Below are 57,671 nucleotides of genomic sequence, written 5' to 3'. Positions count from 1 at the left end.
ACAACAGCATCATCTACACGGATCATCCGAAGACGATGGTTATCGGCGTCAGCGATCTGATCGTCGTCTCGACCGACGACGGGCTGCTCGTCTGTCACAAATCGGAGGAGCAGCGCATCAAATCCGCGCTGAAAGCCCTCGAACAACAAGAAGGAGGAACTTAACGGATGAAAGCTCTTGTAACGGGGATTTCCGGTTTTGTCGGAAGCCACATGGCGGAATTTTTGCTTCAGCGTAATGTGGAGGTCACCGGAACGATCCGGCAGCGAAGCCGCATGGACCATATCAAGCATCTTTCGGATATCCGCCTCGTGGAGTGCGAGCTGAGGGATCCGTTTTCTGTGGAGCATCTGATCAAGGAAATCAAGCCCGATCTCATTTTTCACTTGGCTGCCCAAAGCTTCGTCCCGACATCCTGGAATTCGCCGATCGATACGATCCACAACAACGTGGCCGGCCAAGTCAACATTATGGAGGCGCTTCGCCGGTTCGATCTGTCGTGCAAAATGCAAGTGGCCTGCTCCAGCGAGGAATACGGGCATGTGGAGCCTCACGAGACGCCCATCCGGGAAACGAATCCGCTTCGGCCGTTAAGCCCTTATGCGGTCAGCAAAGTCGCGCAGGACTATTTGGGTTACCAGTATTACAAGAGCTACGGACTGCCGATTATCGTCACCCGTACGTTCAACCATACGGGACCGAGACGCGGCGAGAACTTCGTTACTTCCAACTTCGCCAAACAGATTGCCCAGATCGAGAAAGGCAAAATACCGCCCGTGCTCCATGTCGGCAATTTGTCGGCCAAGCGGGATTTCACCGACGTACGCGACGTCGTCCGGGCGTATTGGCTGGCGCTCGAGAAAGGGAAGCCCGGCGAGACGTACAACATCGCGTCCGGCAAATGCTGCACGATTCGCGAAATGCTTGATTTGCTGCTGTCCTACAGCAACGCCACGATCTCGATCGAGGAAGATCCGGCCCGCCTGAGACCTTCCGACGTGGAAATCCTGCTTGGCGACTATCAGAAGTTTCACGAGGAAACCGGCTGGAAACCGGAAATTCCGTTCGAGAAGACGATGAAGGACCTGCTTCAATACTGGAGAGACCTACTCTAAGCACCCCCAAAAGTGAAGAAGGCCTCCGGAGCTTATTCCGATTACTTTTGGGGGAGCCCCCTAAGTAACCCCCAAAAGTGAGGCGAACCTTCGGAGCTTATTCCTGGTACTTTTGGGGGAGCCCCCTAAGTAACCCCCAAAAGTGAAGCGAGGTTCATAGCGGAACTATAGTTCGCTAAGCTGGTCGTTTTCCAATTTTTCTTGATAATTACGGAACTCGCGTACGTTATTGGCCTATTTTGCTTGCATCCGGGTCGCTTTACACCGATTTAGCGGAATGTAGTTCCGCTATTAGTCCGGATTGTCCCGTATATAGGCCAATAGCGGAACGAAAGTGCGTTATTCGCCCCGTTGTCCCCGCTTGTACAAAGTCGTAAGACGGTCTGACTTTGTACTCGGCGGCTATCTCAAATGGAAAGGGTGGATATTAATGCGGAGTACCGGTCATCACCGGCAAAACAGACGAGCGTCTACGGCCGTAAAATCGGCGAGGCGGAAAAAGCGGAAGCCGCCGCTGCGCGGCGGGAAGGCGCGGCTGAAAAAGAAGCGCGCTCCCGCACGGAAGCTTTCCAAACGATGGAAGAGACGGAGATGGCTGCTATCCAAGGGCAAGAAGCGGTTTCGCAGAGGACGGCTGCATGCGAGGAGACGGCGGCGGAAGCGCCACTTTGCGAAGGACTCCCTGCCCGTCATCGAGCCGGTTATCGAACGGGAAGCCGAGCCGGAGCCGGGTTACGCCAAAGGGGCCAATATCGTCGGGTTTATCCGGGCCGAGATGGGAATCGGCGAATCGAGCCGTCTGGCCGCCAGGGCGATTTCGGCGGCGGACATCCCGTTCGGCATATTGAACTTCCCGGTTACATCGATCCGGATGGAAGACTTCACTTGGAGGCATAAAGAAATACAGGACCCGCAGTATAAAGTGAACATTATTCACACGAATGCCGATACGCTGAGATCGGTGCACCACCATTTCGGAGCATCGCTTTTCGACAAACGGTTCAACATCGGATACTGGCATTGGGAGCTGCCCGACTTTCCGGATGAATTTTGCGACGGCTTCCATTTCGTCAGCGAGGTTTGGGCGCCTTCCAACTTCGTCGTCGAATCGATCGCCAAAAAATCTTCCGTTCCCGTCATCCGCATTCCGCACGGCATAGAGGTCAATCCGCCCCCTGATATCGGCCGGGCCACCTTCGGTTTGCCGGAAGACAAGTTTTTGTTCTTCTCGATGTACGACACGCACAGCTACCAGAGACGGAAAAACCCGCAAGGCGCGATCTTGGCGTTCAAGCAGGCGTTCGATCCGAAGGATACGTCCGTCGGCCTTGTCGTTAAGCTGAATCATTCGAAGGCGAATCCGTCGGACATTGATGAAATCAACCAATTGGTCAAAGGGTATTCCAATATTTATATTATCGACCGGATTTTGAGCCGAAGCGAAACCGACGGGCTGCTGAATTGCACCGATTGCTTCGTTTCGCTGCACCGCTCGGAAGGATTCGGACTCGGACTCGCCGAGGCGATGTACTTGGGCAAGCCGGTCATAGGGACCTATTGGTCCGGCAACACCGATTTCATGAACGCGACCAACTCTTGCATCGTCGATTACAGTATTGTCGGAGTCGGCGGAGACTGGGGGCCTTACAAAGGTTATCAAACCTGGGCGGAGCCCGATCTCGGCCATGCGGCCCACTATATGCGGGAAATCAAGTACAACCCGGACTTCCGCAACTCCATCGCCTTCAACGGCATGCAGCACATCCGAACCTACTTCTCGCCGCAAGTCGTAGGTCAAATGATCAAGGACCGGCTGGTGCATCTCGGTTTGCTGTAGCTTGCAGCAGCTTGCCGAAGCTTGCGGCCGACCGTTTATCCGGTATTGCGGTCATAAGGAGGTAAACCGTTATGGGCCATTACAGGTCGATATCCGTCACTTCCGAAATCGTCGGAGGCAAAAAAAAGCTGAAAGTCCATAATCCGTCCGACTACCCGATGGTCGGCATCGGAGCTCAAGGCGCCGTCTTCCGGCTGTCCTCCGACCGCTGCGTCAAAGTATACGACGATCCGCGCACCGCCTACTGGGAGAGCAAAGCGCTCAAGATGGCGGAAGGAGTGCCTTATTTTCCGAAGCTGTACGAGACCGGCGATCAATATGTGGTGATGGAATATTTGACTGGACCGAATTTGCAGGATTATTTGGCGGAGAAGCCGGGCTTGACGGAGTCCTTTGCCGAACAATTACTCGGAATCGTCAAGGAGATGAGAAGACTGAAGTTTGCCCGCATCGATACGCGAACCGGACATATTATCGTGACCGAAGGCGGCAAGCTGAAGGTCATCGATCACAGCGGCGCGTACCGGACGGTCCGGAGAGCCCCGTTCATGCTCTTCAAAAGTTTGGAGCGCGACGGTTGTCTGGACGATTTTCTGAAACACGTCGCCGAACGCGACCCCAAGCTGTACGCCAAATGGCGCAGGAAAAGAATAGAAGGCGCAGATCTTGCGGACGTTCCCCATTTGCCGAGTCCCGACAAGCTGCTGAAGAAGGCGACTTGATTGTCGTCTTTTTCTTTGTTCGGGAAACCAAAAAAAGAGGCCATCTCCTAGGAGAGGCCCAAAGCTCGATTCCGATCGTCCGCCGCCGTCCGCTATTCGTCCGGCTCCCGGGCTTTCGCCTTCAACCATGCCAGCCGAAGCGCGAATTTGTCCTTGTCTTTCTTCTGAACGGCATGCAGCATCGAGCTGAATCGCAAAATGTGCGCGTAAAATCCGGTTACCCTGCGGAAAAACGTCCGGTCCGAAGGGCCGTCGTAGCAATCAAACACGGTGTGCGTGAACGATTCCCCGTACGTGAGACACAGATCGTGATAATCATAGGCCGGATCGCCGATCTTGAGCTGTCCGAAATCGATGATGCCGGTAAGCTTGCCGATCTTCGGATCGTGGAAAATATGATCGTTCTTGAAGTCGCCGTGAATGAGACAAGGCTTGAATCTGAAATGATCGGACGGATACAGATACTCGTAGAACACGTGCATGATCCACAACCGTTCCTCTTTATCGAGGAGCGGAAAAACAAGCTGCTCCAAGGCGCGGTAATAGCCGGACCAATTTTTTCTCCAATCCGAACGGAACCGCTCGGTGTCGACGCGCTCCGTCATATCGTCGGCAACCGTATGCAAGGCGGCCAGAAATTCCGCGATTTGCTTCGCAGCGGCTAGCCTCTGCCGTTCGTCCATCTTCTCAAGCCGTTCCGCTTCCAGCGGCTCTCCCGGAATGATCGGATACCCGACGTAACGGATTTTGTCCTTTCGGCCGGACGCGTATGTGAATTGCGGCACCGGCAGCGGCAGCCGCTTCCCGAGCTTGGGCAGCAGGCGCTGCTCGAGTCGCAGCGATGTCGTGTCGGATGTAAGCGGAAACCGGAACACGAGACGATTCCCCACCACGATGACCAGGTTTTGATGGCCGGAAGAAATGACGCGGTAATGTTCTCCGGCAAGCTCCGGGTGCCGCTTGCACAAATGCGCGAACAGCGCTTCCGATTTCTTCGTATCCATCTGAACCGCCTCCGTTCGTTGTGGCTTTGCACCGCTATCAGTTATAAAAGCTGACGATCAATTGATCCAGTACGCGTCTCGCGAACGGGTATTTGTCGAGCACGAGCAGCGATTCGAATTCGTTTGATGAGACGAACCGTTTGAACACGGCCGACCTCGGAGTCCCCCGGTTCAGCGAATCGACGTATCCCGCATAGGCGGGCTGATCCGGTTCGCGGCACAGCACTTCCCGGTAAAGGCTGTGCACGAACGGCTCATGCTTCATGGCGAATATGCGCCGGACCGCGTTGCAGACATTGTCGTTTTTGGTGCCTTGCCGCGGGGGGGCGGACTGCGCGAACAAGCCGAGCGCCTCGTCGGTTTGCAGCAGCGCGATCAAGATTCGGTGCTTGGACGCACCTTTGCGGAGCTGCCTCAGGTGGTGCGCCATTCCTTCCTCGTCCGCCTCCCGGTCCAGAATGCGGCGGTACGCCTCCGTGACGAAAGCCTCATCTTCCAATTGCGCGATTTTGTGCAGCTTGCCGGCTATATTCAAGACAATCCCTCCGATTGGGCAATAGTTCGTCAACCCTAACATTCTCCTTAATCCATCTTATGTCGCGGCGTTCGGATGCGAAACCGTCAAAGGCGGAACACATACGGTTCGGGCTGCCGATAGATGTGCGAATATAGCAGTTCTCTCAGCCGGTTAGAAATATCGGGCATGCATGTTTATACCAATTTTGATCCTAGTAGGCCTCTGTTGATTGTTAACCGATATGATATCCATTACCATTGCGATGAGCAAGAAAACTAGTAGTAGCCGAGCGCCATTTGGCGCGGGGCAAAGCGGATTCCGGACTCCGCGGCGGCTAGAGTTTTCGTCACATGAACAGGAGGGCGCGCATGAAAACCCAATCGCATAAAATGACGGTCTCGGTCGATGAGCATACGTCGCATTTGGAGAAACTGAAATCTTTTTACAGCCAGCTGGACGATGAAGGAGTAACGATTGAGAAGCTGCCGCGCGAAAGACGCGAACAATACCAGTTGAAAGCTATCAACTTGACGCTGCGGCACGTGTGGGAGCATAACGAGTATTACCGTTCCAAAATGGAAGAGGCCGGATTCGAGCAGCCGGAAATCGCCAGCTTGGATCAGCTGCCTTCCGTGCCGCTCTTGAAAAAAGACGTCATCCGCGGAGATAAGGAGAAGCTGCTGTGCGTCAAGCCGAAGGAGATCGGCCAAGTCCACCTGACTAGCGGCACTTCCGGGAAACCGATCTATACGTCTTACACGCTGGCCGATCAATACGTGTACGATTTGCTGCCCAAATATTTGGAGCTGTTCAAGGAGTCGGACAGCGATATCGCCGCCATCGCGCTTCCATACGAATTCGCCCTTCCCGGCCTCGGCTTTCAGAGACTGTTTCAATTTGCGTTCGGAACCGCCATTCTTTCGCTCGGCAAAGGCGGGTATATGGCTCCCATAGACAAGTCGCTGGAGCTGATGAAGGAGTTTCAAGCGACCGTGCTCGTCACTACGCCTTCTTACGCAGCGCTGCTGGCGGAAGAAAGCGAGCGGTTCGGCATCCGGCCGGGGGTTGATATACGTCTGCGCCGAATCGTGCTGACCGGGGAAGGCTGCTCCTATACGTTCCGCGAACGGCTGGAGAAATGGTGGAACTGCGAAGTGACGTTCTTCTACGGTTCGACCGAATGCGGCGTCGTAGCGGTAGAATGCAAGGAGCATAAAGGCTATCACATCATGGAAGGCCACGTCAAAACGGAAATCGTCGATCCCGCCACGGGCGCCCCGCTCGGGTACGGCAAAACCGGCGAGATCGTCGTCACTACGCTGCTGCGCGAAGGCATGCCGATGGTTCGCTACCGCAGCGGGGACATCGGCTATTTGCAAAAATCGAGATGCGCTTGCGGCATTACGATGGATGTCCTGCATCTGAGAGGCAGAATGGAAACGATGCTGAATTTGGACGGGACCGACTACCCTCCGTTCCTGCTGGAAAACTTTCTGCTGGAAATTCCGGAGGTGGGCATGTGGTATCATTTCATTCTCGAGCAAGGCCGCCTGACGATCGAGGCCGAACCGTTCCGCACCGAAATGAGCGACGAGCAGTTGGCTTCGAAAGTTCGCGCCCATATGCAGGAGCGCGTAGGGATCGAATGCAGCGTAGAAATCAAGCGCGGCTTACCGCGGACATTCGGTAAAGCGACTCGGGTTTTTATCAAATGAAGAACGTATCAATTTGAAGGGGAGCGTTCTTAATGTTCAACGACATGAGCGAGCGGGAGCGTAAATGGAGCGATTTGTCGGCCCGTTTAACGAAATCGCCATTGTATAAACAAAAGCTGTCGGATTACGACTGGAACGATATCGGGCCAGACCGTATCTCTCTACTGCCGCTCACCACGAAAGCGGATTTGCGGAAGGCCGGCGCCTTCGGCTATCTTGCCGTCGAAATGAAACAAGTAGCGCAATACCATGAATCATTCGGGACGACCGGCGAGCCTGCCGCCTCCTGGTTTACGATGGACGACCTGGAAACCGGCGGAAGGCAGATGGGTGCTTGCGGTGCCCGGCTAACTTCGGAAGATTTCGTTCTGATCCGTTTTCCGTACGCGATGTCGGTCCCCGCGTTTCTGATGCAGCATGCTTGCCGGCAAGCGGGAGCGGGCGTCGTCCCGGCGAGCGGGCGCAATACGGTTACGCCATACCCCAGGGTGCTGGAGCTTATGAAACGTCTTGGCGTCACGATCATCGCCGGACTTCCGCGGGAAATGGAGCTGCTCGCCGAGACGGCACGTTTGCTCGGTATGGATACGAAGAACGATTTCCCGGCTTTGCGGGCGATTTGTTCGGCGGGGGAATTGCTTGGCGAGCGCAGGAAGGAGCATATCGAGCGGCTTTGGGGCGTTCCGGTATTCAATCTGTACGGCTCCACCGAGACGGCTAATATTGCCGCTATGTGCGAGTATGGCGCGATGCACATCGCAGAGCAAGACTTTGTCGTCGAAGTGCTGAAGGAAGACGGCTCGGGTTATGCTACGCCTGGCGAGAGAGGGTTAGCCGCGATTACGACGCTGTCTCATCAAGCTTCGCCGCTGCTGCGGTATTTCAACGAAGACGTCATCTCCGTAGAGCGGGTATGCTGCGCGTGCGGTCGAACCGGAAGCAAACTGGTTCATTATGGCCGGCTCAAGGACCGGACAAAATTCGGTATGGTCATGCTGGACGCCAAGGACGTTCAGGACGCCGTATACTCGCTCACTCCCGCACCCGATGCATGGAAAGCGATCCAGCAGGAGAATGGATTTCACTTCATTCTCGAATCGCATCGCCGTGCCGAATGGTCGGAGGAGGGAATTCAGACGAAGCTGTCCGAACTGCTGAAGCTGCCGGTCACCGTGGAGATCGCCCCCATCGGAAAGCTGCTTAACCGGGAGGAGCTTACGCAAAACACTCCTTCGCGAAAGCCGGTCTATATCCAGAAGCGTGAAGGCGGCACGGTTGACGCGGCAAACAAATAAAAGGGCAATAGCGAGGAACAAGTGACGATAAAGGGGAGAACGTGCGTGAATGAGCATGTGAACCAGCTGCGAAATCAATTGGACGGCGTCGATCGGCAATTGCTCGTACTCCTCAGCGAACGGGCGCGTATTGCAGGGGCTATCGGAAAAGCGATGGAATCTCTCGGCTTACCCAAATATGATCCGGCGGAGGAGAAGCAGGCACTAAGCGAGATGACCAAGCACAATCCGGGGCCTATCGATCAAGCGGCACTGGAACGATTGTTTAAGGAAATCTATGCGCTCTCGCGGGACCGGCCGCAGACCGGAGGCGGGCGCAAACTGCTCGTAAGCCGCCAAACGAAAAGCGAGGATACGATGATCCGTGTGAAAAATGCCGTATTCGGCGGCGGATCGAATGTCTTGATTGCCGGCCCCTGTTCCGTAGAGTCCCGGGAACAGCTGCGGGCTATGGCGGCGGCTATGAAAAGCGTAGGCGTGGGCATTCTGCGCGGGGGCGCGTTCAAGCCGAGAACGTCGCCGTACGACTTTCAGGGTTTGGGCCCGGAGGGATTGAAAATTTTGAAAGAAGTGGCGGACGAATATGATATGGTTACGATCAGCGAAATCATGACTCCGTCCCAATTGGAGTCTGCAGCCGATTATATCGATATTATCCAGATCGGCGCCCGAAACATGCAAAACTACGATTTGCTGAAAGCAGTCGGGCAGATGAACATGCCCGTGCTGCTCAAGCGCGGCATAGCCGCCACTCTGGATGAGTTCGTTCTGGCGGCTGAATATATTATGGCCGGAGGAAACGGGCAAGTGATGCTGATCGAACGCGGTATTCGCACTTACGAGAAATGGACCCGAAATACGCTTGATATATCCGCAGTTCCGCTCTTAAAGCAGGAAACCCATCTGCCCGTACTCGTCGATGTGAGCCACTCGACCGGGCGCAAAGACATTTTGCTTCCTTGCGCGAAAGCGGCGCTTGCCGCCGGCGCGGACGGCATTATGGTCGAAACGCATCCGAATCCGCAGGCAGCGCTGTCCGATGCCGCTCAGCAAATTAATATCGACGAGTTTTATGCGTTCTGTAACGGCCTTCGCGGGTCCGGCTTGTACGGAGGCAAGATGTAGAGAGGGATCAAGCTGCTTCCCGACGGATAATGGAGGGGTGTTCATGACGGAGGCGAAGTTTGAGGGCATGGATGCGCGCCATGAGAGAGCCGTATTCGATTTTTTGGAGAAGCTGATGTTCGAAATATTGCTCAGGACAGACGGACGTACAACGGATATACTTGAAACGATTTTGGACGATAAAATGACGGTCCGCGTCCTTTCACAGGAGCAGATCGAGGCGGGGGATTTCGAGGAATCGGGCGAAATCTCCGGAGCGCCTTACTACAGAAGAGAATCGATCTTGATCAGCGAGAAGAGCAACTTCGTCGTTTCCCACAATATTGCGCTCGTCTGTTCGAAATACGTGCCGGCTCCCCTGTTTGAGGCGCTGACAGCCAGGCAAGAGGGGATCGGCAAGGCGATCAGCAGGCTTGGCTTGCAAACTTCGCGCAGGCTGGCCGATTCCGGCTGGAGAAGCGGGGCGGAGCCGACCGGTTTGTTTCAGAAGCCGTTCAAGCCGTACTTCTCCCCGGTAAACGCACACTCGCCCTATAAAAAGTACTGCATTTATTTTGATACGGTTCCAGGCATACACATGATTGAATATTTCAATCCGCAAATGATCCGTCACCGGCTGAACCGGTTCATGAATGAACAGCATGGATGATGGTTGCGAAAAGACCCCAAGTCTTGACGACTTAGGGTCTTTTATATTTCGGGGTCCCCGCATATCTATCCTATTTTTTTCTTTCGAGTTTGGCGAGACGCTGCAGAACGGATTTCGCTTCGTCCGGTTTTCCTGTATTTTGATAGGCTGTGGCCAGATTTCGCAATATTTCTATGACTTGCTTTTTGGAAAGATAATTGGAGTCTTCTTTATAACGGTCCAGCAGGAAAGTGAAATCCTCGATTGCCGGTTTCATGCTTTGAAAATAAGCTTCCGGCAGCCTCACACATACGTTCGCGCGCAACAATCGGATTCTGCTATGGTTGGGATCCATCGTAATGGCCTTATCCAAAGCGTCCAGACCTTGTTGCGCGATCTCCGCTTTTTCCAAAGGTTGAACGGCATCCCGTGCGAGCAGAGCCAGAGTGCTGCCGTAATAGGCTTCGATAAGCGCATTGTCCGTTTCCTTGACACGAAGCTTGGCAAACTTTTCGTACGCCCCTTTCACCGCTCTTTTATCTCCGTCAACCCCTTTTTGATGGAGTTTGATAGCTTCCTTGAACAGTTTCTTAGGGTCCGTGTCTTTCCCCATATGTTTATCCACCTCCTCATGCAAAATGGCATATGTAACAATTTATGCTGAACAAGCATGCCCCGTGTTAGGTATATGTATTGGCAAGCATTCGGGTGCATATAAAATGGTCGACTTATCCTGCTGCATTTGTCCGAGTCAAATTTCGTATTTTTGCATCTCATATAGAGAAATCGTAAAGGAGGGAATAGCATGGCTGAAGAGAATGCGATTGAAAAAGACGTTATGGAAGGCGCTGCCGCCGACGAAGTGAACGCGGCTAATGCGAACGCGGATAAAAAAGTCGTAGAGAAAAAAGCGAAGATAGTGGAACAAGCTCAAAAGAAACTGGTAAAAGCGCAAGAGAAAGCAGGAAAAGATGAGGGGAAATATGCGAAGAAAAAAGCAAAGATAGAGGAAAAGATGCAAAAGAAACTGATGAAAGTACAAGCTAAAGCAGGACAAGGAGAGTAAAAGAGCGGAGAAGGCGCAAAATAAACCCCGCGGCCACGTATTGCACCCCTTGAAGCAGACATACATTGGAGAGCTACTTGGGTAATAACCGATGAACTTTAGGGGGTGCCGTTGTGTCGCGATCCGGCTCCATCCCCCCGTGCAAGGAGGGCTTATTTGACGTTCTCTCCATTCTGCATACGCCGATGTCTCTTGTTGACTTACAGGGAGGGGATTCGAAAAATGAAAGATTATCACGTCTTAACGCCAGAGGAAGCGGTCGAGTACGTACGCGGCATCAAGGATGTATTCCCGGATGGTGCGCAGCTGAAGTCAAGGGAGATCGGCGACGGTAATCTTAATCATGTGTTTCATATATCGGATCCGGCATCAGGGCGAAGCTTAATTGTAAAGCAAGCGCTGCCTTACGCCAAGGTAATCGGCGAAGCGGTTCCCTTGACGCTGGATAGGGTGCGCATTGAGAGCGAAGCTCTGAGCATTCAAGGCAAGCTTCGTCCTGATCTGACGCCAAAGGTATACGCGTACGAGCCGGATTTGGCGTTAATGGTCATGGAAGATTTAAGCGATCATACTCCCATGCGCCGCGGACTGATGGAGCGTGGCCGGTATCCGTTGTTCGCCGGGCATATCGGATCATTCTTGGCGCAGACGTCGTTCTTCACCTCGGATCTGGCCATGGACCAACAGGAGAAAAAACTGCTGGTGAAAGCGTTCATTAATCCGGAGCTTTGCAGTATCACCGAGGATCTCATCTTTTACGCTCCTTATACGAAGTCCCGAATGAATCGGTTCGAGCCTCAAATCCGCGATGCCGTTGAACGCATATGGGCGGATACGGATCTGCATCTTGAAGTCATGCTGCTGAGGGAGAAAATAATGACGAAAGCAGAGGCTCTGCTGCATGGCGATTTGCATACGGATAATATATTCGTCAAGCCGGATTCGACAAAGGTCATTGATCCCGAATTTGCTTATTACGGCCCGATGGGCTTCGATATCGGGACGGTTCTTGCTAATCTGCTGCTGAACTATTCGGGCCAAGAGGGCTGGAGCGCGAACGAGACGGAGCGCACCGATTACCGCCGCTACCTGCTGGATACGGTGCGCGATTTATGGACACAATTCGAGCTTCAGTTCCGCGAGCTTTGGAACGGGCATGCGGCCGACCGGATGGCGAGGACGCGAGGATATCAAGATTTGTATATGGCAAGACTGCTGCAGGACACAATCGGCTTTGCCGGGGTGTTAATGGTGTGCCGCGTCTACGGTTTTATCCATGTCGCGGACATCGACCGCATTGATGATGCGGCTGCCCGTGAACGCGCGCAGCGGATCGCGCTGGAGATTGGCGCGGCGTTAATCAAAGGGAACCGCTCCGCCCGCTCCATCGAGGACTTGTTGGATATCGCCTTGGAAGCCGCAAACCGCGGAAACGGCGATTGCCTTGGACGGCAATAAATTACAGAAAAAAGACGACTGCTCATTCTAACTGAAACAGAGTCGTCTTTTTGTTTCGTCGTTGCCGATCACTCTATGAAACGATGCATTCCATAGAGCGCGGATAAAAGGAAAAGGCCCTCAGCCGATTGACGGCCGGAGCCCTTCTGTGCAGAACCATAGTTTTATTTCTCACCCTTCGATCGTTGCGTCCGCGCAGATTTCTTTGACGCTTTCGATTTCTTGTCCTCCGGGGAGAGTGACTTCACGCGCTCTATTCCTACCGACATTAAGTCTTGGCCGGTCGCCATGACACTGCTCTTCAAAGCTCCGGTGAGCGTTCCCAATTTGAGACCGGCCGTTTGATTTTCGTCGCTCGTCACATTCATTAGCTGGCTGCTGATGTTGGAAGCCCCGCTCTTCAAAGCAGCTCCGGCGAGAAATACGATTTCATTTTTTAATCCTTTGAAGACTCCTTTTATCAAATCTGACATATGCCTCACCTCCTTTCGAGGTCCCGTTTGACTCGGCATAGGGGATGATTCGCGCTCTAGTGCCGCTTTTTCTTCTTGCGGCGTTTGCGCTCCCGGCGTTCTTCTTTTTTCTTATTTTCTTTCACCCAGTTGAGGATTACAGTACCTGCGGCTCGCGCGGTTCTTTTCATCAAGAGCGAGGTGAGACTGTCGTTGGATTGGATGTGCTCGACCGCAGGTCTGCCTTCCAAGGATTGCAGCTTTTGCCTGAGAAGCTGCTTGAATTCCGGATCTTGCGTTTGCTGCTCCAGCTTGGTCCAGCATCTGGCCGCATCCCCGTTCCGACCGATTCTGCGATGCGCCTCGCCGAGCTCGTAGGTTAGTTTCGTATAGTCGATGCTTCCGAGCTTGACCTGGTGATTGATCACGAAATTATAATCATCGATCACCATCTGCGTCCGTTGGAAATGCTTCTCCGGCAGCCTGTATGCGGACTTGCCGCGAAGATATCGGATTCTGTTGTCGTTCGGAGCGGCTGCTACCGCTTTATCGAGAAGCTTTAAGCCGTTTTTCGCCCATTTCAATCTTTCGAGCGGCTTTGTTCTATCCTTGGCGATTAATAGCATGATGCTGCCATGGTAAGCGTCCGCAAGAGGGTTGTCCGGATAGTCCTGCCGCAGCCTTTCCAGCAGCTGGTTCGCTTCTTGGACGGCGTTTGCATTGCCTTTCGTGCCCTCTTTATACAGCGATTTAATCCTGTCGAGTCTCTCATCGAATGTCAATGGTCTACTCCCTCTCTTTTCTTATGATTTTTTGTTCCGCTCCAATGAAGCGAGACGCTGCAAAACTGCCTTGGCTTCGTCGGGTTTTCCCGCATTTCGGTAAGCGGCGCTTAAGTTTTGCGTGATCTCGCGCACTTGATTCGGAGTAAGGTAGCCGGAATTCTCTTTATAACGGTCTAGCAGGAAGGTGAAGTCCTCGATTGCCGTTTCCGAACAATGGAAAAAGGACTCCGGCAGCCTTACACAAATGTTCCCGCGCAGCAGCCGAATTTCTTTGTGATTGGAGTCTAAAGAAACGGCTTCATTCAATACGTCCAATCCCTCTTGCGCCCTATCCGCTCTTTCCAAAATTTTTACGGCGTCCCGGCCCAATAGAACGAGAGTACTCCCGTAGTAGGCTTCGATTAGTGCGTTTTTTGGCTCGGCCTCACGAAGCTTCAAGAGCATCTCGTTTGCTTTGATCACCGCTTTTTTGTCTCCATCCACCCCTTTATTATGGAGTGTTTTGGCTTCCTCGAATTGTTTTGTGTGGGCGCTCTGAACGGCCATTCCTATCGACCTCCCAATGATATATCCGGCGGAATGACGCTAATAGGGCATACTTTTTGCGCCGGAGAAACACAAAACGAGAAATGATAACCGTATGATACGATATGTGCGATCCCCTTATAGCGGTTGGATGAAACACTCGGTTTCTTATAAATGTATGTATGTCCAAGTCTAGCATCCGACATAGAAAAGTTCGGAGTTGTAATGCGAGGCTATTGGCGTTGAATGCAGGTGACTCTGCGGGCATGATTCCTTGCGATCGGACGATAGCTCGTAAACTCATATCGTCAGCGCCTATTAGCCTATCATGCCCGCCAATCCAGGGTGCGTTATTGTTTTTTCGCTTTTTGTTTCATCCGCTCGACTTGGTCCACTCCGGACTTTATCATTTGTTCACCGGCATGCTGCACACCGCTCTTAACGGCCGATATAAATTTTCCTAAAGAAATATCGGATGGCTGAACCGAATCCGATTTTGATAAATCCTCGATGATGTTCTTGCCGGTTACATTCGCGCCGTCACTAACAGCTTTTGCATAGCTGTCGGCGAAACGGAAAAATTCCTTCTTGATTTCCCCCAAAATCCTCGAGAAATTTTGACTGCCCTTTTGCATTTGCTTCACCCCCTTATGAAAGCTAAAGGTCCGGACTTAACGGGATGCAAGGGTGACGCGAGGCTTGCGGATCGTCTTCATTTAGCAGACTTGCCCTTGCCTCGGCCATTTTGCTCCGACGGAGCAGGGATCAACTCCGCCTCGGGTTTGTTATCCAGCATGGGGGCGGACATAGTTCCCATAGCATGCATTTTCTCCTCCATATATAATTTGATGACTGCAATAATTACCCCCACCACAAGAACAAAGGTAATTACCCCGCTTAATGTCAGGCCGAGTATAAATAGCGCCTTGTCCGCAAATCCCATGTTCTTGGTATTCAATATCGTTCTCGCTCCCTCTGTTTGATTATGCTTATCTGCATCGATGCTTTCGGTCGTAATATGCCCTGGAAGGGGCAAATTCCAGCCTGTTACAATCAACTAGTTTGAGTTCAGTATATGTACATCTATCTGCGATTTTTATAGGTACCCGCACAATGTTCGGATGTTTCCGCTTCAGTCTATTTCGCATGCGCAGAGCGGTTCATAACTTATGAGGGACAAAGCCGATAGAGCGGTCGTACCGCTCATGGATTGTCCAGGATCGGAGCGTTGTCGCCCAACTTTATAATGGGAGGAGTTTTCAATGAAAGCTACCGAAAATGACCTCGAGTGGAGGCAGTTCGTCCGCAAGGAGCTCGAGAGCATGCAGAACCCGGGAAAGACCGAGCAGGACCGAGCGTCTAATAAGGCCGAATCGCAGACGGGTGGGCTTCCTTCGCTGGATCAAGCCGCATCTCTCATCATTGAAAAGGTGCCCTTTGAACGTTTGCTCGAATCAACAATGAAGTTTTTTATGAAAAAATCGAAGAAAAAGAAACGCCGAAGAAAATAAGAAAAGCCAGTGGGCACCCCTACTTGCGCTCTGGACTTATCGGACGGGCTATCCCGCCGAAGGATAGGGACGCAATGATTTAAGCCGAATGGATGCGAGGCATCGAAATCGCGATCGAATCGGACAGGCAAACGGTATGTGAATCTACAGCGCGAATCGGGGCTGTACGGTTTCGCTTAGCGGTAAGGGTACAAAGAAGCCGGTGAAATCCCCAATCGGATTTCGCCGGCTTCTTCATGATGGGTCAAACGCCAATTTATGCGCCGTAGGGTTAACGGTCCAAGTACAGTTTCTTCGGGCGCATATGATGGGATATATGTCGGAAAGCCGCGCTATAAGCGGCGTTTCCAGCCGATTAAGGTGGTGAATTTATGAATATCGCTTTCTGCATACCCCGTCTTCCGAGCCGTTTCGGCGCTCTCGCGAAGGGGCGGTATGTCAGCCAATTCATCGAAGCGTTGGCGCAATTCGGTCCGGAGCATTCGATTGTCCGCTACGATCCGGATGCGGAAGCGGAGCATGCCGAGTGTCGTCGGGACCGTCTCGGCCGTTTTATGACGGAGCATGCGATCGATCTGTTTGTCGTAACCGATCCGTTCATGAGCGTGGAGCAGGGCTTGCGCAAGGAATGGTTCGGTACTGCGAAGGTGGCGGCTCTGCTGCTCGAGTGGAGTCCGCCGGACATGAAGGACGCCGTTCCGCCGGACGGACGGAACGGCGAAACGAGCGAGAGCGCGCTCGATTTTCTCCGAAGCTGCGACCTGGTGCTGACCCCGACGGAGTATATGAAGCAAACGGTATCCGAGTCGGCCGGCATCCCGGTGGAGAAGATCGAGATCATCGCGGGAGGAATCGACCGGCGGTTCGAGCGCGCCTCGGCGGAGAAGCGGGATTTGTCCCGATTCGGAATACCCGGCCGGTACGTGCTGTGCGCCGGAACCGGGCTTGTGAGGCGGCAGGGGAAAGCTTTGATCACCGCTTTCGGCATGGCGAACCGGGAGCTTACCGAAAGCTATTATCTCGTAATCGCGGACGATGCGGACGATCAGGAGCGGCGTAAGCTGCTGGACATGGCCGAAGAGGCCGGGATACGGGACCGTGTCCGGTGGACGGGGCCCGTCGACGGCGACGAATTGGCCCTTTTGTACGGCGGTGCGGAGCTGTTCGCGTACCTCGGGGCAGAGGGAAGCCTCGGCTTTCCGATGCTCGAAGCGATGGCATGCGGCACGCCGGTTATGGCGGCGGATCGGGCGGAGTGGAACGAGCTCGGGGAGAACGCGGTGTACCGGGTCAAGCCGCACGATGTCGAACAAGTCCGAATAGGCTTGAAGCTGCTGCTGAACGAAGGATCGTCCCGAAGCTTTCTAATCGCGAAAGGGAACATCCAGGCTCGGAAATATCAATGGAGGGCAAGCGCGGAGAAGGCGCTGCGGGCGTTTCGCGAAGCATGCCGGGAGCAGCTCGCGATATTCGTCTCCCGGCACTCCGCCCGGGCGGGCGTTCCGGACGGCATTCAGCTTCTGCTGCCCGCATTGACCGAAAGGTACGACTGCGATTTATACATCGGCAACGGTCCGGGTCCGTCTCCGGACATGATGCGCAACCGGAGGGTCCGTCTGTATCGCCAGGAGACGTTTCCCGGGAAAGCCGCGGGATACAAAGCCGTCCTGTATCAGTTGGATCCCGCGGATGCCGATAGCATCGTGCCGGACTATATGCGGCAATATCCAGGTATCGTGCTGGTGGAGGACGCCGAGCCGGACTGCATCGCTCGGCTGCTGACCGCCGGGGTGAATAACGGATCCGGAGAAGAAGGCGGGGAGCGCGGGCAAGAGGGCCCCTTGGAGCATGAAGGAACGTTCATCGTCCATCAGGCGGAGACGGCCCGTTTGTTGGAAGACAACGGCTGCAAGAACGTATTGCTTGTTCCGAAGCCTGTCAGGCTGCCCGTCATGGTATCCGCGATCATGGACCGCGACTTCACGTTCTCGAGCTTCGGGAAAATCGAGCCCGGCGACGGATTGGAGTCCGTGCTCACGGGGTTAGGCAAGCTCGTCGAAAGGGGGCATGGCGATGTGCGGCTGTGTGCGGCCGGCGAATGCGACCCGGCTTACCGGGACCTGCTGCTGGCGAAGGCGGAGTCGCTCGGCTTGAAGGGCTGCGTCGAGTTTCTCGGCCCGCTGGGGGAACACGAATACGGCAGTCGAATAAGCCGGTCCGACGTCTGCTTATATTTGCATCATCCGCGTTCCGACGAGCTGTCCGGCGATCTGCTCGACGTGATGTCCTACGGCAAGCCGACAGTCGTGCTCGGAACCGGGGTTCATCTGGGACTGCCGGACGATGTCGTATACAAGACGGTTCCCGGCATGGGCGAGGAGGATCGATTGTTCGACTCCATGCTGCAGTTGTATGAAGACAAGGAGCTTCGCAAGAAGATGCGCAAGCAGGCGAGAGCTTTCGTCGCCGCCAACCATTCCGTCCCCCGGTACGCGAACCGCGTTCTTCACTTGATCGAAGGCGGCGATGAACGCGAATGTGCGGACCAGATCGGGCCGGACCCGGACGGCGAGCCCTACGTTCAAGATTTGGAAGAGGTCTACGATACTCCGCATATCACCGAGGCGGACGATGGGGCGCATCATGTTGTGGAAGTAGCGGCCGCTCCTCCCGCGCATGCTCCGGCTTCCGGGCAGGTGTTCCAGATCGGGCCCGACCGCTTCCGCCGTATTCGCAAAGGCAAGGCGGTCCGATGCTACTTTTCGTTCGATCTGGCCGCGCTGCCTCCCGGCGTCACGATCAAATCGGCAGTCATGCACATACCGGTGAGGGGGAGGCTGGTACGGGTCCATCGGATCAGCAGCGACTGGAACGCGAAAACCGTATTACGGCGCAAGCCGCGCGTTCGCCCGAAGCCGATGTGCAGCAAAGTTCGCAGGCGGGCGATGTGGACGTCCGTCTTCCGGTGGGATTGTACACAGCTGGCCCGCTTGTGGCAGTCGGGGGCCGTGAGCAACTATGGCGTCTATGCGCCGGCCGTTTCGTCGGTGCGTAGGCCGTGGCTTGCGGTCGAGTACGGGGGTGAAGGAGAAGAGACATGAGAAGGGTGAAAAAAGCGATTATACCGGCCGCGGGCCTCGGTACACGATTTCTGCCCGCGACGAAGGCCATGCCTAAGGAAATGCTTCCCGTCGTAGACAAACCGACCATCCAGTACATCGTCGAGGAAGCCGTCGCTTCCGGAATCGAGGATATTATTATCGTAACCGGAAGGAGCAAGCGGTCCATCGAGGACCATTTCGACATCAATTACGAGCTGGAAGCGAACTTGAGGGATCAGCGGAAAGAGCATTTGCTCAAAATGGTCGAGGATATTGCGAAATTGGCCGACATCCACTACGTCAGGCAGAAGCAGGCGCTCGGTTTGGGCCACGCCGTCTGGTGCGCCCGCAAGTTTATCGGCCGGGAGCCGTTCGCCGTGCTGCTCGGCGATATGATCATCGACAGCGACGTTCCTTGCCTGAAGCAGCTGCTCGACATCTACGAGCGGAAGCAGGCGCCGGTCATCGCCGTCGATTCGGTTGAATGGTCGCAGGTAAGCAAATACGGCGTCATCGACGGCGAGCCAGAGGGCGAGCGGCTGTTCAAGGTCAATCGATTGGTGGAGAAGCCGGCAACCGATCCGCCCTCCAATATGGCGATCATCGGACGGTACGTCTTGGAGCCGTACATTTTCCAAATATTAAGCCGTCTTCCCGCGGGGATCGGCGGAGAAATTCAGTTGACGGACGCATTGCAGCAGTGGACGTCGCGGCATCCGATGTATGCCGGGCTTATTCAAGGCAAGCTTTACGACGTCGGGGACAAGATGGGCTTTTTGAAAGCGACGGTCGAGCTCGCCTGTAAGGACGAGACGCTGCGGGAGCCGTTCCGTTCGTTTTTGCGCCAAGCTGCTGCGGAAGGGGGAGAGACGACATGAGCAAGACGTTGGTTACCGGGGCGGCCGGCTTTCTCGGCTCCCATATGGTTGCGCGGCTGCGGGCGGAAGGACGGGAAGTCGTCGGCATCGACAATCTGAGTACGGGTAAGCCGGACAATTTGAGGTCGTTTCCGGACGGCGGGGGCTTCGTCTTTATCGGCTGCGACGTGACGAATCCGCAGCTATTGTCGATGCGCGAGCTTACGGACGTGACGGAAATATATCATCTCGCGTCTCCCGCCTCGCCGAAATTTTATCAAGCGCATCCGTTTGAAACGATCGAGGTGAATACGACCGGCACGAAGCTCATGCTGGAGCTGGCGCGGCGGAACGGAGCCAAGCTCGTCTATTCCAGCACGAGCGAAGCGTACGGAGATCCGCTCGTCCATCCGCAGGACGAATCCTACCGGGGGAATGTCAACACTTGGGGGCCCCGCGCCTGCTATGACGAAGCGAAGCGGCTCGGTGAAGTGTATTGCTACGAATATTTCCGCCGTTACGGGGTTCGGGTGAAGGTGGCGCGCATTTTCAATACGTACTCCGCCGGTCTGCGCAACGACGACGGGCGGGTCATCTCCAACTTCGTGACCCAGGCGATCGAAGGGGCCGATTTGACGGTGTACGGGGATGGCAGCCAAACTCGTTCGTTCTGCTACGTGGACGATACGATCCGCGGTCTGCGCCTTCTGATGGAGAAGAGCGTGGCCGACGGGGAAATCGTCAACATCGGCAATCCGGTCGAGCATACGATCCTGCATGTCGCCCATACGGTAATCCGTCTGTCCGGAACGTCCGGCGGCATTCGCTACTTGCCGCTTCCCGAAGACGACCCGAAGGTGCGCCGTCCGGTCATAACGAAAGCCGAAACGCTGCTCGGGTGGCGGCCGGAAGTTACGCTCGAGGAAGGACTTGGCCGGACGATACGCGCTTACAGGGAACGCATGGGAGGAGGGACACGCTCATGAACATAGCGGTCATAGGAGCCGGTTATGTCGGCAGCGTGACCGGCGCGGCTTTTGCGGCGTTGGGACGGCGGGTTACGGTCATCGATTCGGATGCGGGCAGGGTGGAACGGATCAACGGGGGCCAAAGTCCGATCTACGAGCCCGGGCTCGATGCCCTTATCGCTTCCATGGTCGGCCGGGGGCTGCTGTCGGCGTCGCAGAGGTACGACTCCGTGTTCGACGCGGATGCCGTCTTCATTGCCGTCGGCACTCCGTCCCGGCCTGACGGAACGGCCGATTTAAAGTATGTGAAAGCGGCCGCGGACAGTATCGGCGCCTCGCTGAACCCGGAGAGGTTCACGGTTGTGGTCGACAAGTCCACCGTTCCGGTCGGAACGGCCGGCCTGGTCGCCTCGCGGATCGAGCAGCGGTCCGGCTTGAAGCGGGGCGAGGCGTTCGCGGTGGCGAGCAACCCCGAATTTTTGCGGGAAGGCTATGCGCTGGAGGACGTCTTCTTCCCGGACCGGATCGTAATCGGGACCGATCATCCGGAGGCGAGACGCGTCCTGAGGATGCTGTACAGGCCGCTGCTTGCGCGCACGGACTACAGCGGCTTGGCGCACTTGATTCCGCAGCCGTCCGCTCCCGGTCCGGAGCCGGTTTATTTCGAGACCGACGAGAAGAGCGCGGAAATGATCAAATACGTGTCCAACGCCTTTCTCGCCGTGAAAATCAGCTACATTAACGAAGTGGCCCGACTGTGCGAAGCGATCGGGGCCGACGTGACGGATGTGGCCGCCGGAGTCGGGCTCGATTCGCGGATCGGCGGAAAATTTCTGCAAGTATCGAGCGGCTGGAGCGGCAGCTGTTTCCCGAAAGATACCGCGGAGCTGCTGTCCGCGAGCCGCAAATACGGCAGCGAGCTGACGGTAGTCAAAGCGGCGGTCGACTCCAACCGGAGCATGCACGACTATTGCGTCGAGAAAGTGCGGCGGCGGCTGAAGACGCTGATCGGGAAACGGATCGGAGTATTGGGATTGACGTTCAAGCCGAATACCGACGATGCCAGGCAGACACAGGCGTCCGTCATTATCGGAAGCCTGCTCGAATTGGGAGCGACCGTGGCGGCGCACGATCCGCAAGGAACGGCGATGTTCAAGTCGCTGAATCCGGACATGGAGATCCGTTACTGCGGCGCGGGCGAAGAGGTTGCTGACGGCGCGGATGCCGTCCTGCTGCTGACGCATTGGGACGAATATGCGGTTTTGGATTGGAAGGCGGTGCGCGTACGCATGCGAACGCCCTATGTGCTCGATACGCGCAATTTCCTGCGCAAGTCGCCTTGGGGCGAATGGGGATACGAGTATGAAGGAATGGGCATCGGGACGGACCGATAAGCGACCAGAAGTCAATTGGGGGTGAACGGCCGGAATGGCAAAGCTCCAAGACGAGGATTTCGAGAAAGTTACAGCGGCTTTTATTGCACTTCACGGTCTGACTGTAGTGCGCGGCCCCTTCAAAGGTATGCGCTACGTAAACGACCCGTCGATCAATGTGCTGACCACGAAGCTGCTCGGCATATACGAGTGCGAACTGTACCACACGATCGAGGAGCAGCTGATTCCGGAGCGGTACGGGCGGATCATCAATGTCGGATGCGGCGACGGGTATTATGCGGTCGGTCTGGCGCTCCGGATGAAGAGGGCGCGCGTAATCGCCTATGATATCAAAGCGGCGGCGCGGCGGAGGTGCAAGCAAATGGCCGTGTTGAACGGAACGATCGGCCGGCTGACGCTCGAATCGTTTTGCGACACCGCGGCTCTTCAAGAGAAGGTGAGGCGCAGCAACGAGCGGAAAACGCTGCTGTTCTGCGATGCCGAAGGGTATGAGCTGAAGCTGCTCGATCCCGAGCTCGTCCCTTCGCTGCGCTATTGCGATATGCTGGTGGAGCTGCACGACTTTATCAATAACGCCATCAAGCCGACGATATTGGCCCGTTTCGAGAAGACGCATAGCGCCACGATTATAAAAAGCACTTGCCGCGAGCGCAATCCGGACGATTATCCGGAATTGCAATCATTGAGCGAGCAGGATCGGCCGTTATGCGTATCCGAACGGCGGCCGGCGGGGATGGAATGGGTGGTTCTGAAGAGCAACCATCGTTAGGGAGAGTTTCATTCGTCGCGGGTATTCGCGACAGCTCAAGGACCGGAGGCGCCGCCTCCGGTCCTTTTTTCCGCTAAAGTTATTGTAACGTCGGAAGGCTCATCGCTGAAGGTGGCTGCGAATATAGTCGATGAATTGGCCGACCCGGATTTCCGTCGAATGGTGCTCTGCGACCAGCCGATGCCCTTTCAGGGCGATTTCGATCCTTTTGTCCTCCTTGTGCAAGTAATGCATCGCCTTATCGTAAAAGTCGGCCTCGGTAACGGCTACGAAATTTTGCTTGTCTATGAATCCCAGATCCGTCAATTCGCGCGCTCCGCTTGCGAGAAGCAGCGTGTTGCACGCCGGGACTTCGAAGTATTTGGCGACAGGATAGTTGTACATCGAACCGTCGGTCAGAAAGATGCGGGCCCGGTTAATTTCCTTCGCGTAGTTTTGTTTAATCGGCAGATGCTGCTGCTCCTCCTTCGAGAACAGCCGGTAGCCGGGATGCTCGTGATGGACGAAGCCGGGGACGTCCCGCATATCTCGGGCGATCTTGTTGCGCAGCGGATAAATGGGGCTGAGCGAGCCCATCAGGAGGAAATCGATCGTCTTCGGCAAGGCGTAATCTTTGAACATCGGCGTATACGCGTGATGAGGGAGCCATCTGAACTTTTTGGCGAATTCCGGATATTCGTTCAGAAACCCGTCGCGATAATAACTGAACACCAGATCGATCTTGTTGCTGCGGACAAACGTTTTGAACAAGCTCGTTTTCCGGAACGGGTCGGTATGCATAATCCCTTTCGGGATCGTTGTCTTATTCAGGTCTGTCAGCGTTTTTCTGAAACGGTCGACAAAGGCGTCGATATATATAAAGTCCGGGGTAAACGGAAGCCGGTCCAGCAGCGGGCCGATATCGCCGCCGCTTTCTTCGAAGTGAACCCGCACGTCGGGCCGGCCGGCCAGCGTCTGCTTGAAATATTCGCGGTTTTGGAAGGTGAAGTCGGACAAGTTCATCGTAAAGTACAGGATGCGGATCGGGGTCATTGGCCTCCCGCCCGCGCAAGGCCCAGCATCGTTCTTACTTCGGAGGCCGAAGCGGCCGTCCGACCGTAAGCCGCGGCCAGATCGGCGACCTGCCTGACGAGCTCGGCATTGGTGGCAGGATGCCGCCGCCCCGGATCAAGCCAAATATTGTCCTCCAGCCCGACGCGAACGCCGTCCGCAGCGATTACTCCCAGCGCGTTCATCGGCTTCTGGTGATCTCCGATGCCTGCCAGGGCATAGTACGAGTCCGGGGGCAGCTCGGAAACGATTAACGCGGCGTGCATAAGCGTCGCTTGGGCGGTTGCCGCGTTGCCGAGCAAAATGTTGAAATAGTACGGGGGCTCGAGCAGCCCTTTGCGGATTAAATATTTGGCGTAATTGACCATGCCGAGATCGAATACTTCCAGCTCCGGCTTGATTCCTTTTTGCTTCATCAGGCCGGCCAGCGCCGCGATCATCTCCGGGCTGTTTACACTGGCCGTTCTCGGAAAGTTCATCGAGCCGAGCGTCAAGCTCGCCATATCGGGCTTCAGCCCGCCCTGCAAATGGAGCACGTCCGAACGCTTGTCGAACTCGGAAACGTTCCTGCCGCTGGTCGAGACGACGACGATCAGCTCCGGATGATCGCGGCGTATGGCTGCGATAATTTCCGCATATTTCTCTTTCTTGTACGTAGGACTTCCTTCCGCGTCTCTTGCATGCAGATGGACCATCGATACCCCGAGCGGCACGCAGGCGGCAACGTCGGCGGCGATTTCTTGCGGATCGACGGGGACATGCGGCGTCATCGCTTTCGTAGGAATCATGCCGGTAGGTGCAAAGTTAATGATCAGCTTCTTCATTCCGCGCCTCCTCCTTCAACGGCTTGACGAGCGGCTTGGCGGGTACACCCGCGACTGTGGCGTAATCCGGGACCGTTCGCGTGACTACCGCTCCCGCGCCGACGACAGCCCCTTCTCCGATAGTCGTATTCGGCAATACCGAGGCGCCCAGCCCGATAAATGCCCGTTCCATGACGCGGCCGTAGCCTCCGATGCTTACTCCGTGGGCAATTTGCGAGAAATCGGATAGAAGCGTATGATGCCCGATCGAAACCGATTTGTTAATGATGACGTGGCTGCCGATCCGCACGGCCGGATCGATAACGGTCCCCGGCAAGATGATCGTACCGGTCCCGATCTCGGCGAACGGCGAAACGACGGCCCGGTGATGAATGGCGTTTCGATAGAGGAGATGCTTGTGCTTGACGGACAGGCTGCGCCTGACGGTATTGTCGGCGATCGCGAGTATAAACCGGCTCGTCGCGAGCGGCAAATCGTTCCGATGCAGGATGCCGTCGATCGGACCGAATATCGGGAACCCATACCGGGTTTGGCCCGTCAGGCTGACATCGTCGTCGATTAACGCTATCGGGGCCGGATCCCGGTTCGCGGCCAAAATATCCAAGGTCATGATGCCTAACGCCCCGGCTCCGATAATAAACGTCTTTTCGGCATTCCGGTGGGCTTCAAGCCATTGTGCGGCGAAATCCATGTCGATTCGTCCTTTCGGCTATAATTAGGGACGGCTCCGGCCGGGCATGCCGGGCAGAAGCAGCCGGATCAGGCCTCGGATTTGTTCGGACGAGGTCCATTGGTTTTGCTCGGACAGAAGCTCTTCCAGCCGGCCCAGAACAGCCGACAGGCTCTGCTCGGACATGGCGTGCGGACTGCATATCCAGATCCGGTCATGTCTCGTCGCTTGGATGCCTTCCTCTTCGGTTAACAGCTCTTCGACGATTTTCTCTCCGGGACGGATGCCGGTATATACGATCGGAATATCCCGGTCCGGTTCGAAGCCCGACATCCGGATCAGCTTGCGGGCCAATTCGGCGATTTTGACCGGTTGTCCCATATCGAGCACGAACAGTTCTCCGCCCTGCGTAAAGGCTCCCGCCTGAATAACCAGCTGGACGGCTTCGCGAATCGTCATGAAATAACGCACCATATCCGGATGGGTGACGGTAACCGGCCCGCCCTCCCGGATCTGCTGCTGGAAAAGCGGAAGAACGCTGCCGCGGCTCCCGATTACGTTGCCGAACCGGACGATGATGAAATTGGTGGGGCTGGCCGCATTGGCCGACTGGACGACCATTTCCGCAATTCGCTTCGTCGCTCCCATCATGCTGGACGGTTTGACGGTTTTGTCGGTCGAAATGAATACGAAGCGCTCCACTGCGAAATTGCTGGCGCATTCGATCATAATCCGCGTGCCGAATATATTCGTTTTGACCGCTTCCGCTTCGTTCGTTTCCATCAACGGAACGTGCTTGTGAGCCGCCGCATGGAACACGATGGAGGGGCGGAAGAAGGAGAACAGATCCTCCATCCGTTTCCGGTCCCGGATATCCGCCATAATCGTCTCGTGTCCGGCCTGCGGCAGCGTCCGTTCCAATTCGATTTGCAGGGCGTGCAGGCTGTTCTCGTCGTGGTCGACCATCAGCAGCTTGTTCGGGCGGAACGGAAGGATTTGACGGCACAGCTCCGATCCGATCGAACCGCCCGCCCCCGTAACCATTATGACTTTGCCGGTCACGTACCCCGCTATGGCCGTCAGGTCGATTTTCACCGGCTCCCGGGACAACAATTCCTCTGCATTGACTTCGCGAACAGGCGGGATACCGTCTTTTCCGCGACGCTTGTTAATACGGTTCATTCTAATACCCCCAAGATCGGTTCCAGGCAATCTTATTCCCGTGCGCCGGACAGCGTGTTCCGGATGCAATCGATCACTCGTTGTTGTTCGTCTTCCGTTAAACTGGAGCCGGAAGGCAGGCAAAGCCCGGTCGCAAACAGACGGTCGGAAACACTGTCTCCGGGGCCGTGGGGAACATACTCGCAGCGTCCGTATAAGGGCTGAAGGTGCATCGGCTTCCATACGGGACGCGCCTCGATGTTATGGTCTGCCGATGCCCGGATGATCCGGGCGGACGAGACGCCCGTAACGCCGGCATCGACGGTCAGTGCGGTCAGCCATCGGGTCGACCGGCCATATGGGGCTTCGGGTGCGAAACGGATACCGTCGATGCCGGACAGCGCGCTTCTATACCGTTCGAACACGGTGCGGCGCGCCTGGATTCTCGACTCCAGCACCTGCAGCTGCCCCCGCCCGATTCCCGCCAGCACGTTGCTGAGCCGGTAATTGAATCCGAGCTCGCTGTGCTCGTAGTGCGGGGCGGGGTCCCGGGCTTGCGCGGCAAGAAATCGGGCTTTCTCCACGAGCGCGAGGTCGGCGGACACGAGCATGCCGCCCCCGGAGGTCGTAATGATTTTGTTGCCGTTAAAGGAGTAGACGCCCATCAGGCCGATCGTTCCGCTCGCCCTCCCTTTATAGTCGGCGCCAAGCGATTCCGCCGCATCTTCGATTACAGGCACGCCGTAATGATGGCACAGGTCCATAATCGGCTCCATATCGGCACATTGGCCGTAAAGATGGACGACGACGACCGCTTTCGGCACGTTCCCCTCTTTTTTCGCCATGTGCAGCGCCCTCTCCAGCGCGGCGGGCGACATGTTCCATGAATCCGGCTCGGAGTCTATGAACACCGGCTCGGCTCCCGCATAACGGATCGGGTTGGCGCTCGCCGCGAAAGTCAGCGTCGAGCACAAGACGCGATCCCCCGGACCCGCGCCTGTCAGCTTGATCGCCAAGTGCAGGGCGGCCGTGCCCGAGTTCAGGGCAGCCGCGCCCGGGCTCCCGACATACGCGGAAATTTCCCGCTCGAATTGATCCACATGCGGACCTACCGGAGCGATCCAATTGGTCGTCAGCGCCTCCTCGATCATTTGCCTTTCCTTATCGCCGAGGTGCGGGGGAGACAAATAAATGTAGCTTGGTGTTACGGTCACGGGGGTCGTTCCACTCCTTTCCGGTTCGGCTTTCCCGCGTCAGCGGATGCCGGCTATATCGAGAATGCGCTTCAGTTTGTCGATATCCACCTTGATATCGGCACTCCGGTCATGCGTATCTTTGTATTCCGGCGGCCTGGGGCCTTCTCCGACCAAATAATAATGACACAGGCCGAGCTGCCCGCTCAGCATCGGGTAGCATGTATGCACGAGCCGCGGAGAGAACATCTCGATTACCCTGGTGCCGGGGTTGCAGAACACGGTATTCGTGAAACCGGCGCCATGCGGACCCGCTACGGCTTCCGCGGAAGCGAACAGCCGGACTTGATCGAGAAACGGCATGTCTTCCAGGTACACTTTCCGGAAGCCGAGCCCGCCGAGAACATCCATGACGGCCTCCTCGTTCAGCAGCTTCCGCTTCTTCGCCTTCTCCCGGCTAATATAGATGCGTTCCTTGCCGGGCGACGGCATGATGCCGTTCGCGGTCATCAGCTCGCGGCGCAGAAAGTCGATCGACCACCTGGAGCGGAATTTCCCGACGCACCGCGGAATGACGAGCAGGCGGCTTTGCAAATGAAGCGACGGACCGCTCTCCACGATCTGTTCCCGGGGGATGCCGAGAGCTTCCAGCGTCCTGTACTGAAATTGCGCCGACGATTTGCCATTGATGACGTACGTACGAGGTGCGACGCCGCATTCCCTGAGCAGGTGCAGCAGCGGCAAAACGTCCATCATCCAGTGGTAGTAGATGCCGCTGTCCTTGAGGGCGAGTACGGCAACCGGATACGGAGACTTCTGCAGCGGGGGCATGACGCTTATTTTCGATATGTTCCGCTCGGACGGGCTATGCTTCCGGTCCAATGTACAGTCGCCGATCAGCATGTTGTCCGGAGTTACGATATCGCAGGCGAGACCGCATACTTTGCCGCCCGGGATGATAGCCACCGTCCCGTGGCGTTCCCTGATCGTCGTTGAGAACGAATGGCGGAACGCCCAATGCGGAGGCTCCTCCAGACCGACCGGAGGCGGAATTTTGACGTAGCGGCCATTGCGCATCGTCATGCTGTAGGAAGGGGTGTCCTTCGTGACCGATGCTTCGATCCAATCGTCGATCGTCCTGTAATAACCGGAAGGAGGAATACATTCATCCTGAATGTTCACGCCGTTCGCCTTCTTTCTCGGGCGTGTCGAGCCGGGCAGTTCCTTGCTCAGACGCGCAGTATGTTTTGCACAAACGCAGCATATTTTTCGCGCATTTCATCGATCGGTTTAGGCTTGCTGCAGTAATGATAAATGACCGGATTGTCGGCGCGGTCGGAGTAGCGGCTGTTCCATTCGCGGTCGATGAAACGGACATACGGAGTGTATCGCGTTTCCACGGGCGACGTATTCGAATCCGGCGAGTGCCCGATCAATTCCATAAGCGCCGCCTGCTCCCACCATCTGTGATTCACGAATTGGGTGCTGGTCCATATATGATGCAGCATTTCGAACGTCTTCGGCATGCTCCGGCAAATCCATACGCCGGTGTTCGGAATCAGCCTTCGCCCGATCCGGTGAGCCACCATATGCATCGGTATTCCGGGATCGAGCACGGAGCGGATATCCTTCTCCGGATTGCAAATAATCGCGTCCGCATCGATCCATATGACCGTTTCATACTGCTTCAGCATATGGTGGATCAACACGACTTTGTCCCAGGCGGGCGGACGCGAGGCATCCAGCCGTTTGCCGGGCAGCGGCAGCAGTAAACAGTCCATCCGGTGCATTTGGGCGTAATAGGCGGCGGTAGGCGCCATTAGCTGGAGCATTTCCAGATGGTCTTTGCCCGAAGCCAGGCTGCATATCAGCATGCGTTCCTTGCGATTCCACTTAAGCGGCAATACGGGGATGCTTGTCGGTTTCTTCACGGTGCTCCCTCCCAACATATAGGCTTCATAACTTCACGACGTTTTGGATGAACGTGTTGTACTTCCGCTCCATATCGTCAAGCGGTTTATCCGGACCCGAATAATGCAGAATGTAAGTTTCGGGGGAAGGGGCGGCGTAGCGGCTGTTCCATTTGCCGTCCAAAAAACGGACGTATGGGGTAAACCGGGTCGGTGCGCGGAACTTGCATACGCGTCCCCTCGGCTCGTAGCCGATCAAATCCATGAGAGCCGCCTGCTCCCACCAGCCGTCGCGGATGAACTCCGTCTTATTCCATATTGCTTCCAGCAGCTCGAACGTACGCGGAGACCGGCGGCATATCCAGACGCCGGTATTCGGAATCGTCTTGCTGCCCAATCGATGGGCGACCATATGCATCGGAACGTTAGGATCGAGTTCTTTGCGGATATCGACATACGGGTTTACGAATATCGTGTCGGCGTCCAGCCACATGACCGTTTCATACGATTTCAGCATATGGTTCAGCAGAATGACCTTGCTCCAAGCGGACGGACGCGACGGGTCCAGCCGCCTATCGAACAGCGGGAGAAGCAGGTGATCCATCTGGTGAAGCATCGCGTAATAACGGACGGTCGGCGCCATCCACCGCATGTACTCGACGTGCGATTCGCCGACGGCCAAGCTGCAGACGAGCATTCGGCTGCGCGGGGGCCAAACGATTTTTAGAGCCGGTATGGTCGATTTCACGGGCATACGACGCCTCCTAACCGCATATTAGGATAGACCTGCGAGCTTTAGAATCGCAGCAAAACTTTTTCGATCGATCGTGATATCGTCCGCATGGATGCGCGGATTGACATATTCCGGCGGGCGCTTGCCGACTCCGACCAGATAGTAATGCTCGAGTCCCATATGGCTGCTGATGACCGGATAGCAAGTATGCATATGATTGGGCGAGAACAGCTCGATCACCTTCGTGCCCGGCTTGCAGAAGATCAGATTGGTCAAACCCGCTCCGTGCGGACCGACGATCATTTCCGCCGACGCGAACAGCCGGATTTGTTCGGCCACCGGCATCGTTTCCAGCTCGACGCTGCGGAATCCGTACCGGCTTAATTCGTTCATCAGCTCCGCCTCATTAATAAGCTTGCGTTTCTTCGCTCTCGCCCGGCTTATGAACAGCCGCTCCTTCCCGCCTTGCGGCCGGATGCCCGGCTTCTCCATCAATTCGTAGCGCACGTATTGAAGCGCCCATTTCGGCACGATGCCGATATCGGAGCCCGGAACGAGCAGCAGCTTCGCTCTCAGATGCATGTTGTCGTCGCTGAACGACAGCCGCTCCCGGGGGACGCCGAGCGTATCCATCGTTTCGAATTGAAACGGCGCGAGCCACGCTCCATTCAACAAATAACGGTCTACGGGAATACCCAGCTTCTGAAGCAGATGGAAGCGCGGCAGCACATCTACGAGCCAATGATAGTAAATTCCGCTTTCCCGCATGCCCAGAAGCGCGACGGTCTCGGCTGCGTCGCGTATCGGCGGAAGCCGGGTAAGATTTCGGAGCTCGGGGTCGTTCGGGGCGCGCAGCCCAAGCCAGGACAAGTCCCACATTTCCTTATGATCCGGAGCGACGATCGTGCATCGCGAGCGGCACACTCTCCCGCCGGGCATCATCGCGACATACCCTTTGCGCTGCCTCCATTTCTTGATGGAAAACGTACGGTATATCCAGTGAACCGGTTTTTCCAGCCCCTCCGGTTGCTTCAAGTAGATCGGATTGGATTTGTAGAACCATTTGCAAAACCGGCTTTCCGCAAGCCCCGAGGAATGAATCCATTCAGTCGGGGAACGGTAATGGCTCGTTGGCGGCCGCAGCTCCTTCGGAACGTTCAAGCTCATTCATCCCTTCCTTCATTTCGACAACAATTACCGTTATTGGTATATGTCCAGACATACCGGACGGACCCGGCGCATGGTACGGGTAGCAATCGTTTATTGCCGGATTCATGGTCCAGATGCACATTTTCATGTGGACAACGGTTGAAGTATGACGGGCTGTAGCACTCCGTCATAAGATGGGAGCAAGTTCATACGAGCTCATCACCATTCTCTGGAGGGATATTCATGTCTTTGGAAGAGCAACAAGCCGGCGAAAGGATCGAAAGCATCCAGGAGATGGTTTCATCCGTGCCGGGATGGCTGGAACTAAACGAAGGAGCGACGTTATACGAGTTGGCCCGTTTTCTCGCTCCCGTTCCGACGATCGTCGAGCTCGGCTCTTGGAAAGGAAAGTCGACGTGCGTGCTGGCGTCTGCAATCAAAGACCGCGGAGAAGGCAAGGTGCATGCCGTCGATCTGTGGAACTGGAAGCCGGGCAAGCGGCAAACTCATACGGACGAAGTGTTCGACGAGTTCAAACTCAATCTCGAGAAGCACGGCCTCACCGAATATGTGGAGACGATCCGGATGAGGACGGTGGATGCTTCGCGGAAATGGCGGATTTCGAATCCGATCGGTCTGCTGTTTATCGACGCCTCGCACCGGTACGCGGCCGTCCGGGCGGATTTCGAATATTGGAGCCCGATGGTCGCGGTTGGCGGCTATATCGCCTTCCATGATGTCGACACATGGCCCGGGCCGACCCGGCTCGTCGCGGAGCTGCCGAAATGGTTCGTCAAAGTCGAGACCGAAGGTTTATGGGTTTGCCGAAAAGTAATGGAGGGGACGTAAACGTAAAGACGCGCTCCGATTCGGCATGCCGAAGAGACGGGAGGCAAGGTCATGAACATATTGCTTGAGGGGGCGTTCTACAGCGGGCATGGCTTGGCTGAAGGAAACCGCATCTTGCTGCGGATTTTGGATCAATCCGGACATACCGTGCGAATCAATCCCGTCGATAAATCGTGGGTGACGCATCCGGTATTGCCCCCTGAAGAAACGGCATACTTGTCGTCATTCGAACAAACCCGGCTGACGTCCCGCGATCTGTTTCTGTGCAACTGGATCGGCTACCAAGTCCGCTATAATTCCGACTACCGGGTGAACATCGTACGCACTACGTTCGAGACGGACCGAATTCCAGAATCGTGGGTGCCGGAATTGAACAAATTCGACGAGGTTTGGGTACAGTGCTCCTTCAATCAATCTACGTTCGCGGCCTCCGGAGTGAAGGCGCCGATACGGTTGATCCCCAATTTTTTCGATGAAAAGCAGTTTTCTCCCGCGGGGGAACCGTTTCCGCTGAATGTGAAGCAATCCTACTTGTTTTTATCCGTATTCGATTTGAAGGAAAGGAAAGGGTACGATGTGCTGCTGCGCGCATTTTTGAACGAGTTTTCAAGCCGGGATGACGTCGCTCTCGTCATCAAGGTGCGGAGCGGCAAGCATTTGTCGAGCGTATACGACGTCATCAAAGCCCACCCCAAGCCGTTCCGGGATCGTCCATGCGTGCACGTGATCGACCGGATGCTGAGTCCGGCCGATTTGATCCGGCTGTACCGCTCCTGTGACGCTTTCGTTCTTCCGACGCGGGGAGAAGGGTGGGGCAGACCTTTCTTTGAAGCGATGCTGATGGAAATGCCCGTCATCGGAACGAACTGGAGCGGGCAAACGGACTTCATGAACGAGAGCAACTCGTTTCTGGTAGGTGTCGAGCGGCTTGTGCCGGTGTCGATGAAGGAGCTGGCCGGCCATTATTGGGCGGAGCCGTCCGTCTCCGATTTGCAGCAGAACATGCGGTTTGTCGTAAACAACCGGGAAGCCGCCATAGCGAGAGGGAAAAAGGCGCGTAAAGACCTGTTGTCCGATTATTCGATGGAGAAGACGGCGCGAAAGGTAATTGCGGAGCTGGATAAATTCCGGTGACCGTACGACTGAATATAGCCCTGGGAAAGAACGGTGACGGCATTGAACATTTTATTTAAAGGTTTCTTCTATAACGGCAAGGGGTATGCCGAAGGAAACCGGGTGCTGCTGAATATGCTGCACCGGAGCGCGTATAAGGTCAAGGCATTGCCGAGGGACTGGCAGCGGGAGAAGAAGCTCGCCTTGACGAAGCAGGAATTTTATTATGTGCGGTATATGGAGAACACCGTATTGACCGGCAAAGATATTTTTCTGAACCGGGATGTCGGCTTCCGGCTGGAGGCGAGACCCGAATTTCGCGTGAACATCGCGCACACGACGTTCGAGACGGACCGCATCCCGTCCAGCTGGGTGCCGATACTGAACAAGTTCGACGAAGTATGGGTACAGTGCAAGTTCAACATCAAGACGTTCAGAGATTCCGGTGTGAAGGTTCCGATCCGCTTCATCCCCTATTTTTTCGACGATAAGCGATATGTCCTGGAGGGCGGCAAGTTCCCGCTTCCCATAACGAAAGGGTTCAAGTTTTTATCGGTGTTCCAGCTGTGCGAGCGCAAAGGCTACGACCTGCTCATCCGCGCCTATTTGGACGAATTCGGCCCGGACGACGATACGGCGCTCGTCATTAAAGTGCGCGGTCCCGACGAAACGCCGCGGCTTATGAAGGAGCTGGAAGCTCACAAGAAGCCATCGTCGAAACGGCCGGCGGTTCATATTATCGACCGGATGCTGATGACGCCCGAGCTGCTCGGCCTGTACCGCGCCTGCGACTCTTTCGTTCTGCCGACCCGCGGAGAAGGCTGGGGAAGACCGCTGTTCGAGGCGATGCTGATGGAGATGCCAACGATCGGCACGAACTGGAGCGGCCAGGCGGAATATATGAACGCGAACAACTCGTACCAGATCGAGGTCGATCGCCTCGTCCGCATCAAAGACAATCCGGACTACGATATGTACAACGGGCATAACTGGGCGGAGCCCTCCCTCGAAGATTTGCGGAAAAAAATGAGGTACGTATACGAGCATCAGCAGGAAGCCAAAGCGGTCGGCAAGTTTGCGCGCAAGGAGCTGCTGGAGAAATACAATATGGCGCTTATCCAGAAAAAAGTAAAGGCGGAAATCGATAAATTCCGGAAATGACGCCGATGGAGAGAGCGCAGAGAGCACATAAGGAGCGGAGATACGGTGAATATTTTGCTGGACGGCATGTTCTATAACGGGCACGGGTTCGCGGAGGGCAACCGGATCCTGCTCCGCCTATTGGACCGCTCCGGGCACCGGGTGCGAATCTTGGCGAGAGACCGTGCGGAGAAGATGTCGGTTCTGCCTGCGGACGAAATCAGGTACATCGCTTCGTTCGAGCAGACGCCCCTTTCCTCCAACGATTTGCATATTTCCAACCGGACCGGTTCCGATGTCCGCATCCGGCCCGATTTTCGCGTCAACATCGCCCGTACGACGTTCGAGACGGACCGCATCCCGGACTTCTGGGTGCCGGAGCTGAACCGTTTCGACGAGCTGTGGGTGCAATGCTCGTTCAATTTGGCCTCGTTTCGCAATTCGGGCGTCCGCGTTCCGCTTGTACTGATGCCGAACTTTTTCGATGTCGGGCAATATAACCCGTCGGGCGACCGGCTGCCGCTGCCCGCCGGCGAAAATTTCTTATTCTTATCCGTCTTCGATATGCAGCAGCGCAAAGGATACGATGTGCTTCTGCAGGCGTTCCTGAACGAGTTTACGCCGGATGATTCGGTTGCGCTCGTCATCAAAATCAGAGGGGAGAGCGACGCCGAAAAGCTCGAAAAAATTATCCGCCAGCACCCGAAAGCGAGAAAAGAGAAGCCGCCCGTATACATTATCAATCAAATGCTGACGGTGCCGGAGCTGATGGGCTTATACCGGACTTGCGACGCCTTCGTGCTGCCGACCCGCGGGGAAGGCTGGGGGCGGCCGTTTTTCGAGGCGATGCTGATGGAGCTGCCGGTAATCGGAACGAATTGGAGCGGGCAGACCGAATATATGCACGAGTACAATTCGTATTTGGTCCAAGTGGAGCGGTTGATCCGGATTGAAAATAACGAGTTCCCGATATTCAACGGACATTATTGGGCGGAACCGTCGCTTGGCGACTTGCAGAAGAAAATGAGGTATGTCGCGGGGCACCGGTCGGATGCCAAAGCAACCGGCAAAAAAGCGAGGAAGCAGCTGCTGGAAGACTACGGGCTGGACCGGTTGACGGAACGGGTCGCGAAGGCACTGAACAAATATGTCTGACGACTGGGGAGGTACGGATTAAGCGTGAATGTGCTGCTGGAGGGCATTTTCTACAACGGTCACGGTTTGGCGGAAGGAAACCGGATTTTGCTGCGTATGCTGCACGAAGCCGGCTTCCGCGTCCGCATCGAAGCCAGGGATGCAGACGAGCGGCATAAGCTGCTGGAGCCGGAGGAGGAGCGGTTCATCTCGTCGTTCGAATCGACGGAGCTGACCTCGAACGATATTTATTTATATAACTGGGTCGGCTCCTACGTCCGGCGCAGGCCCGAATTTCGCGTCAATATCGCCAGAACGACGTTCGAGACGGACCGCATTCCGGACAGCTGGGTGCCGGTGCTGAACAGCTTCGACGAAGTATGGGTGCAGAGCACGTTTAATCGATCGACATTCGTAAACTCCGGCGTCCGAGTCCCGATCCGGCTCATCCCGAACTTCTTCGATACCGACCGCTACACGCCGTCCGGTCCCGTTCTGTCCCTTCCGGTCGAGGAGTCGTTTCGCTTCTTGTCCGTCTTCGACCTGAAGCGGCGCAAAGGCTATGACGTGCTGCTGGATGCGTATCTCGATGAATTTTCCCGCCTGGACGACGTTGCGCTCGTCGTCAAAATACGGGACAACAACAAGGACGGCATGCTCGTGGAGCAGATCGAGGCCCATCCGAAGCCGAAGCGCGATAAGCCTCCCGTCTACATCATCGACCAGATGCTGTCTCCGGAGGAGCTGCTCCAGCTGTACCGCGCGTGCGACGCTTTCGTGCTGCCGACTAGAGGGGAAGGATGGGGGAGACCGTTCTTCGAGGCGATGCTGATGGAATTGCCGGTGATCGGGACGAACTGGAGCGGGCAGGTCGATTTTATGAATTCCCGCAATTCGCACTTGGTTCAGGTCGACAAATTCGTAGAAATTACGGACAACGAAAACCCCGCCTTTATCGGACATGTTTGGGCGGAGCCGTCCAAGAGCGATTTATGCGCGAAGATGCGCTGGGTAACGAGGCGGAGGCTCGGAGCGAAGGAGAGGGCCGTCGCGGCGAGGAAAGATCTGCTGCGCAAATTCAGCAAGAAAGCTACGGCCGACAAGGTGATCGGGGAGTTATCCAAATTTTACGACACGGCTACAACCGCCAACATCAGGAGAATGGGGAATGGAAATGACGAGTGAAGCAGCACCGCTTACGATCGCCGTAATCGGTCTCGGTTACGTCGGCTGCGTATCGGCCGGGTGTTTGGGGGAAATGGGCCATCGCGTAATCGGGGTTGATGTGAACGCTACGAAAGTCCGGTTAATCAATGAAGGGCTGCCTACTATCGTGGAGAAGGGCATCGCCGACTTGATCGCCAAGCAGCGGGGGGCGGGAAGGTTGTCGGCGACCGGCGATTTGCAATCAGCGGCACAGCAGTCCGACGTTTGCCTGATCTGTGTCGGGACGCCCTCAGACCGGCACGGAAAGCCCGACTTGACCTATATGTGGAAGGTGGCGGAAGGAATCCGGGGGGCGCTCGCCGGCAGGGAACGCTTCTTGACAGTCGTCGTCCGTTCTACGACCCCTCCGGGTACTTGCGAACGCCTCGAAGCGATATTGGCCGAATCCGGGAAAAAGGCCGGCGAACATTTCGCGGTTGCGAGCAATCCCGAATTTTTGCGCGAAGGGAGCAGCATCGAAGATTATTTCCACCCGCCGTATACGCTGCTCGGAACGTCGGACAGAACGGCTCTTGCCGTACTGACCCGGATGTACGGCGGCATCGATGCGCCGATCGTGGAGACGAAGAGGGAAATCGGCGAAATGATCAAATATGTCAATAATTCGTTCCATGCGCTGAAAGTCGTTTTTGCAAACGAGATCGGTGCCTTATGCCGCTCGCTTGGAATCGATCCGGCCCGGCTGATGGAGCTGTTTTGCCGCGACCGGCAGCTGAACGTGTCGCCCGCCTACTTGAAGCCGGGCTTTGCGTACGGCGGTTCGTGCCTGCCGAAAGACGTCCGGGCCATTAACGCGATCGCGCGATCGCGGCAAGTGGAGACGGCCGTTCTCCCGGCCATCGAGAGAAGCAACGCCATGCATATCGACAGGGCGATCGAGATGATCGTCGCGGAAGGACGCGTTCGCATAGGCGTTCTGGGACTCGCTTTCAAGGAAGGAACCGACGATTTGCGCGAAAGTCCGATCGTGAAGCTGTTGGAGAGGCTTGTCGGCAAAGGGTATGAAATCCGCATCCATGACCGGAATGTGGAGGATTCCCTTCGAATCGGAGCGAGCAGAGAGTATTTGGAGACGGTCGTGCCTCATTTGATCCGATTGATGGAGCCCGATTTGGAGGAGTTGAATCGATTCGCCGACCTAATCGTAGTCGCCCGGAAAAATGAACAATATGTCGAGTTAGCGAAAAAGGCGCTTCCTTCGAAAATCGTCGTCGATCTGGTGGGGGTGCCCGACGCCCTTTCGGGATTCGGGAATTACAAAGGGCTATTATGGTAAAGGGCGGGTCAAAGCTGCGGGGGTGCAAAGCGCCTCGGCGGCATTTTTTTTGGGGTGTGCTCCTTCGTATGAACCGGTTTGTTAACGATAAAGAAAGTTTAACTTCGCTAAAGTGTTAAAGCGAAGTGAGACTTTCTTTACCAAGAAAAACTTCCGCTGTTCGGGGTCCCCGAAAAGTACCCGGTGTAATCTTCGAAGGATAGCGTCACTTTTTGGGGGGAGAGTAGCGGTCGCTCATCCCTGTAGTACGTCGATAGACGTTTTTCTTAACGATAAGGAAAGTTTAACTTCGCTAAAGTACTGAAGCGAAGTAAGACTTTCTTTACCAAGAATAAGCTACCGCTAAAACACGAATGCACATCATCGAAATGCTTCGATCAGAAGCTTTTCTTACAAAAGAAATAAATTGTTGTTCAGGACCATCCCCTTTCTCTGGAAAAAGCCGGCCAAAGCTTTCCGATTCGCCGTTTGAAGAAGGGCGATTCCGTCGACTACCCCATTGTTGACAAGACCCAAGGCGTATTCGGCATGAGTCTCGTTATCGAAGTAAGCGTGAACCCGTACCGGACAATGCGGGACAACCTCGTTCGCCATGATATGGCAAAGGCCTCTGTTCGCGAATACGATCAAGTTGATCGGGTCGGAATGGCTGCTGTATTCGAATTGGCGCAATCGGCGGATGCAGCATTTCAGCTTTTCGATATAAGTCGCCATGCCGTCATGATGCGAGAGCGAATCGGAGTGCACCCGGTACCGGTACAACACGCGGTCTATTTTCTCGATCGGCCCGAGCTGGAACATCTTCAGCCAGAAGTCGTAGTCGTGAGTGATCCGATACCCCGAATCGTAACCACCGGCTCTGAAAAACCGCGATCTCGAATATAGCGAGGTGCCGTGGCATAGCGCGCAGACGAAGTAGCGGTTTTTAAAAAGCTCCTCGCGGTTCAAGCCATAGTTGAGATTCGACTCGGCGCTCCGGAGTCGTTTCGGATCGATATGAGGTTCGCCGACGCACGAAATTTTCGAGCCGACCGCGATCAGCTCGGGATGACTTTGCATATAGCCGGCCTGAACGGCGAGCCGTTCGGGAACGCTTATATCGTCTGCGTCTTGTACGGCGATCCACTCCCCTTCCGCCTCTTCCACTGCAATATTCAATGCGAGGGGGGTGCCGCAGTTCTCAGGCAAACGGCATATTCTTACCCGGCTATCGGTAATGTTCGAGAGGATATCCCATGTGCCGTCCGTGGATCCGTCGTCTACGATAATGAATTCGAAATTGTCGTACGTCTGGGCAAGTATACTATCTACGGCTTCCTGCAAATATGCCGCTCCGTTATATACCGCCATCACTACCGATATTTTCATAGTCGGATCCCCCAGTCGACAATGATCGTCTTTGTTTACTATATTCTAGAATATTTGGAATGCGTAGACCATTGCTCGGGTTAACCTGTCCAAACATTTTCCAAGGCCGATCATAGGATAAAACGTCGGAACAACTGTCCTCGCGCGCAGAATACGGCATCGGAAATCAAAGAGGCGTTCTACCGATGGCATGTATCCGTTTCTTTTCCATGTTTTCCCGCATTTAATAGAATGGTTGCACTAGGAACCATCACCATGCGGAGAGGGGAAATGCTTCATATGAATAACGCACAATTTATTAATGGAATCACGTTCCGGTACGTTCAGCCCGGGACACCCATACCGGAGAATCGATTGTACGGGACCGACGCCTTGTTGGAATTTGCCAATACCGTGCTGCCCGAGGATGAGGTCCAAATGAGAGACGCTATGAACAGCATTTGGCATATGCCGAAAATGTCGTCCTTTGCAATCGGAGCGATCATTAACCGGGTCGTCTCCCGGCTTCCGTCCGATCAATGCTTCGTCAACGTGGGGGTTTGGAACGGATTTTCCTTCTTGGCGGGGCTGCTGCACAACCCCGATAAAGCATGTATAGGCGTCGACAACTTCTCGCAATTCGGCGGTCCGCGCGCGGAATTTTTGAACCGGTTCAACACGCATAAAGGTCCCGGTCATCAGTTTTACGACATGGACTATAGGGAATATTTCGCCCATATTCATAAAAGCCCCATTGGTCTCTATTTCTTCGACGGTCCTCACGATTACATGAATCAGCTGCAAGGCTTGCAATACGCGTCGCCGTACTTCACGGACGGATGCATCATCCTGGTCGACGATACGAACTGGCCGGAGCCTCGCCAGGCGACGCTCGATTTCATGTCGCTGTACCCGGGGCAGTACCGCATCCTCCTCGACGTTACGACGGCAAGCAACGGTCACCCGACGTACTGGAACGGACTCATGGTTTTGCAAAAAATAATGTAACCGATCGGGACGATGAAGGGGGTGCGGTTATCGGATCGGTTTCCGCACCTTTTTGCCGATTTCGAAGGGAGGGAGTAAGACATGAGCGAAGCGACACCGCGCGGCGTATATCCATCGCTTTGGGACTGGGTCGGGACATCGCGCGCCGGGCGATTCCGCGATCATGAAATGCAAAACGTAATGTACATGGAGGATACGTTAAGCCTTTCCAGACCGAAAGGGGTGGAGCCCCCTGCTCATCCCGGCTTTCAAAAGCAGTCCGTCACGATACCGAAAGCTTTCGTCGCCGTTCTGCCGCAGGGGCGGTATTGGGTTGCGGAAAACAGGATGGCCGCCATCATTGCCCCGGACAATAAAATCATTTTGGACATGTCGATGCAGTATAGCAGGCCGAATTCGGTCCATCCCGTCTATAAGAAGCATGAATTGCCGCAGGCAAAAGCTACGACGGAGACGGTCGCCGTCGTGAATTTCATATGGGACAACAATTATTACCACTGGCTGGGCGAAGTATTGGCGCGAATTCATCTACTGGATAAGAGCGGCATCCGCATCGACAAATATATCATAAACGGCAATGGCTCCACCCGATTCCAAAAGGAAACGTTGGCCATGCTGGACATACCGGAACATAGGATCGTGCGGAGCGAAGCGGGGATGCACCTGAAACCGAAGAGGCTGATCGTTCCTTCGTTCGAAACGTATCGATTGAAGCCTTTTCAGCCCCATTCGATGCCAAGATGGGCAAGCGGATATTTGCGTACGGCGTTGTCGAATCGGATCGGGTCCTCGACCGAAACCGGTTATCGGCGAATCTACGTCAGCCGCGAATATGCCCAGGTCCGCAAAGTAACGAACGAAGAGCAAGTGTGCCGCTTGCTAAGCGGCTACGGATTTCACAAGGTGCTGCTCGAGTCGCTAACGGTTGCCGAGCAGATACGGCTTTTCGCTTCCGCCGACACGATCGTGGCCCCTCATGGCGCCGGGCTGGCCAACTTGCTGTTTTGCCGGCCGGGAACGAAGGTGCTGGAACTGTACGCACCCAATTACGTGAATACGGTGTATTGGTATTTGAGCAACCATTTCGGGCTTGATTATTATTATTTATTCGGCGAAGGAGAGCGCTTGCCGGTCCATTCCGGGGTCGGGGACGTGGAGCGTCGAACGGACGACATCACCGTCGATCTCCAGGCTTTGGGCGAACTGGTTGCGAACATGCTGACGGAGGGATCCGGATGAGCGAAGCAGTTCCTGCCGGCTTATACATTACGCTTCGGGATTGGATCGGAAAATCCGTTTCGAAGCGGCTGCGGGATCATCAACTGTGTCAAATCGCCTACCCCGCGCAGCCGTTCATGCTGACGGAGCCGAAGACGGTCGGAGCTCCCCACCCCGTATTCCGGCAAAGGGCGCTGAGCATTCCCGAGGCTTGCGTCGCCGTCATTCCGGATGGCCGGTACTGGGGGGGCGGGGACGGCTCGGGGGCCGTGATCGCACCGGATAACAAGCTGGTCTGGGACGTGTCGATGCAGTTTCAGATTACCGGCTGGATTCACCCGGTGTTCAAGAGAGCCGATTTGCCGAACGCGGTTTACACCCCCGAGACGGTCGCGGTGCTGACGTTCGTTTGGAGCCGCAACTATTTCCATTGGATGATAGACGTTCTGGCAAGGATCGACTTGCTGACAAGAAGCGGTTTGCACATTGATAAATACATCATATCGAATGACGGCGCCTCGCGGTTTCAGGAAGAGACGCTCGCTCTGCTGGGCATACCGCGGGAGAAGGTCATCCGATCGTACGAAGGGATGCATCTGAAGGCCGCGAGGCTCGTAGTCCCTTCGCTTCAACCGTATTGGCTGGAGCCGTTCATAGCCAACCCCCTTCCCAAGTGGGGAACCGATTTTTTGCGGGAGCGGCTCATGAAGACGGTAAATCCGCAGCCATTGTCCGGATATGAGCGGATCTATATAAGCAGGGGCGACGCCAAGCACCGGAAAGTGCTGAATGAACAAGAGGTGACGAAAGTTCTGGCTTCACGCGAATTCCGTGTAGTATCGCTCGCGACGATGTCGGTGGCCGATCAAGTAAGGCTGTTCGCATCCGCCGAATGCATCATAGCCCCGCATGGCGCCAGTCTCACCAATCTCATGTTTTGCCGGCCGGGGACCCAGGTCGTCGATATATATCCGACCCGCTATATGTACCCTTGTTTTTGGCACCTCAGCAGCTACTATAGTTTGCGGTATTTCTATTTGATAGGTCAGGGACATCGTCTGTCCGAAAGCGAAGGCATCGGTAAGGTAGGGTATGTACACGATAACATCACGGTCGACCTCGGCGCATTGTCCGACATGCTCCGCCTGCTTGGGGTATGAGGGGAGAGAAGGCCGGGGCTGCCGGAGTGGCGGAGGGGCTTGATATGAAACTGCTGGTCAGCTGTGTCAATGAAAAGGGAGGCTTATATAAGCTGGAATGGAACGGAGATACTTATTCGCTTAAGAAAATAATCGAAGGCTCGTGCCGCGGGGTGGCGAGATACAACGATCATTTCGTAGCCGTTATGGACCATGCGATTCTCGTATTGAATAAATCGTTGGATACGATACGAGGCAAGCAAGCACATGCGGAAGTGGAATATCACGGTGTGTTCGTCCATAACGACAAGGCCTACATCGTAGAAACGAAACTCAATACGATCGGGATATACGATTTGTCCGATCTTTCTCGAATGGGAGAGCTTTCGTTTGATCCCGTAGGCCAGGACGTGAATCATATCAATGATTTGTACATCGACGATCAAGGGGATCGAATGCTGCTATCGATGTTTACGTTGAAGGGCTTATGGCGCAACCAAAAGGAGAATTCGGGGGTAATCGTCAAGTACGATTTGAAGGGCAATACGATCGAAGGGGTACTCTTTCAGCATTTGAGCCGGCCGCATAGCGTAATTCGTCATAAAGGCCATGTGTATTATTGCAATTCGGCGACTTTCGAGGTGAAAAAAGACAATGACACGATTTTTACGGCTGACGGGTTTACTAGAGGTTTGGCCGTAACCGATCGGTACTTGTATGTGGGCCAAAGCGATTCTAGGCTTATCGTTCCGGCCCGAAATAGCGCGTGCGGCATCTATAGAATCGACCGGAACGAAAAGCGCGACAAGCTGTTTATTCCGTTGCCCTCCAAAGAGGTGTATGGCATCCTGCCGTACCATTGAAGGCGGCGGTTGCAACGGAAAGCACGGATTCGGGAATGCGGGGTGAAAGCTTGAAAGAAGCAATTCCGACCGGGGTTTACAAAACGCTCTGGAGCTGGGTAGAGACTTCGCGTGTCCATTATCTCCCCGATCACGAAATGCAGAACGTTCTATATTTGGAGGAAAGGGTTCTCCTCCGGAAAGCGAAAGGAGCGGAGTCCCAGCCCCATCCGAGCTTCCAGACCAAGTCCGTGACCATACCGAAAGCTTTCGTCGCCGTATTGCCCGGAGGCCGTTACTGGGTAGCTGACGATGAGACGTTTGCAGTCATCGCTCCGGGTAACAAACTGATCTGGGACGTTTCGTTGCAATATCATTTGCCGAATGCGAGCCATTCCGTATTTAAACAAAACCATTTGCCGCGCGCAACGTATACCGCGGAGAACGTCGCCGTATTAAGCTTCATATGGGACTCCAATTATTACCACTGGCTGGGCGAAGTATTGGCCCGTATTCATTTGCTGGATAGAAGCGGTATCCAAATCGACAAATACTTGATCAACGGCAAAGGGTCCGCTGCATTCCAGGCGGAAACGCTGTCCTTACTCGACATCCCGAAGCATAAAATCATAAAAAGCGTAAGAGGCATGCACTTGAAAGCAAAGAGGCTGATCGTGCCTTCCTTGGTGCCGTTCTCCCTTCAGCCGTTTATTCCGCATTCGCTGGCGAAATGGGCGGTTCAATATTTGAGGGCCGAGCTTATGGGGCGGGTTCGCCCGACCCGCGTCGAAGGCTTCGAACGGATCTATATAAGCCGCGGGGATGCCCGGCACCGGAAGGTGACGAATGAAGCGCGGGTAGTGGAGCTATTGAAAGCATGCGGCTTTAAGACCGTCATGAGCGGACAAATGTCCGTAGCGGACCAGATCCGAACGTTTGCTTCGGCCGAAATCGTCGTTGCTCCGCACGGAGCAGGCTTGGCGAATCTGATGTTTTGCCGTCCGGGAGTTCGCGTTCTGGAATTGTTCGCGCCCAATTTTGTAAATCCTCTATATTGGTATATGAGCAATCATATCGGACTGGATTACGGCTATTTGATCGGTCAAGGACAAAGGGCCCCCATAAGCTCGGGCATCGGCCATGTCGGGTACCGCGACGAGCCGATTACGGTCGATTTAGAGGCTTTCGCGCATATGCTAAAGCTGCTCGATGTCCGGGCATAGAGCTAACGGCGGAAGCGGATGACGAAAAACGAACGGTTCACGGCAACCGATAGCACAATAAACCCGCTTTGTTCATAAAATATGGGGAAACTTTGCAAATCTGAAGGGGGGAGTGCTTCGTGCAGGAGGAAGTCACTTCGATTATCGCCCATATGGCCAAGTCGCATTGCGAAATGGCACGCGTACTCGAGGCGAAACGGCAATCGATATTCAACATCGCCCATATCGTGACGGCTCTGCCGAATGAAACGATTCAATTCGAAGGAACGGAAGCGATCGCGACGAATTCGATCGATTTGACCAAGAGCGTGTCGGCCTATTTGAGCAGTCTGGCCGATTTGGCGGATGCGATCGGCGATCATCTGGAGCTTGTCATCAAGGAAATGTCGGATACGGAAGAAGAATAGCGGCAGGGTGCAGCCCACCGCCCTAGCGAAGGAGGGAGAACGGATGCAACGGACGGAGTCGTTCTTATGGATGCTGCGGGCATCGGCCAAAATGCAGCACGATATATCGCTCATTCTGGAGGCGAAAGCGAATGAGGCCGAGAAATCGCGGGACTGGATTTGCGTTCATTTGAACCATCAAAGCTACGATAACCACGAGGATCAGCTCAAGAAGCCGCTGGAAATGCATGAGTCTTTCGTGGAGCTGATCGACGGGCTGACCAAAATGGAAAACGCGCTGTCCAAAAACTTGAAAGTCGTGCTGAACAAAAACGAAGACATGTCCTCGGACGGCGGCTTGGGCGGTTTGTTCGGCGGCGGCTTAGGGGACTCGACGTGATGGGATGGCTCGAACGGCAGCGGGAGATGAAGCTCGATATATTGGAGTCGCTCGCTCGCAGTCAACGCGCGATGGCTCGCATCATCGAGAGCGCCGCGGACGCCGGCGCGGAGGGAGGCGAGCCGGCCGTGCAGGAGAGCCTGCACAAAAGCATCGAAGCGATAGCGCAGTACCAGCTCGCGATCATGGAGAAGATGGTCGGCATCCGCATCGGGGAAGTGAACGCGTCGCCGCCGTCGATGCCATGGACGAACAAAGATTTGCGGGTTGCGGCGTGTTACGGGGCGTCCGACCGGGAGCAAAACGAAAGCACCCGCGCTTGATGAAGCGAGGGTGCTTTCTCACCTGTTAAATCGAAAACTTGCTGAGCGATTCCTTGAGCGAATTGGACAAGTCCTCGAGCTTCTCCGAAAGCTTGACGAGTCCTCCGCTGATGCTGAGCTGTTCCGAGCTGAGCGAGGCGACTTCCTGGGATGTAGCCGACGACTGTTCGGCAACGGCGCTGACGTTGCCCATCGCTTCCGACAGCACCACTTGGGAGCTTTTGAGCTGCTGGACGGAAACCGTCACTTCCTTCAGCTTGCCGGCGAAGCCGTCCATTTGTGCTTGGACCTGCTTGAATATGCCGTCCGCATCTTTCACCGAAGCGATCTGCTCGCGGAAAATCGGGTACGCCTCCGATAAGACGCCGACCGTTTCTTTCATTTCCGTCTGGATGCGCTCGGTAATTTGCGCGACGACGTCGATCGATTGCTTGGACTGGTCGGCGAGCTTGCGGATTTCGTCGGCCACGACCATGAAGCCTTTGCCGGCAGCGCCCGCGCGGGCCGCCTCGATCGTCGCGTTGAGCGACAAAATGTTCGTCTGCTTCGTAATGTTGTTCAGCATGTCCAATATGTTGCGGATCGAGCCCGTGCTTTCCTGAAGCTTCTCCACCTTCTCCGCCATGGAGCGGATCATGTCCTCGGTCGTGCTCGTCTTCGTGATCAGGTCGGACATGTAGTCGGTTCCTTTGCGGCTCGCCGATTGCACTTCGGCGGCGGCCGTTTCCATCAGCGCGTTCGCGTCGACGACGTGGTCGACCTTCTGGCTGATGCCGCCGGTCAAGTCGCTGCCCCGCTCCGCTTCCACGGCGAGACTGGAGGCGCCGTTCGCAATTTCCTCGGTCGCCACCGCGATTTCTTTGGCCGACTGCGCCGTCTTCTTGGAGGAATCGGACAATTCCGATGCGGTCTGGAGCACTTCCTGCGCCGATAAGTTCGTTTGCGCCACGAGCGCCGTAATTTGCTCCATCATTTGATTGAAGCTTGCGGACAGCTGGCCGATCTCGTCCTGACGGCCCGTGAACTTCGTCCGTACGGTCAAGTTGCCTCCGGCCCCTTCGACCATCAGATTGCGCAGCGCCACAAGCGGACGGGCGATAAACCGGATGACGAGCAGCCCTACGCCGATCGCCAGAAGCGCGGACACGATCAGCATGATGACCGTAATGTTGAAGATGGAAGCCGCGTCCTTCACCAGCTCGTCTACCGATACGGCTCCCACGAGCAGCCAGTCCGATTTCTGGATCGGATCATAGACGGCGATAATTTGCTCTTTATTTTTCTCGGTGAAGAAGTTGTCCGTGCTGCTGCCCGTCTTGGCGATGTTGGTTGCAATGTCGAGCGCGTAAGCCGACTCGAGCTCGTCCGTCTTCTCCGAGTAGATCACTTTGTTGTCTTTGCCGATAATGACGGTTTCGCTTCCGTTACCGATGGAAACGACTCCGAGCGCGTCCTTCAGAGCGGACTGCTTGACTTCGATGACGAGCATGCCTTCGACGGTGCCGGATTTGATGTTCCGCAGCACGCGGCCGAGCGCGAACGTATTGGGAGAGCTGATATAGCCGGCTTTGCTGCTCGGCAGCCAAATCCCCTTGCCGTCGGCCTCCTTTACTTTATTGAACCATTCCGATTTGAAAACATCGTCTTTAAGCGCCGTCGAGGAGCGGTATGTATCGGTAGCGTCTGCACTGATCGGGATAATGTTGATGTCGGCCAGCTTGTTGTTGGACAGCACGTAGCTTTTCAGGCGGCTTGCGACCAGCTGTCCGGTTTGCAGTTTATCGAATTGCGACAGCGTCTTGTCCTTGAATTTGGTCATATTATCGGCGACCGTATCGTCGGACATAATCTGAATGGAGATGTTCTCCACGCTCTCCAGCAGGAAATCGACTTTGTCCGTCGCTTGGGTGATCGTCTGCAGAGACGCGTCGGCAACCTTGTTCTTGATCACATTCTTGGAAATCTGGTAGGACAAAAGTCCGACCGCGAGAACCATGGCGACGATGCTCACGAAAAATATAAGAAGCAGCTTCATGCCTACCGATTTGATCGGGTTTTGCACTTGGAGCTGCCGCTTCAGTCCCTGCATGTCGGTTGCGGACACGTTATCTCTCGCTTTGTTCCATATGTTCGATAGCCGCGAGACGATTTTTGGCCATGTCCCTTTCATAATGATCCCACCTTTGCTGATTGTCGTTGTGCTCTAAGGAGCGATGAATAGCTTTATTCGACAAGAATAGCCATACTCCTTTTTCGAAACGACAAATTTCGTAGAAAAACGTACCAATTGGCATGAGGCGGAATGGGACTTCCAAACGATTTTGCTGGAAAGGGATGGGGGTTCGTGAGCCGAAGGGACCTCGAAATGAAAAAAAAGCTCCCGGTGAAGGGAGCTTCGGTCGTAATGATGATGCGGCTGCTATTTGGGGGACTTGTCCGACAAGACGCGGATCATCCCGTTCGCGATCGTTTCGGCGGATTCATATCCTCCCCAGAACATCTCCATCTCCGATTCGAGATCTTCGAGCACGTTCAAATCGTTCAACAGCTCGTGCAAAAAGTAACCGTTGTCGATTTGCCGTTGCGAAATGTTCAAGGAGGCCAGATGGGAGGCGTCCCAAACCGCTTCGTTGATTTCGGGGATGCAGGAAAGGAATCCGGTCTCGCGGGCGAGCCGCGTCTGCAGCTTATGGTCGAGCGCCGTCCGCAGGAAGGCAAGCGCCAGCTCCTGCTCCTGGCATTCCTTGTGTACCATGAACGTATTCGCGACGAGCAGCGTCGATTTGAGCGGCCCGAACGGAAGCGGCGCGACTTTGGCTTCGAACGGCACGTTCCCGTTGCGCCATCCGGCGAGCTCGATCGCAGTCGTAAGCACCATGGCGGCTTTCTCGCACAGGAATGTACCTGAAGCCGTATAGTCCAAGGTCGCGATCCGCTGCCGGTACAAAGCATCGTGGAAAAAGTTCAGCGTATCCACAATAGATTCCCGGGTGGTCGTTTCGTCGAACTTGACGCCGTTTTGCAAGGCGATGACGGGCCAGCGGTTCAGATAAGGAGAAAGCGACAGCCCGTACAGATCGGTGATGCCGTCTTGATCCCGATCGACGGTCAGCTTCCTGGCCGCTTCGATCAGCTCTGCCTTGGTCCATTCCGGGTTCGGCTCGGCTACGCCGTAGCGGGCGAACAGCTCCGGATTATAGACCAAATATACAGGCGAGAACGTTGCGGGAATGGCTGTTTGAGCGTCCCCCAGACGGAACGGCTCCACGACCCTGGGATAAAATTCGCCAAGCAAGTCTTCCAGATGGTCGCCAAGATCCTGAAAATCGTCTCCGCGGTCCGGATGCGCGAAGTGCCGGTCCGTGATAAGCACAAGATCGGGGGGCTGGCCCAGCTCGATGCTCGTCCTCATGGAATCCCAGAAGTTCCAGGACGGGAACGTGAGCAGCTTTACGTCGACATGGGGAAATTTGTTCTGGAACGTCTCTATGATGATACCGAGACAGTTGTCCACGAAAAACGAGGGCGTATTCGTCAAGATGCGCAGCGTACGCCGTTCGCTCGGAGAGATGACCAGGTCGGGCGAGACGATCGTCCCTTGCCCTACTTTCTTGACAATAAGGCCTTCCTTCTGCAGCTGCTCGAGCGATTTGCGCACCGATGTGCGGCTGAGGCCGTAATATTTGCACAATTCGTTCTCAGACAGCAAATATTCCCCCGGCTTGATGAAGCCGGACATAATTTGTTCGCGGAGAATGTGCGCCAGTCGGGAATAGCGGAATTCGTTATCGCGTCTCATTCGAACCTTCCGTTTCTATATCAAAATGGGTAATATCCGCACCACCGGTAATCATTATTCCAATTATAGCTTATAATCAGCCCGCAGAGAAGGAGCTGAACAACGCATCCCTTATTATTGAAGCATTTCCATTATAGCACATGTGTTCTCGTTGTTCATCATTGCGAGGGAAACTTCGCTAATAATGAACCTTATTGCGCTAATCGCTTGACGGACGGGCGAATTCGACGAACAGCGAACCTAATTTTATTGTTACTGAACTGGAGTTCATTATTAGTTACTTTAGGTTCGCTGTCCCAACATTTTCCGGGAGAAGGGCCAATTAAGCGCAATGGGGTTCACTAATAAGCAAACTTGGTTGTCCGATAGCGAATATACGACACATGTTCCGGCGCCGCCGGTATTGCAAGCAACAGCCTGGCTCCGCTTAGCGGAGCTCTTTTTCTATACCGCATCCATTGACGTCAAATTATAGATACAACTATAATACAGGTTAGGGCGGGGCGGAAACGTAAAAAAAGTAAACTCCAATCGAAAGAAAGATCAACAAATTCCGTCCCAACCTTGGTATAGTTATAGTGGAAAGATGCGGGCTCATCCCGGAATTGGCCGGGCAGGAGCGCTCGCACGAGCAGAAAGGGGAGATACCGTTAATGGTAATGGAGCGTCTTGGCATACTTACGGATGAAGTATATCCGGATCAATTCGAGAAATCGCTGGACTGGATCGTGGAGCAAGGGTTGAAACATATCGAGGTGCGCGTCGTGGACGGCGTCAATATTTCGAATATGAGCGACGAGCAGGTGGCGGCGGTTCGCCATCAAATCGAGTCGAGAGGGCTGTCCGTAACGGCCGTAGCTTCGCCGCTGTACAAATGCGCGCTTGATCCGAACCGCAAGGTGGCGTCGGGAGACGTGTTCGGGCAAGCGGAGGAAAGCGTCGAGGCGCATCACGAGAAGCTGAAGCGCGTCATCGCGATTACGAAAATGCTCGGAGCGCGGAACATCCGCATATTCTCCTTCTGGCGCGAAACGGAACCGGAGCGATATTTCGACGAAATCGTCGGACATTTAAAGACCGCGGCCGCTCTGGCGGAGAAGGAAGGCGTCATGCTGCTTCAGGAAAACGAACCGGCCTGCAACGGAGGCTTCGCCGAAGAGGTGGGCAACATCGTTCGTGCCGTAGGCTCTCCGGCGATGAAAGCGCTGTGGGATCCGGGCAATGAAGCATACGGCGGACGTCCGGCTTTCCCCGAAGGATACGGCTTTATTAAAGACGTTCTTGCACACGTTCACATAAAAGACGCCTATGTGCTGCCGGACGGTTCCTCCCGCTGCGTGCCGGTCGGCTCCGGCAACGTGCCTTTCATTGCACAGCTGCAGGCATTGAGGGAAGACGGCTACGAAGGCTTGTTTACGATCGAAACGCATTACAAGCCGGAGGGCGGCACGAAGGCGGCCGGCTCGAAGATGACGCTGGACGCGTTCCGCGTGCTGGCGGGGGAAGCATTCCCGGCGAAGTAACTCATTCCTAGGAGGGAATACGGATGAAAACGTGGGGATTCGGCATTATCGGCACCGGCTCGATTGCGGACTTTCACGCCGCGGCGATCAAGGAAATCGAGAGGGGCAAGCTCGTCGCCGTAGCGAACCGGACGGAAGAGCGGGCGAAGGCGTTCGCGGAGAAGGAAGGCTGCGGTTACGCGACGGACTATAAGGACCTGCTCGCCAACCCGGACATCGACATCGTATGCGTCACCACTTCGAGCGGCAGCCATGCTCCGATCGGCCTCGATGTCCTGAATGCGGGCAAGCATCTCATCATCGAGAAGCCGATCGCGATGAATACGAAAGACTCGCTCGAGCTCATCCGCACGGCGAAGAAGAACGGCGTCACGCTGTCGGTCATTTCCCAGCGGCGGTTCGAGGCGCAGCACGTCGCGGTCCGCAACGTGCTGGACAGCGGCGCGCTCGGCAAGCTGCTGCTCGTGGAAGTATCGCTTCCGTTCTACCGCGCCCAGTCTTATTACGACAGCGCCGAATGGCGGGGAACGATCGATCAGGACGGCGGAGCGCTGATGAATCAGGGCATTCACTCAATCGATCTGCTGCTCTGGTTCGGGGGACTCGTCGACACCGTCTATGGCAAAACGGCGACAAATACGCATCAGATGGAAGCGGAGGATTTGGGCCTCGCTTTGCTTACGTTCAAGAACGGCGCCTTCGGCACGATCATGGCGTCGACCAGCATACAGCCGGGCTTCGCGGCCGCGTTGAACTTGTACGGGGAGCACGGCACGATCAAGCTCGAAGGCTCCTCGGTTACCCACTGGACCGTACCCGGCGTCGAAGCGCCTGATCTGGGCGGCAATACGAATTACGGAGGCGTATCCGATCCGCGGAGCATCTCGCACGTCAACCATCGCATCCAGATGGAGAACGTCATCGCGGCGATCGAATCCGGCGAGGAGCTTTATTTGAAAGGGGTAGACGGCCTGCGCGCGGTCCAGCTCGTCGAGGCGATTTACGAATCGTCGGCGAAGGGCGCGCCGATCAAGCTGGAAGAGGTGTCCGAATGAGCGGGACGCGACTGCTGCTCGGCACCGCCAAAGTCGATATTACGCCGCAGCGGCCGATTCCGCTCGCGGGTTACGGACACCGCAAAGGCCCTTTCCTCGGCATAAACCGCCGTCTGTACGCCAGAGTGAACGTGTTCGAGCAACATGACGGCGTAGAGAAGCGCCGCGTGCTGATCGCACAGGGAGACATCATCTGGTGGGGGAGCGAGCGGATGGCGCGCATTCGCGAGACGCTTGCCGAGCGGTTCGGGATCGGACCGTCCGATCTTATCTTAAGCGCCCAGCATACGCATGGGGGACCTCAGACGAGCACGGAGTTTTGCGATGTTCTCGGGCTACCGGATGCCGACTATTTGGACAGTCTGGATCAATCGCTGTTTCGCGGCGTAGAGACGGCCATCGCCAACTTGGAGCCGATTACGATCGAACGGGGCAAGGGAGACTGCCGGATCGGCATCAACCGCCGCAAAATCGTAGGCGGCGCGATGACGATGGCGCCGAATCCGGACGGTTTGCTAGATACGGACGTTAACGTGATCCGTTTCCGCAAAGAGGACGGAACCGCGAAGGCGGTATTCGTGCATTATACATGCCACCCGACGACGACCAATACGAATTATGTGACGTCGGAATATCCCGGAGTCGCGGCCGAGCGTCTGGAAGCTACGTTCGGACGCGGTACGGTCGTCTCCTTCCTGCAGGGCTGTACCGGTAACATCCGTCCAGCGCTCCATCGCGACGACAAGTTTTATTCCGGGACCGAAGAGGAAGTAGCGAAGTCCGGACGTCTGCTTGCGAATGAAGTGGAACGTGTATTGGATGGAACGATGGAGGAGCTTGCCGCATTGCCCGTGTCGGGAAGGCGGATCGTCGTACAGCTGCCGTTTCAGACGCTGCCGACGGAGGCGGAGATCGACGAACGGATCGCCAAGGGCGGCGCGCTCGCGGAATGGGGAATGAAGCTGCGGAGTAATCCGGAGAAGCTGCGGAGCCATATCCCGTTCGAGCTGACCCGGATCAAGCTTGCGGACGGCCTCTCCTTCCTCGCCATGGACGGGGAAGTCGTGCTGGAATACGGCGACTACGCGAAGGAGCTGTCGGGGGACCGTACGCTTGCGATGGGATACAGCAACGGCATGATCGGGTATGTGCCTACAGCAAGCCAGATCGCCGAGGGCGGCTACGAGGGCAAAGACTCGAGCGTATACTTCGCATTGCCGGCGCCGTTCGCCCCGGAAACCGAAACGATCATCCGCAAGGCGATCGAACAATTGATTCGAGAGGAAGAGTGACATGAGCTTGCAGCCACAACCCGTTAAGGCGGAATCGGTAGATCAGCTGAAGGTGAACGTATATGCGAACCGGCAAGACCTCGGGACATCGGCGGGCCGGGCGGCTGCCGCCACGATCAAGGAGCTGCTCGGCAGGAAGGACCGCATCCGGATGATTTTCGCGGCGGCGCCTTCGCAGAACGAATTTCTGGAGACGCTCTCCTCCGACCCGGACATCGACTGGTCGCGCATAACGGCGTTCCATATGGACGAATATATCGGTCTTCCGAACGACGCGCCCCAGAAGTTCAGCCGGTTTCTATGCGAGCGGCTGTTCGATAAAGTAAAGCCCGGACAAGTCCATTTGATCGACAGCTCGAATACGATCGAAGCAGAATGTAAACGTTACGGCGATCTGCTGAGAGAAGCGCCGATCGACATCGTCTGTCTCGGAATCGGCGAGAACGGCCATATTGCGTTCAACGATCCTCCGGTCGCCGATTTCGACGACCCGTTCACGATCAAAGCGGTCGAGCTGGACGACGCCTGCCGGCAGCAGCAAGTGAACGACGGCTGCTTCCCGACGTTCGGCGACGTGCCGACCCATGCGCTTACGCTCACGATCCCTACGATGATGTCGGCCGACCACCTGTACTGCATGGTACCCGGCCCGACGAAGCGCAACGCGGTGAATCGGACCTTGAACGGAACCATCTCGACGGAATGCCCGTCCACCGTGCTGCGCCGCCATCCGGACTGCACGCTGTACGTGGACCGCGACTCTTATGGAGCGTGATACGATGACGACCAACGGAAGCGGTACCGGCGCTCGGGTGCTGGAGGGCATTCATTACGCCACCGGGGGCGCGGTGCGTGTAACCATTAGCGATGGTCTTGTGGCAAGCATCGAGCCGCTGGATTCGGGCGATACGGATCAACTGCCGTTGATCGGCCCCGGACTCGTAGATTTGCAAATAAACGGATATGCGGGCGACGATTTCAATACGCTTCCTTTCTCGACCGAGCTGGTTGTCAAGGCAAGCCGGGCTTTGTGGCGCGAAGGCGTCACCTCGTATTATCCGACGATCATTACGAATTCGCCGGAAGCGATCGAAGAGGCGGCCGGCATTATCGCCAGGGCGTGCGACGGCGATGCCCGCACGAACCGGATGATCGCGGGCATTCATGTCGAAGGCCCGTTCATTTCGCCGGAAGACGGCGCAAGGGGCGCGCACAGCGCGGACTATGTCCGTGCTCCGGACTGGGAGATGTTCGAGCGCTGGCAGCGAGCGGCAGGCGGGCGGATTCGCATTTTGACGCTGTCGCCGGAATGGCCGGACAGCGCCGATTTTATCGCGAAGTGCAGCGCCAGCGGCGTTACGGTATCGATCGGTCATACGTCGGCGACGCCGGAGCAGATCCGCGAGGCGGTTCGCGCCGGCGCCCGCATGTCGACGCATCTCGGCAACGGCGCGCATCTGATGATGCCGCGCCATCCGAACTACATTTGGGAGCAGCTGGCGCAGGACGAATTGTGGACTTGCGTCATTGCGGACGGATTCCATTTGCCGGAATCCGTGCTGAAGGTCATTTTCAAGACGAAAGGCGCTCAGGCGCTGATGGTCAGCGACGCGGTTTATTTGTCCGGCATGCCGGCGGGCGAATATACGACGCACGTCGGCGGGAAAGTCGTGCTGACGGAGGAAGGGCGGCTGTCGCTCGCCAGCAATCCGAAAATATTGGCCGGATCGGCGCAAATGCTGCTGTGGGGAATCGAACACGTGCTCCGGAAAGGGCTGGCCGATCTGCGCGACGCATGGGAGATGTCTTCGGTTCGCCCGGCGCGGTTCATGAAGCTGCCTGCGGGCGAAGGGCTTGCACCCGGCGCGCCGGCCGATATCGTCCTGTTCGAGCGGACAGGAGACAAGATCCGGCTGCTGCAAACGTACATGGACGGCGAGCTCGTATACGAAGCGGAGGAGAAAGCGTAATGAAACTGGCGGCATTCAGCGGAGTATTGATCGATCACAGCATCCAGGAAGCGATGCGGCTTACGAAACAAATCGGGTTCGACGGCATCGAGATTGCGGCGAGAGAGCCGCACTTGTCCGCTACGACGAGCGCGACCCGCGTCAAGGAGATCCGGTCGGTAGCCGACGGGCTCGGCTTGGCCATTCCGGTTATCGCCGGATATATGGGGGGCTTCTCCACGGGAAGCGACAAGGAGTGCGATCAGGCGTTCGGTGATTTCCAGCGCATTCTGGAAGCTGCAAGCGTGCTCGGCGCGGATATGATCCGGGTCGGAGCGGGCGGACCGAATGCTTTCCTCGCTCAAGATTACCATTATGCGAAAGCGGCGTTTTGGCTGAAGAAGTGTGCGGTTGAAGCGGGCAAGCAAGGCAAGAGCATCGTGCTTGAAATCCACAACATTTCGCTTGCGGAAACGGTGGAGTCGAGCTTGCGCATCGTCGATCTCGTCGGAGAGGACAATATCGGCTTGATCCACGACGCGGGCAATATGTACATTACCGATACCGACTACGGCCGGGATTCGGTGATCGGCCTCGGCAAGCGGATGTTCCATGTTCACGTGAAGGACGAGAAGCGCGTAGCCGAATCGGGAGCTCCGGGAACGTTCGTCAACCGGACGAAGCACGGGGACGAGAAGTTTCTGCAATGCCGGCTGGGCGAAGGCGAAGCCGATCATCAGCCGTTGTTCGACGCGCTGAAGGAAACCGGCTATTCCGGCTGGATTACGCTGGAATGCCACGCGCCGTTCCCGGCGTACGAGCGTCTGGAGCATGATTACAACAAAGTGAAGCAAATGCTGGGCATGGCGTAAGCGTCTGCCCGGCAAAGGCGGGAAGCACCGCCGGCACCGACCGCACAGGAGCGCGGGTCGGAGTAATGCCGGCAGGCGGCTCCCGCTTTTTTTGTTCGATAGCGGAACTGCAATCCGCTAAGTTGGATATTTTTACGGGTTCCTTGTTTATAACGGAACTATAGTACGCTAAATCATACTTTTTTGCTTCGCGTACGGCAAAAAAGCTGAATAGCGGAATATAGTTCCGTAAATTTGTCGGCATACTTGTTTAACCGGTCGATAACGGAATACAGTTCCTTTATTTCTTTTAAGCTACTTGAACCCTGAGATAGACGTCGGCGGAGCGCTCATTTCATTCGGGACGGACATTATGGTATAGTTTTAGCAAATGAAACGATTAGTTGAAATGAGGGACTTGAAGAATGAATTCGACGTTCGAATCGCTCGGGATCGGCCCCGGATTGGTCGAGACGCTGGCGAGACACGGGATCGCAGAGCCTTCGCCGATTCAGCGCGAAGCGATTCCGGCTGCTCTCGAGGGCAAGGACCTGCTGGCCCAATCGCAGACCGGCACGGGCAAGACGCTTGCTTATTTGCTGCCGGTTCTGGAAAGGATCGATCCGTCCGCGAAGGAGCTTCAGGCGGTCGTGCTGTCGCCGACCCGGGAGCTGGGCGTTCAGATCGCCGCGGAAATCGAGAAGTACGGCGCCCCGGCCGGCATTCGCGGACAGGCGCTGATCGGCGGCGCCTCGCTCAGCAGACAGGTTGACCGGCTGAAACTGCACCCGCATATTATCGTCGGTACGCCCGGACGGATCGCGGAGCTGCTGCGGTTGCGCAAAGTGAAGCTGCACCGTGTCCGCACGATCGTCATCGACGAGGCGGACCAAATGTTCGCGCTCGGCAGCGCCAAGGAAGCGGAGGAAATCGTGGAAGGCGCGCTCCGCGACCGGCAGCTGCTGTTCTTCTCGGCGACGCTGCCCGCGGAGGTGCGGAGAATGGCGGGCAGATGGATGAATGAGCCGAAGGAGATCGAGATC

Annotated in this window: 57 protein-coding genes (2 of these 57 cut by a window edge); 37 read left to right on the top strand and 20 right to left on the bottom strand. The window is 55.7% G+C overall.

Annotated elements, in window-relative coordinates; translation table 11 throughout:
- The 4 genes from FE783_RS02340 to FE783_RS02325 all read left to right on the top strand — a co-directional run.
- Positions 1–164: the 3' end of a mannose-1-phosphate guanylyltransferase gene (locus FE783_RS02340; protein WP_138877687.1), read on the top strand. It extends 871 nt beyond the left edge of the window; the window shows 164 of its 1,035 coding nt (coding positions 872–1,035); its start codon lies off the left edge, out of view; its stop codon occupies positions 162–164.
- Positions 165–167: 3 nt separating this feature from the next.
- Positions 168–1,115: a GDP-mannose 4,6-dehydratase gene (locus FE783_RS02335; RefSeq protein WP_138877686.1), complete on the top strand. Its 948-nt coding sequence runs from the start codon at positions 168–170 to the stop codon at positions 1,113–1,115.
- 430 nt (positions 1,116–1,545) lie between these two features.
- Positions 1,546–2,952: a glycosyltransferase gene (locus FE783_RS02330; protein ID WP_238402825.1), complete on the top strand. Its 1,407-nt coding sequence runs from the start codon at positions 1,546–1,548 to the stop codon at positions 2,950–2,952.
- A gap of 71 nt (positions 2,953–3,023) precedes the next feature.
- Positions 3,024–3,674 carry a serine/threonine protein kinase gene (locus tag FE783_RS02325; protein WP_138877685.1) on the top strand — a complete coding sequence of 217 codons (651 nt, stop codon included), beginning with the start codon at positions 3,024–3,026 and terminating at the stop codon, positions 3,672–3,674.
- Positions 3,675–3,766: 92 nt separating this feature from the next.
- Here the strand turns inward: FE783_RS02325 and FE783_RS02320 are convergent, their stop codons facing one another.
- Positions 3,767–4,678, bottom strand: coding sequence for a phosphotransferase family protein (locus FE783_RS02320; protein WP_138877684.1), 912 nt, complete (start codon positions 4,676–4,678; stop codon positions 3,767–3,769).
- 37 nt (positions 4,679–4,715) lie between these two features.
- A complete protein-coding gene (locus tag FE783_RS02315; protein WP_158301581.1) occupies positions 4,716–5,213 on the bottom strand; it encodes a DUF4214 domain-containing protein in 498 nt (165 codons plus the stop codon).
- Positions 5,214–5,563: 350 nt separating this feature from the next.
- On the opposite strand from FE783_RS02315, the gene FE783_RS02310 reads away from it, so the two are divergent.
- The 4 genes from FE783_RS02310 to FE783_RS02295 are packed head-to-tail and all read left to right on the top strand — an operon-like array spanning position 5,564 to position 9,979.
- Positions 5,564–6,910: a phenylacetate--CoA ligase family protein gene (locus tag FE783_RS02310; protein WP_138877682.1), complete on the top strand. Its 1,347-nt coding sequence runs from the start codon at positions 5,564–5,566 to the stop codon at positions 6,908–6,910.
- Positions 6,911–6,942: 32 nt separating this feature from the next.
- Positions 6,943–8,205, top strand: coding sequence for a phenylacetate--CoA ligase family protein (locus tag FE783_RS02305; protein WP_138877681.1), 1,263 nt, complete (start codon positions 6,943–6,945; stop codon positions 8,203–8,205).
- 45 nt (positions 8,206–8,250) lie between these two features.
- Positions 8,251–9,330 carry a bifunctional 3-deoxy-7-phosphoheptulonate synthase/chorismate mutase gene (locus tag FE783_RS02300; protein WP_138877680.1) on the top strand — a complete coding sequence of 360 codons (1,080 nt, stop codon included), beginning with the start codon at positions 8,251–8,253 and terminating at the stop codon, positions 9,328–9,330.
- Between the two features lie 43 nt (positions 9,331–9,373).
- Positions 9,374–9,979, top strand: a complete 606-nt coding sequence (locus tag FE783_RS02295; RefSeq protein WP_138877679.1) for a 4-hydroxybenzoate synthetase — start codon at positions 9,374–9,376, stop codon at positions 9,977–9,979.
- Positions 9,980–10,049: 70 nt separating this feature from the next.
- Here the strand turns inward: FE783_RS02295 and FE783_RS02290 are convergent, their stop codons facing one another.
- Complete coding sequence (locus tag FE783_RS02290; RefSeq protein ID WP_138877678.1) at positions 10,050–10,571, bottom strand: hypothetical protein; 522 nt, start codon at positions 10,569–10,571, stop codon at positions 10,050–10,052.
- Positions 10,572–10,763: 192 nt separating this feature from the next.
- On the opposite strand from FE783_RS02290, the gene FE783_RS02285 reads away from it, so the two are divergent.
- Positions 10,764–11,024, top strand: coding sequence for a hypothetical protein (locus tag FE783_RS02285; protein WP_138877677.1), 261 nt, complete (start codon positions 10,764–10,766; stop codon positions 11,022–11,024).
- Positions 11,025–11,246: 222 nt separating this feature from the next.
- Positions 11,247–12,482: an S-methyl-5-thioribose kinase gene (gene mtnK / locus FE783_RS02280; RefSeq protein ID WP_138877676.1), complete on the top strand. Its 1,236-nt coding sequence runs from the start codon at positions 11,247–11,249 to the stop codon at positions 12,480–12,482.
- A gap of 164 nt (positions 12,483–12,646) precedes the next feature.
- Here mtnK and FE783_RS02275 read toward each other — a convergent pair whose 3' ends face one another.
- From FE783_RS02275 to FE783_RS02255, 5 genes are all read right to left on the bottom strand, one after another.
- Entirely contained in the window at positions 12,647–12,955 is a 309-nt protein-coding gene (locus FE783_RS02275; protein ID WP_138877675.1) for a hypothetical protein, read from the bottom strand.
- A 56-nt stretch (positions 12,956–13,011) separates the two neighbouring features.
- Complete coding sequence (locus tag FE783_RS02270) at positions 13,012–13,716, bottom strand: tetratricopeptide repeat protein (protein ID WP_138877674.1); 705 nt, start codon at positions 13,714–13,716, stop codon at positions 13,012–13,014.
- Positions 13,717–13,737: 21 nt separating this feature from the next.
- A complete protein-coding gene (locus FE783_RS02265) occupies positions 13,738–14,265 on the bottom strand; it encodes a tetratricopeptide repeat protein (RefSeq protein ID WP_138877673.1) in 528 nt (175 codons plus the stop codon).
- 329 nt (positions 14,266–14,594) lie between these two features.
- Complete coding sequence (locus tag FE783_RS02260) at positions 14,595–14,888, bottom strand: hypothetical protein (protein ID WP_138877672.1); 294 nt, start codon at positions 14,886–14,888, stop codon at positions 14,595–14,597.
- A 68-nt stretch (positions 14,889–14,956) separates the two neighbouring features.
- On the bottom strand, positions 14,957–15,202 hold the full coding sequence (locus FE783_RS02255) for a hypothetical protein (protein ID WP_138877671.1): 246 nt from the start codon (positions 15,200–15,202) through the stop codon (positions 14,957–14,959).
- A gap of 304 nt (positions 15,203–15,506) precedes the next feature.
- On the opposite strand from FE783_RS02255, the gene FE783_RS02250 reads away from it, so the two are divergent.
- From FE783_RS02250 to FE783_RS02225, 6 genes are all read left to right on the top strand, one after another.
- The gene (locus tag FE783_RS02250) at positions 15,507–15,755 is read left to right on the top strand and encodes a hypothetical protein (protein WP_138877670.1); all 249 of its coding nucleotides are present in this window, start codon (positions 15,507–15,509) and stop codon (positions 15,753–15,755) included.
- A 371-nt stretch (positions 15,756–16,126) separates the two neighbouring features.
- A complete protein-coding gene (locus FE783_RS02245) occupies positions 16,127–18,856 on the top strand; it encodes a glycosyltransferase (RefSeq protein ID WP_138877669.1) in 2,730 nt (909 codons plus the stop codon).
- Positions 18,853–19,734 (top strand): UTP--glucose-1-phosphate uridylyltransferase GalU, encoded by an 882-nt coding sequence (galU, locus tag FE783_RS02240; protein WP_138877668.1) that lies wholly within the window; start codon positions 18,853–18,855, stop codon positions 19,732–19,734. The genes FE783_RS02245 and galU overlap by 4 nt, the downstream gene beginning before the upstream one ends.
- Positions 19,731–20,699: an NAD-dependent epimerase/dehydratase family protein gene (locus tag FE783_RS02235; protein ID WP_138877667.1), complete on the top strand. Its 969-nt coding sequence runs from the start codon at positions 19,731–19,733 to the stop codon at positions 20,697–20,699. The genes galU and FE783_RS02235 overlap by 4 nt, the downstream gene beginning before the upstream one ends.
- On the top strand, positions 20,696–22,075 hold the full coding sequence (locus FE783_RS02230) for a UDP-glucose dehydrogenase family protein (RefSeq protein ID WP_138877666.1): 1,380 nt from the start codon (positions 20,696–20,698) through the stop codon (positions 22,073–22,075). Before FE783_RS02235 ends, FE783_RS02230 begins: the two co-directional genes overlap by 4 nt.
- A gap of 34 nt (positions 22,076–22,109) precedes the next feature.
- Positions 22,110–22,844, top strand: coding sequence for a class I SAM-dependent methyltransferase (locus FE783_RS02225; protein ID WP_138877665.1), 735 nt, complete (start codon positions 22,110–22,112; stop codon positions 22,842–22,844).
- Positions 22,845–22,943: 99 nt separating this feature from the next.
- Here the strand turns inward: FE783_RS02225 and FE783_RS02220 are convergent, their stop codons facing one another.
- From FE783_RS02220 to FE783_RS02180, 9 genes are read right to left on the bottom strand one after another with little or no spacing between them, the layout of a single operon-like run.
- Positions 22,944–23,876, bottom strand: coding sequence for a glycosyltransferase family protein (locus tag FE783_RS02220; protein ID WP_138877664.1), 933 nt, complete (start codon positions 23,874–23,876; stop codon positions 22,944–22,946).
- Complete coding sequence (locus tag FE783_RS02215) at positions 23,873–24,718, bottom strand: beta-keto acid cleavage family enzyme (RefSeq protein WP_138877663.1); 846 nt, start codon at positions 24,716–24,718, stop codon at positions 23,873–23,875. Before FE783_RS02215 ends, FE783_RS02220 begins: the two co-directional genes overlap by 4 nt.
- Positions 24,699–25,409, bottom strand: coding sequence for a NeuD/PglB/VioB family sugar acetyltransferase (locus FE783_RS02210; protein WP_138877662.1), 711 nt, complete (start codon positions 25,407–25,409; stop codon positions 24,699–24,701). Before FE783_RS02210 ends, FE783_RS02215 begins: the two co-directional genes overlap by 20 nt.
- A gap of 24 nt (positions 25,410–25,433) precedes the next feature.
- Positions 25,434–26,570 carry a UDP-N-acetylglucosamine 4,6-dehydratase family protein gene (locus tag FE783_RS02205; RefSeq protein ID WP_138877661.1) on the bottom strand — a complete coding sequence of 379 codons (1,137 nt, stop codon included), beginning with the start codon at positions 26,568–26,570 and terminating at the stop codon, positions 25,434–25,436.
- Positions 26,571–26,602: 32 nt separating this feature from the next.
- Positions 26,603–27,763 (bottom strand): DegT/DnrJ/EryC1/StrS family aminotransferase, encoded by a 1,161-nt coding sequence (locus FE783_RS02200; protein ID WP_274381427.1) that lies wholly within the window; start codon positions 27,761–27,763, stop codon positions 26,603–26,605.
- Between the two features lie 39 nt (positions 27,764–27,802).
- The gene (locus FE783_RS02195; protein ID WP_138877660.1) at positions 27,803–28,924 is read right to left on the bottom strand and encodes a glycosyltransferase family 61 protein; all 1,122 of its coding nucleotides are present in this window, start codon (positions 28,922–28,924) and stop codon (positions 27,803–27,805) included.
- A gap of 47 nt (positions 28,925–28,971) precedes the next feature.
- Positions 28,972–29,673 (bottom strand): hypothetical protein, encoded by a 702-nt coding sequence (locus FE783_RS02190; protein ID WP_138877659.1) that lies wholly within the window; start codon positions 29,671–29,673, stop codon positions 28,972–28,974.
- A 25-nt stretch (positions 29,674–29,698) separates the two neighbouring features.
- Positions 29,699–30,406, bottom strand: coding sequence for a putative nucleotide-diphospho-sugar transferase (locus FE783_RS02185; RefSeq protein WP_138877658.1), 708 nt, complete (start codon positions 30,404–30,406; stop codon positions 29,699–29,701).
- Between the two features lie 21 nt (positions 30,407–30,427).
- The gene (locus tag FE783_RS02180; RefSeq protein ID WP_138877657.1) at positions 30,428–31,552 is read right to left on the bottom strand and encodes a glycosyltransferase family 61 protein; all 1,125 of its coding nucleotides are present in this window, start codon (positions 31,550–31,552) and stop codon (positions 30,428–30,430) included.
- A gap of 225 nt (positions 31,553–31,777) precedes the next feature.
- Here FE783_RS02180 and FE783_RS02175 point away from each other — a divergent pair, with 225 nt between their 5' ends.
- From FE783_RS02175 to FE783_RS02150, 6 genes are read left to right on the top strand one after another with little or no spacing between them, the layout of a single operon-like run.
- Positions 31,778–32,383: a class I SAM-dependent methyltransferase gene (locus FE783_RS02175; protein WP_138877656.1), complete on the top strand. Its 606-nt coding sequence runs from the start codon at positions 31,778–31,780 to the stop codon at positions 32,381–32,383.
- 51 nt (positions 32,384–32,434) lie between these two features.
- The gene (locus FE783_RS02170) at positions 32,435–33,517 is read left to right on the top strand and encodes a glycosyltransferase family 4 protein (protein WP_138877655.1); all 1,083 of its coding nucleotides are present in this window, start codon (positions 32,435–32,437) and stop codon (positions 33,515–33,517) included.
- Between the two features lie 33 nt (positions 33,518–33,550).
- Positions 33,551–34,657: a glycosyltransferase family 4 protein gene (locus tag FE783_RS02165; RefSeq protein WP_138877654.1), complete on the top strand. Its 1,107-nt coding sequence runs from the start codon at positions 33,551–33,553 to the stop codon at positions 34,655–34,657.
- A 45-nt stretch (positions 34,658–34,702) separates the two neighbouring features.
- Complete coding sequence (locus FE783_RS02160; RefSeq protein ID WP_138877653.1) at positions 34,703–35,791, top strand: glycosyltransferase family 4 protein; 1,089 nt, start codon at positions 34,703–34,705, stop codon at positions 35,789–35,791.
- Between the two features lie 24 nt (positions 35,792–35,815).
- On the top strand, positions 35,816–36,955 hold the full coding sequence (locus FE783_RS02155) for a glycosyltransferase (protein WP_138877652.1): 1,140 nt from the start codon (positions 35,816–35,818) through the stop codon (positions 36,953–36,955).
- Positions 36,939–38,273 (top strand): nucleotide sugar dehydrogenase, encoded by a 1,335-nt coding sequence (locus FE783_RS02150; RefSeq protein ID WP_202916110.1) that lies wholly within the window; start codon positions 36,939–36,941, stop codon positions 38,271–38,273. Before FE783_RS02155 ends, FE783_RS02150 begins: the two co-directional genes overlap by 17 nt.
- A gap of 390 nt (positions 38,274–38,663) precedes the next feature.
- Here the strand turns inward: FE783_RS02150 and FE783_RS02145 are convergent, their stop codons facing one another.
- Positions 38,664–39,641 carry a glycosyltransferase family 2 protein gene (locus FE783_RS02145; RefSeq protein WP_138877651.1) on the bottom strand — a complete coding sequence of 326 codons (978 nt, stop codon included), beginning with the start codon at positions 39,639–39,641 and terminating at the stop codon, positions 38,664–38,666.
- Between the two features lie 279 nt (positions 39,642–39,920).
- On the opposite strand from FE783_RS02145, the gene FE783_RS02140 reads away from it, so the two are divergent.
- The 8 genes from FE783_RS02140 to FE783_RS02105 all read left to right on the top strand — a co-directional run bounded on the left by FE783_RS02140 (position 39,921) and on the right by FE783_RS02105 (position 46,159).
- On the top strand, positions 39,921–40,628 hold the full coding sequence (locus FE783_RS02140; RefSeq protein ID WP_158301579.1) for a class I SAM-dependent methyltransferase: 708 nt from the start codon (positions 39,921–39,923) through the stop codon (positions 40,626–40,628).
- 81 nt (positions 40,629–40,709) lie between these two features.
- Entirely contained in the window at positions 40,710–41,867 is a 1,158-nt protein-coding gene (locus FE783_RS02135; RefSeq protein WP_138877649.1) for a glycosyltransferase family 61 protein, read from the top strand.
- The gene (locus FE783_RS02130; RefSeq protein WP_138877648.1) at positions 41,864–43,006 is read left to right on the top strand and encodes a glycosyltransferase family 61 protein; all 1,143 of its coding nucleotides are present in this window, start codon (positions 41,864–41,866) and stop codon (positions 43,004–43,006) included. Before FE783_RS02135 ends, FE783_RS02130 begins: the two co-directional genes overlap by 4 nt.
- 44 nt (positions 43,007–43,050) lie before the next feature.
- Positions 43,051–43,848 carry a DUF4915 domain-containing protein gene (locus FE783_RS02125; RefSeq protein WP_158301578.1) on the top strand — a complete coding sequence of 266 codons (798 nt, stop codon included), beginning with the start codon at positions 43,051–43,053 and terminating at the stop codon, positions 43,846–43,848.
- A 50-nt stretch (positions 43,849–43,898) separates the two neighbouring features.
- Positions 43,899–45,050 (top strand): glycosyltransferase family 61 protein, encoded by a 1,152-nt coding sequence (locus FE783_RS02120; protein ID WP_158301577.1) that lies wholly within the window; start codon positions 43,899–43,901, stop codon positions 45,048–45,050.
- Positions 45,051–45,169: 119 nt separating this feature from the next.
- Positions 45,170–45,457, top strand: coding sequence for a nucleoside-diphosphate sugar epimerase (locus tag FE783_RS02115; protein WP_138877645.1), 288 nt, complete (start codon positions 45,170–45,172; stop codon positions 45,455–45,457).
- 43 nt (positions 45,458–45,500) lie between these two features.
- Positions 45,501–45,836: an alpha-helical endospore appendage domain-containing protein gene (locus FE783_RS02110; protein ID WP_138877644.1), complete on the top strand. Its 336-nt coding sequence runs from the start codon at positions 45,501–45,503 to the stop codon at positions 45,834–45,836.
- On the top strand, positions 45,836–46,159 hold the full coding sequence (locus tag FE783_RS02105) for a hypothetical protein (protein ID WP_138877643.1): 324 nt from the start codon (positions 45,836–45,838) through the stop codon (positions 46,157–46,159). The genes FE783_RS02110 and FE783_RS02105 overlap by 1 nt, the downstream gene beginning before the upstream one ends.
- Before the next feature lie 25 nt (positions 46,160–46,184).
- On the opposite strand, the gene FE783_RS02100 is transcribed toward FE783_RS02105, so the two are convergent.
- Both FE783_RS02100 and FE783_RS02095 read right to left on the bottom strand, forming a co-directional pair.
- A complete protein-coding gene (locus FE783_RS02100; protein WP_138877642.1) occupies positions 46,185–48,329 on the bottom strand; it encodes a methyl-accepting chemotaxis protein in 2,145 nt (714 codons plus the stop codon).
- A 249-nt stretch (positions 48,330–48,578) separates the two neighbouring features.
- Positions 48,579–49,958, bottom strand: coding sequence for an extracellular solute-binding protein (locus FE783_RS02095; protein WP_138877641.1), 1,380 nt, complete (start codon positions 49,956–49,958; stop codon positions 48,579–48,581).
- 653 nt (positions 49,959–50,611) lie between these two features.
- Between FE783_RS02095 and FE783_RS02090 the strand changes: the two genes are divergently transcribed.
- From FE783_RS02090 to FE783_RS02060, 7 genes are all read left to right on the top strand, one after another.
- Positions 50,612–51,481, top strand: coding sequence for a sugar phosphate isomerase/epimerase family protein (locus FE783_RS02090; RefSeq protein ID WP_138877640.1), 870 nt, complete (start codon positions 50,612–50,614; stop codon positions 51,479–51,481).
- Between the two features lie 23 nt (positions 51,482–51,504).
- The gene (locus tag FE783_RS02085; protein WP_138877639.1) at positions 51,505–52,536 is read left to right on the top strand and encodes a Gfo/Idh/MocA family protein; all 1,032 of its coding nucleotides are present in this window, start codon (positions 51,505–51,507) and stop codon (positions 52,534–52,536) included.
- Positions 52,533–53,828: a neutral/alkaline non-lysosomal ceramidase N-terminal domain-containing protein gene (locus FE783_RS02080; RefSeq protein WP_138877638.1), complete on the top strand. Its 1,296-nt coding sequence runs from the start codon at positions 52,533–52,535 to the stop codon at positions 53,826–53,828. Before FE783_RS02085 ends, FE783_RS02080 begins: the two co-directional genes overlap by 4 nt.
- A gap of 1 nt (position 53,829) precedes the next feature.
- Positions 53,830–54,603, top strand: a complete 774-nt coding sequence (locus FE783_RS02075; protein ID WP_138877637.1) for a glucosamine-6-phosphate deaminase — start codon at positions 53,830–53,832, stop codon at positions 54,601–54,603.
- Positions 54,604–54,607: 4 nt separating this feature from the next.
- Positions 54,608–55,798, top strand: coding sequence for an N-acetylglucosamine-6-phosphate deacetylase (locus tag FE783_RS02070; RefSeq protein ID WP_138877636.1), 1,191 nt, complete (start codon positions 54,608–54,610; stop codon positions 55,796–55,798).
- Positions 55,798–56,649, top strand: coding sequence for a sugar phosphate isomerase/epimerase family protein (locus tag FE783_RS02065; protein ID WP_138877635.1), 852 nt, complete (start codon positions 55,798–55,800; stop codon positions 56,647–56,649). The genes FE783_RS02070 and FE783_RS02065 overlap by 1 nt, the downstream gene beginning before the upstream one ends.
- Before the next feature lie 404 nt (positions 56,650–57,053).
- A protein-coding gene (locus tag FE783_RS02060) for a DEAD/DEAH box helicase (RefSeq protein ID WP_138877634.1) crosses the window boundary here: on the top strand, positions 57,054–57,671 show its 5' end (the start). 882 nt of this gene lie beyond the right edge of the window; the window shows 618 of its 1,500 coding nt (coding positions 1–618); it begins with the start codon at positions 57,054–57,056; its stop codon lies off the right edge, out of view.

The organism is Paenibacillus mesophilus (genome assembly GCF_005938385.1).
GTDB classification, from domain to species: Bacteria; Bacillota; Bacilli; order Paenibacillales; family NBRC-103111; genus Paenibacillus_AB; species Paenibacillus_AB mesophilus.
The sequence above is the reverse complement of the archived record's forward strand: the minus strand, read 5'-3'. Positions and strand labels throughout refer to the sequence as shown.

Excerpts from the sequence above, each read along its gene's own strand:
- FE783_RS02335 (WP_138877686.1), top strand. The coding sequence starts at position 168 with ATGAAAGCTCTTGTAACGGGGATTTCCGGTTTTGTCGGAAGCCACATG.
- FE783_RS02330 (WP_238402825.1), top strand. The coding sequence starts at position 1,546 with ATGCGGAGTACCGGTCATCACCGGCAAAACAGACGAGCGTCTACGGCC.
- FE783_RS02325 (WP_138877685.1), top strand. The coding sequence starts at position 3,024 with ATGGGCCATTACAGGTCGATATCCGTCACTTCCGAAATCGTCGGAGGC.
- FE783_RS02320 (WP_138877684.1), bottom strand. The coding sequence starts at position 4,678 with ATGGATACGAAGAAATCGGAAGCGCTGTTCGCGCATTTGTGCAAGCGG.
- FE783_RS02310 (WP_138877682.1), top strand. The coding sequence starts at position 5,564 with ATGAAAACCCAATCGCATAAAATGACGGTCTCGGTCGATGAGCATACG.
- FE783_RS02305 (WP_138877681.1), top strand. The coding sequence starts at position 6,943 with ATGTTCAACGACATGAGCGAGCGGGAGCGTAAATGGAGCGATTTGTCG.
- FE783_RS02295 (WP_138877679.1), top strand. The coding sequence starts at position 9,374 with ATGACGGAGGCGAAGTTTGAGGGCATGGATGCGCGCCATGAGAGAGCC.
- FE783_RS02290 (WP_138877678.1), bottom strand. The coding sequence starts at position 10,571 with ATGGGGAAAGACACGGACCCTAAGAAACTGTTCAAGGAAGCTATCAAA.
- FE783_RS02285 (WP_138877677.1), top strand. The coding sequence starts at position 10,764 with ATGGCTGAAGAGAATGCGATTGAAAAAGACGTTATGGAAGGCGCTGCC.
- mtnK (WP_138877676.1), top strand. The coding sequence starts at position 11,247 with ATGAAAGATTATCACGTCTTAACGCCAGAGGAAGCGGTCGAGTACGTA.
- FE783_RS02275 (WP_138877675.1), bottom strand. The coding sequence starts at position 12,955 with ATGTCAGATTTGATAAAAGGAGTCTTCAAAGGATTAAAAAATGAAATC.
- FE783_RS02265 (WP_138877673.1), bottom strand. The coding sequence starts at position 14,265 with ATGGCCGTTCAGAGCGCCCACACAAAACAATTCGAGGAAGCCAAAACA.
- FE783_RS02250 (WP_138877670.1), top strand. The coding sequence starts at position 15,507 with ATGAAAGCTACCGAAAATGACCTCGAGTGGAGGCAGTTCGTCCGCAAG.
- FE783_RS02245 (WP_138877669.1), top strand. The coding sequence starts at position 16,127 with ATGAATATCGCTTTCTGCATACCCCGTCTTCCGAGCCGTTTCGGCGCT.
- galU (WP_138877668.1), top strand. The coding sequence starts at position 18,853 with ATGAGAAGGGTGAAAAAAGCGATTATACCGGCCGCGGGCCTCGGTACA.
- FE783_RS02235 (WP_138877667.1), top strand. The coding sequence starts at position 19,731 with ATGAGCAAGACGTTGGTTACCGGGGCGGCCGGCTTTCTCGGCTCCCAT.
- FE783_RS02230 (WP_138877666.1), top strand. The coding sequence starts at position 20,696 with ATGAACATAGCGGTCATAGGAGCCGGTTATGTCGGCAGCGTGACCGGC.
- FE783_RS02225 (WP_138877665.1), top strand. The coding sequence starts at position 22,110 with ATGGCAAAGCTCCAAGACGAGGATTTCGAGAAAGTTACAGCGGCTTTT.
- FE783_RS02220 (WP_138877664.1), bottom strand. The coding sequence starts at position 23,876 with ATGACCCCGATCCGCATCCTGTACTTTACGATGAACTTGTCCGACTTC.
- FE783_RS02215 (WP_138877663.1), bottom strand. The coding sequence starts at position 24,718 with ATGAAGAAGCTGATCATTAACTTTGCACCTACCGGCATGATTCCTACG.
- FE783_RS02210 (WP_138877662.1), bottom strand. The coding sequence starts at position 25,409 with ATGGATTTCGCCGCACAATGGCTTGAAGCCCACCGGAATGCCGAAAAG.
- FE783_RS02205 (WP_138877661.1), bottom strand. The coding sequence starts at position 26,570 with ATGAACCGTATTAACAAGCGTCGCGGAAAAGACGGTATCCCGCCTGTT.
- FE783_RS02185 (WP_138877658.1), bottom strand. The coding sequence starts at position 30,406 with ATGCCCGTGAAATCGACCATACCGGCTCTAAAAATCGTTTGGCCCCCG.
- FE783_RS02180 (WP_138877657.1), bottom strand. The coding sequence starts at position 31,552 with ATGAGCTTGAACGTTCCGAAGGAGCTGCGGCCGCCAACGAGCCATTAC.
- FE783_RS02175 (WP_138877656.1), top strand. The coding sequence starts at position 31,778 with ATGTCTTTGGAAGAGCAACAAGCCGGCGAAAGGATCGAAAGCATCCAG.
- FE783_RS02170 (WP_138877655.1), top strand. The coding sequence starts at position 32,435 with ATGAACATATTGCTTGAGGGGGCGTTCTACAGCGGGCATGGCTTGGCT.
- FE783_RS02150 (WP_202916110.1), top strand. The coding sequence starts at position 36,939 with ATGGAAATGACGAGTGAAGCAGCACCGCTTACGATCGCCGTAATCGGT.
- FE783_RS02145 (WP_138877651.1), bottom strand. The coding sequence starts at position 39,641 with ATGAAAATATCGGTAGTGATGGCGGTATATAACGGAGCGGCATATTTG.
- FE783_RS02140 (WP_158301579.1), top strand. The coding sequence starts at position 39,921 with ATGAATAACGCACAATTTATTAATGGAATCACGTTCCGGTACGTTCAG.
- FE783_RS02135 (WP_138877649.1), top strand. The coding sequence starts at position 40,710 with ATGAGCGAAGCGACACCGCGCGGCGTATATCCATCGCTTTGGGACTGG.
- FE783_RS02130 (WP_138877648.1), top strand. The coding sequence starts at position 41,864 with ATGAGCGAAGCAGTTCCTGCCGGCTTATACATTACGCTTCGGGATTGG.
- FE783_RS02125 (WP_158301578.1), top strand. The coding sequence starts at position 43,051 with ATGAAACTGCTGGTCAGCTGTGTCAATGAAAAGGGAGGCTTATATAAG.
- FE783_RS02110 (WP_138877644.1), top strand. The coding sequence starts at position 45,501 with ATGCAACGGACGGAGTCGTTCTTATGGATGCTGCGGGCATCGGCCAAA.
- FE783_RS02105 (WP_138877643.1), top strand. The coding sequence starts at position 45,836 with ATGGGATGGCTCGAACGGCAGCGGGAGATGAAGCTCGATATATTGGAG.
- FE783_RS02100 (WP_138877642.1), bottom strand. The coding sequence starts at position 48,329 with ATGAAAGGGACATGGCCAAAAATCGTCTCGCGGCTATCGAACATATGG.
- FE783_RS02095 (WP_138877641.1), bottom strand. The coding sequence starts at position 49,958 with ATGAGACGCGATAACGAATTCCGCTATTCCCGACTGGCGCACATTCTC.
- FE783_RS02090 (WP_138877640.1), top strand. The coding sequence starts at position 50,612 with ATGGTAATGGAGCGTCTTGGCATACTTACGGATGAAGTATATCCGGAT.
- FE783_RS02085 (WP_138877639.1), top strand. The coding sequence starts at position 51,505 with ATGAAAACGTGGGGATTCGGCATTATCGGCACCGGCTCGATTGCGGAC.
- FE783_RS02080 (WP_138877638.1), top strand. The coding sequence starts at position 52,533 with ATGAGCGGGACGCGACTGCTGCTCGGCACCGCCAAAGTCGATATTACG.
- FE783_RS02075 (WP_138877637.1), top strand. The coding sequence starts at position 53,830 with ATGAGCTTGCAGCCACAACCCGTTAAGGCGGAATCGGTAGATCAGCTG.
- FE783_RS02070 (WP_138877636.1), top strand. The coding sequence starts at position 54,608 with ATGACGACCAACGGAAGCGGTACCGGCGCTCGGGTGCTGGAGGGCATT.
- FE783_RS02065 (WP_138877635.1), top strand. The coding sequence starts at position 55,798 with ATGAAACTGGCGGCATTCAGCGGAGTATTGATCGATCACAGCATCCAG.